Here is a 52,546-nt window from a genome sequence, read left to right as displayed (position 1 = left end):
CGCCTGTCTGCCAGCCGATGCCGTTGATCTCGGCGTTTCCGCGCGGGTCGCCCGCGTAGTTGATCATGTTCGTGCACCGCAAGGGCATCGCCGAACTCGATCCGGTCGTCGGTGCGGGGCACTCGCCTGTCTGCCAGCCGATGCCGTTGATCTCGGCGTTTCCGCGCGGGTCGCCCGCGTAGTTGATCATGTTCGTGCACCGTAGGGGCATCGCGTTGCTCGCGGGGCTGAAAAACAATAGAACCGCGCCAAACATGTTCGCGACCACCGACGCAACCGTTACGAGTCTCTTCGGCATGGGAGGAGCTTAGAACGTCAGCGGCCAGTGTGGCTGTGGATGATAAGAATGTCAGGGCGTGCGGCGGTACCAGATTGCCGCTCGAGACTTGCCTCGAATCGGACGGGCCATCCAGAGTCGCACCATCTGCCGATCAGGTTTTCGCAGGAATTTGTACCCCCATGTTCCGGAGTTGCCGCTACGGTCTGTCTCCAATAGACGACGACCAAGACGCGGTAGCTGGCTGGTTATTTATTGCAGGCAATGATCCGGGTGGGAGATGACATATGCACTTACACCGAATCGGGCTGGCGCTGGTGGCTGTTGGGGCGGCAGTGCCCGTTCTCACTGCGCCAGCTGCTGCAGCGGACCCAGTCTGTGCCAACGTCCCATCCTGCGTACCTAACCTCACCACCGACGCCCGTGAGGGGATGGCCTGCGCGCCTAAAGGTGGCCCCCAGCACTACGCATTTGGTGTAGACGGCACCCCCGCGCGAACTTTCATCTGCCTGAAGGACGGTCGTACCGGTGTTCAGACGTGGTCCAAAGCGCCGCCGCTCTACGGGGTTATGCGGGCTGGGGAGCCCTGTGTCAGCGGGTGGTCAGCGCAGAATGTCGACGGTCGCCCAATGCTGTGCGGCGATGACAGCAGGTGGATGATCTACACATCCAACGTCGCGTAGCACAGACCCGGGGCTCGCTCCGCTTCTAGTGACGCGGGCGGCGTCCACGTCGGGAACGGCACTGGCGGTAGTGGTGATGCTGGTGGCCTCGGCACGCGGACGGGTTATCCCGGCGCAGATGGAAAGTTAGCCCCCCGCGCTGCATTAGTCTGGTGACCTAAATTCCGTGCGAAGCGGTCGTTGTCGGCCCGCAGCTTGGCGGTGTGTTCGGCCTCGGTGGTGGCGGGCCAGTACCCCAAGCTCCTCGGCGAGCCTGCGGAACTCATCCATGGTCGACATTGCCGGGCGCCCAGGGGGCAAGCAGATGGGCGCATTCCAGGCCGAGCATGTAACAGGCTTCCAGTTGTCTGGCTCGGTAGCGCGAACTTCGTCGGGCGCGGCGCACTCGTTCTGCTCGCGGGCGGTCAGAACGCGACGCGTTCTCACCACTTCACGGTCACCGTGCTGTAGTCCCCTCGCTCCCGACGGCGACACTGTTCGGCCTCGACCCAGCGACGTGCGGCGGAGGCACGAGATTCGTGCCATTCCTTGACCGGCTGCGGCTCGCCGATCCAGCCGCGTTCAGCGCTCATCGTCGTCGGTTCCGGATTGGCCGGGTAGCGGCGCTGAATACCTGCGGCCGGATGCGTAGCGATCAGCTACCCGCAGTGGCGGGATGTGGCTGTAGTCGATGTTGCGCAGCTCGGCGTTGCGGGCTTCCTGCTCGGCCTGAGCGCGTTGTTGATAACGCTCCCAGGCCTCCGGCGGCTCGCCCCACGGCGGCGGATCCGCAGCGACCACCCGGGCACGGCACTCGGTGCGTTGCTCTGGCGTCGCCAGGCTGAATACGCTGCGCGCGCCGCCGATCCGGGACGCCGTCGGGACGGCGAGGATGTGCCAGCGCGGTTTCCAGTCGGCCCGACCGCCGAAGCCGTCCAACGCCGCCCGTAGTGCCTCCGGGTCGTGATTCCATAGCACCAGGTTCAGTCCATCGCCCTCGAGGTGCACCAGCCCGTCATCGTCCACCGACGCGGTGACCGGGATGACCGGGCCCGGGTTGCGCATCGAGACGTTGAACTGGACGTGGAAGATCTGGTGGCCTGACCCGTGAAAGGCGCACTGCGCGTCTGCACCCGGAAGTTCCCAGACATACCTGGACATGATGATCTCCAACTTGTGGAGCCCCCGCTCGGGAGGCGCTCTTGCCGACACCGGTTGGTGTTGGCCGCTTCGTCATCCGAGCCACCCACGAGCGTGGGGTTGGCGTGCCATCAAGTCGGAGCTTGGCGACGGCAACTCATGAAGCCCCTCCAGGGTACCGAGACGAGCCGACAAGGACCCGACGCGAGGAAAAGAAGTACCCCGGCCGATAAAACGGCCGTCCTCGACGCCCTGAGGCGCTACTGTGCCCTCCCGGCGGCTGGGTGATCCCCGCCAAGGCCGACTCCGCCAGGTACCACGGTTTTTTCGACTCCGGGCCCGGAGGAATCCGCGAAGCCTCCAGTCGACCGATCTCCCGGCGCAGGTCAGCGACCATCGGGCCTCGCACAACGTCGCCGGGCCATCCTCTAGTCGGCCCATAGTTGGGTGCCCGTAAGTAACACCCGGACGGCACAAAATTGTTGGTGCACTGAGTATTCGAGGCTCTGAGGTCGAACCCGCGCTAGCCGTTGGTCAGTCCGGCTAGCCACACTCGCGGGTCGTCAACCCACGCCGCCGGGATACGGACCTTACGGCGTCTCGGATCACCGGACACTGCTCGGTGCGCACCCATCGGCGGACGATGTTGACGTCCTCGCCCAGACGTCGGGCGGCCTCGCCGAATGTCAAGCCTCGTTCGCTGGTGGCCTCGCTTCCGGTCATAGTTACCAGCGTACCGATCTGCCCCCACATTTCCCCCACATTCTGGGTCTAGCAGCGTCTATCTGAGCCTATCTCAATACACCTTAAACAGCAGGTCAACGCGGTGCATAGGTCTGCTACCTGCATAATAATTAGGGTTCGAGTCCCTCCGCCCGCACAAAATCTCCAATCGATTTCGCCATGTCGCCAGCGCCTTGCCGGTGCGAGAATGGACGTCGTCATCCTCGCGGGATTGGTGCACCATCATGAACAGAAAAGCAGTCTTCGCCACCTTCAGCGCGGTACTGGCCGGTGTCATCGCAAACCCGCCGCCGACGGCATTCGCCGACGATCCCAGCGGTGAGGACCAGGTGTTCTTCGCAGAGCTGGAACACGAGGGACTTCACCCCGACTACGCCAAGCAGATCTGCGGCAGCGCCAAGTGCGAGTCGCTGGGTGATCTGCTGGTGCAAGAAGGCCATGCGGTCTGTTCGGCGTTGAGCGGCGCGCCGCGGCTGGTGCCGATCTCGGTGATCGCACACCTGCAGGTGACACCAGCAGAAGCACACGGCGTCATCACCGCGGCCCGGCACGCCTATTGCCCGCAATCGCCGGACCCGTACAACAAGACTGCGTGAGCCTCACGGCTCGCCGGCAACAACAACCCGCGCCTGCACCTCACCGAGGGCCCCGAAGTCGCGGGCTTTGCGGGCATTGACCACCACGCCCACCGCGGCCAGCCCCCAGATGACGTACTGCACGACCCAGGCCAGCCGGAAGGCCGAGAATGAGAAGCCGCCCGCCATCGCGATCACGATCCCCATCGCCTGCATGATCACCAGCGTGGCGATGAAGCCGCCGGTGTTGACCATGCCCTGCGCGGTGCCCAGCGCGGCCGGCGGATTGTAGGTGCGGGCAAAGTCGAATGCCAGGATCGAGACCGGCTGGCCGGCCGAGATCACCACGATCAGCAACGCCAGCAGCCAGTGCGGTGCGGGGGAGGGCAGTGCCAGCAGCACGGCCCAGGTGCAGGCGGTCAGCGCGATCATCGCCAGCACCAGACCCGTCCGGTGCTGGGGCCGACGCGCGGACAACGTGCCGACCAACAGTCCGACCACGACGAAGGTCGCCACCGACAGTGTCAGGAACGCACCGGCCAGCGCGCGTGAAAGCCCCTGTGCGGTAGTCAGGTAAGGCACGCCCCACATCAGCGCGAAGACGTTCGCCGAGAACGGCGTGCCGAGGTGGGTGAAGAAGCCCAGCTTGGTGCCGGGCCGGGACCAGACCGTCTTCACCTCACCGAACGCCGCCCGAAACGTTCGCGGCTGCATGGCGATCGGCGCCCCGGGCGGAGCGTCCCGGCACACCGCGAGGGTCAGCGCGACCGCCAGCACCCCCAGTGCCGCCGCCGACAGGTAAGCCGCAGTCCAGCCCTGGTGCAGCAGAATCGCCAGAAACGGTACCGCCGAGAGCAACTGGCCGAACTGGCCGCAGATCCCGGTGAGCTGGGTCAGCAGTGGGACGCGTTCCGGCGCAAACCAATTGGGCAGCAATCTGATGACCGAGATGAACACGAACGCGTCGCCCAACCCGACCACGCCGTACGCTCCGATCGCGATCGGCAGCGAATGGGTCAGTGACAGCGTCAATTGAGCCGCCGAGAGGACCGCGACGCCCGCGGCGATCATCGCCTTGGGGCCGAACCGGTCCAGCAGCACGCCGGCCGGAATCTGCATCGAGGCGTACACGATGAGTTGCAGGATCACGAACGACGACAGCGTGCTCGGGCCGGTGCTGAACCGGTCGGCGGCGTCCAGGCCCGACACCCCGAAGGTGGTGCGGTCCAGCACCGCGACCACATAGGACAGCAAGCCGGTGCCCCATACCGCCCAGGGACGCCATGAGCGATCCGTGATCCGCAGCTGTGTCACCCGGCCATCCTGCCCTGTGGTGGTGAGACGCCGGTGCTCGACGGGTGCTGCCGTATCGTTTGGTGCGTGTTGGTTTCGCGGCGCGACGTGCTCAAATTCGCTGCGACCGCCCCGGCCGTGATCGGTTTGGGCGCCGCGGCATCGGCAGTGTCGGCCACCACGGCACGGGCGGAGCCGTTGGGCATCCTGCTGGACTATTCGGCCGGCGTCCTGACCGCCGAAGAGATCCGAGCGGCCGGCGCCGTCGGCGCCATCCGCTACGTCTCGGACCGCCGGCCCGGTGCCGACTGGATGCTCGGGAAGCCGATCCAGCCGGCCGAGGCGCACGATCTGCACCAGAACGGCCTGGTGATCGTCTCCTGCTACCAGTACGGCAAACAGGCGACCGCCGACTGGCTGGGTGGTCAAGAGGCCGGCGTCGAGCATGCCCAACGCGGCTCGCACCTGCATGCCGCGGCGGGCGGCCCTGATGACGCCCCGATCTACGCCTCCATCGACGACGACCCGTCCTACGAGCAGTACCGGACGCAGGTGGCCCCCTACCTTCGCGGCTGGGAATCGGTGATCGGGCAGCACCGTACCGGTGTGTACGCCAACTCCACGACCATCGAGTGGGCCGTGCAAGAGGGCCTGGGTTCCTATTTCTGGCAGCACAACTGGGGGTCGCCGGGCGGTATTGCGCACCAGGCGGCCAACCTGCATCAGGTCGAGGTCGACAAACGTAAGGTCGGCAACGTCGGTGTCGACATCAATCAGATCCTGACGCCCCGGTTCGGTCAGTGGGCCTGACCCACGCCCGGGACGATGGGGCACGGGGCTGGGCGGCCGCTCGTCGGGTGGCGCGGATCACGGTGCCGGGTTGACACTGCGTCAGTGGCTGTCTACGACAGCCTGACCGGCCGGATTCGAACATAACGATTAGATAACAATGCAGCCTTGATCAGGGCTGTTGTGGCTACTCGACCGTAACCCCGCGCATGCAGGACGTTTGTTCCCCGACGATCGAAGCGTGGTCGGAGCGCGTGATATCCGCAGGTGGGTTACCCGAGCGTAGAACTCATGAGTAACCAATTAGCTGCCGAAACGGCACAGGTTCTTATGACACTCTTACTGCTGTAGCGCGGCCGCGACGACGCGAGAGCCCGCTGCCCGATCGGGGCCAAGCCGGTCATGCCGGCAGGCACAACAAAGACGCGATGTTCCAGAGCAGGGAGATATCTAACGTGACGATCCACGAACATGACCGGGTGTCCGCTGACGGGACCGGCCCGGGCCCGTTCGCCAACGCCTCGTCCGCCCTGGTGGATCGCCTCACTGCCGGTGAGCCGTACGCGGTGGCCTTCGGTGGTCAGGGCAGCGCCTGGCTGGAGTCCCTCGAGGAGTTGGTCTCCTCCGCCGGCATCGAGACCGAGTTGGCCACGCTGGCCGGCGAGGCGGAGCTGCTGCTGGAGCCGGTCGCCAAGGAACTCGTCGTGGTCCGGCCGATCGGCTTCGAGCCGCTGCAGTGGGTGCGTGCGCTGGCCGCCGAGGACCCGATCCCGTCGGCCAAGCAGCTGACCTCGGCCGCGGTATCGGTACCGGGCGTGTTGCTCACCCAGATCGCCGCGGTGCGGGCGCTGGAACGCCAGGGCCTGGACCTGGCGGCCGCCCCGCCGGTCGCCGCCGCCGGGCACTCGCAGGGCGTGCTTGCCGTCGAGTCGCTGAAGGCCGGCGGCACCGCCGACGTCCAGCTGCTCGCGATCGCCCAGCTGGTGGGGGCCGCCGGAACGCTGGTGGCCCGCCGTCGCGGCATCTCGATCCTCGGGGACCGCCCGCCCATGGTGTCGGTGAACAACGCCGACCCGGAACGGATCCAGGAACTGCTGGAAGAGTTCGCCACCGATGTGCGCACCGTGCTGCCGCCGGTGCTGTCCATCCGCAACGGCCGGCGTGCGGTCGTCATCACCGGCACCCCCGAACAGCTGTCACGGTTCGAGCTGTACTGCGAGCAGATCGCCGACAAGGAGGCCGCTGAGCGCAAGAACAAGCTGCGCGGCGGCGCGGTCTTCGCGCCGGTCTTCGAACCGGTGCAGGTCGAGGTCGGATTCCACTCGCCGCGGCTGTCCGACGGCATCGAGATCGTCGGTAAGTGGGCCGCCCAGATCGGTTTCGACGCCGACGGCGTCGCCCTGGCGCGCTCGATGGCCGAGTCGATCCTGGTGGACCAGGTCGACTGGGTGGACGAGATCACCGCGCTGCACGACGCGGGCGCCCGCTGGATCCTGGACCTGGGGCCCGGCGACATCTTGACCCGGTTGACCGCACCGGTGATCCGCGGCCTGGGCATCGGGATCGTGCCGGTGGCCACCCGCGGCGGGCAGCGCAACCTGTTCACCATCGGCGCCGTGCCGGAGGTGGCCCGGCCGTGGACGAGCTACGCCCCGTCGGTGGTACAGCTGCCCGACGGCCGGATCAAGCTCGACACCAAGTTCACCCGGCTGACCGGCCGGTCGCCGATCCTGCTGGCCGGCATGACGCCGACCACCGTCGACGCCAAGATCGTCGCCGCGGCCGCCAACGCCGGGCATTGGTCGGAGCTGGCCGGCGGTGGGCAGGTCACCGAGGAGATCTTCAACGACCGGGTCGCCGAGCTGACTACGCTGCTCGAGCCGGGCCGCACCGTCCAGTTCAACTCGTTGTTCCTCGACCCGTACCTGTGGAAGCTACAGGTCGGCGGAAAGCGGTTGGTGCAGAAGGCCCGTCAGTCGGGCGCCCCGTTCGACGGATTGGTGATCAGCGCCGGCATCCCGGACCTCGAGGAAGCCGTCGAGCTGATCGGCGAGCTCAACGAGGCGGGCATCAGCCACGTGGTGTTCAAGCCCGGCACCGTCGAGCAGATCCGGTCGGTGATCCGCATCGCCGCCGAGGTGCCCACCACCCCGGTGATCGCCCACGTCGAGGGCGGCCGCGCCGGTGGTCACCACTCCTGGGAGGACCTCGACGACCTGCTGCTGGCGACCTACTCCGAGCTGCGTTCGCAGCCCAACATCACGCTCTGCGTCGGCGGTGGAATCGGCACCCCCGAGCGTGCCGCCGACTACCTGTCCGGGCGCTGGTCGCAGGACCATGGCTTCCCGCTGATGCCCGTCGACGGCATCCTGGTGGGCACTGCGGCGATGGCCACCAAGGAGGCCACCACCTCGCCGGCGGTCAAGCAGATGCTCGTCGACACCACCGGCACCGACCATTGGATCGGCGCAGGAAAAGCCCAGGGCGGCATGGCCTCCTCGCGCAGCCAGCTCGGCGCGGACATCCACGAGATCGACAACACCGCCTCGCGGTGCGGCCGGCTGCTCGACGAGGTCGCCGGTGACGGTGACGCGGTCGCGGCCCGCCGTGACGAGATCATCGCCGCGCTGGCCAACACCGCCAAGCCCTACTTCGGCGACGTCACCGAGATGACGTACGCGCAGTGGCTGCGCCGGTACGTGGAGCTGGCGATCGGTGACGGCGACTCGACCGCTGACACCGCGTCACCGGACAGCCCCTGGCTGGCCGACACCTGGCGGGAACGGTTCGGCTCGATGCTGCAGCGCGCGGAAGCCCGGCTCAACGAGGTCGAATCCGGCCCGATCGAGACGCTGTTCACCGCCGGCGACGCCGCGATCCTGGAGCGTCCGGCTGACGCCATCGCCGCACTGGTGGCCCGTTACCCCGACGCCGAGACCGTCGTGTTGCACCCCGCTGATGCGCCGTTCTTCACCCAGCTGTGCAAGACGCCGGGCAAGCCGGTCAACTTCGTGCCGGTGATCGACAAGGATGTGCGTCGCTGGTGGCGCAGCGACTCGCTGTGGCAGGCGCACGACGCCCGCTACACCGCCGAGCAGGTCTGCATCATTCCCGGCATCACCGCCGTGGCCGGTATCACCCGGGTCGACGAGCCGGTCGGCGAACTGCTGGACCGCTTCGAGCAGGCGGCGATCGACCAGGTGCTGGCCGCCTCGACGAACGACGGGGTGCAGCCGCGACCGGTGACCGCGCGCCGCCAGGGCCGCCTCGACGTGACCGGCCCGCTGGCCGTACTGCTCGACGCGCCCGACGTGCTGTGGGCGGGCCGTACCACCACCAACCCGGTGCACCGGATCGGCGCCTCCGACGAATGGCAGGTGCAGGAGAACCGGGCGGCCACCCACCCGACGACCGGGGCGCGTCTCGAGGTCAGTTCGGCGGGGACCGCCGAAGACCATGTGGTGCTCAGCGTGCCGCTGTCGGGCATCTGGATCACCATTCGCTTCACCGTGCCGCCATCGGTCGCTGACGGCGCCATCCCGCTGGTCGCCACCGAGGACGCGGCCACCGCGATGCGCGCGGTGCTGGCCATCGCGGCCGGGGTCGACGGGCCGGACGCGCTGCCGCCGGTAGTCGACGGCACCGCCACCGTGACGGTGGAGTGGGACCCGGAGCAGGTCGCCGACCATACCGGGGTGACCGCCACCTTCGGCGCACCGCTGGCGCCGGGACTGTCCACCGTGCCCGACGCGCTGGTCGGCCGGTGCTGGCCCGCGGTGTTCGCCGCCATCGGCGCGGCGACCACCGACGCCGGCTTCCCCGTCGTCGAGGGTCTGCTGTCGCTGGTGCACCTGGACCACGCCGCACATCTGCTCGCCGCGCTGCCGGACGAGCCGGCCGAATTGAGCGTCACCGCAACGGCTTCGGCTGCCACCGACACCGAGGTCGGACGGGTCGTCCCGGTCTCGGTCACGGTCGCCGCGGCCGATGGCACGGTGCTGGCCACCCTCGAGGAGCGGTTCGCGATCCGCGGACGCACCGGCGCCGCGGAACTGACCGACCCGGTCCGGGCCGGCGGTGCGGTCTCCGACAACGCCACCGACACCCCGCGGCGGCGCCGTCGCGACGTCACTGTCACCGCCCCGGTGGACATGCGGCCCTTTGCGGTGGTCTCCGGAGACCACAACCCGATCCACACCGACCGGGCCGCCGCGCTGCTGGCCGGCCTCGAATCGCCCATCGTGCACGGCATGTGGCTCTCGGCCGCGGCCCAGCATGTGGTCACGGCCACCGACGGCCAGGCCCGTCCGCCGGCCCGGCTGGTCGGCTGGACCGCGCGTTTCCTGGGCATGGTCAAGCCCGGCGACGACGTCGACTTCCGGGTCGACCGGGTCGGAATCGACCTGGGCGCCGAGGTACTGGAGGTGTCGGCGCGGATCGGTTCGGACCTGGTGATGTCGGCGACCGCGCGGCTGACCGCGCCGAAGACCGTCTACGCGTTCCCGGGACAGGGCATCCAGCACAAGGGCATGGGCATGGAGGTCCGAGCCCGCTCCAAGGCCGCCCGCAAGGTCTGGGACTCCGCGGACAAATTCACCCGCGAGACCCTGGGCTTTTCGGTGCTGCACGTGGTGCGAGACAACCCGACCTCGCTGATCGCCTCCGGTGTGCACTACCAGCACCCCGAGGGCGTGCTGTACCTGACGCAATTCACCCAGGTGGCGATGGCCACCGTGGCCGCCGCCCAGGTTGCCGAGATGCGTGAGCAGGGTGCGTTCGTCGAAGGCGCGATCGCCTGCGGTCACTCCGTGGGTGAGTACACCGCGCTGGCGTGCGTCAGCGGTGTCTACGAGCTGGAGGCGTTGCTGGAGGTGGTGTTCCACCGCGGCTCGAAGATGCACGACATCGTGCCGCGTGACGCGTTGGGGCGCTCCAACTACCGCTTGGCCGCCATCCGACCGTCGCAGATCGACCTCGACGACGCCGACGTCACCGCGTTCGTCGCCGAGATCGCCGAGCGCACCGGGGAATTCCTGCAGATCGTGAACTTCAACCTGCGGGGTTCGCAGTACGCGATCGCCGGCACGGTGGCCGGCTTGGAAGCCCTTGAGGAAGAGGTGGAGCGGCGCCGCGAGATCTCCGGCGGCAAGCGCTCGTTCATCCTGGTGCCCGGGATCGACGTGCCGTTCCACTCCAGCGTGTTGCGCATCGGCGTGGACGACTTCCGGCGTTCGCTGGAGCGGGTGATGCCGCGGGACAAGGACCCTGAGCTGATCATCGGCCGCTACATCCCCAACCTGGTGCCCAAGCCGTTCAGCCTGGACCGCGAGTTCATTCAGGAGATCCGCGACCTGGTGCCGGCCGAGCCGCTGGACGAGGTGCTGGCCGACTACGACACCTGGCGCAACGAGAAGCCAGCCGAGCTGTGCCGCAAGATCGTCATCGAGCTGCTGGCCTGGCAGTTCGCCAGCCCGGTGCGCTGGATCGAGACCCAGGACCTGCTGTTCATCGAGGAGGCCGCCGGCGGCCTGGGCGTGGAGCGGTTCGTCGAGATCGGGGTGAAGTCGGCCCCGACCGTTGCCGGACTGGCCACCAACACCCTCAAGCTGCCCGAATACGCCCACAGCACAGTGGAAGTGCTCAACGCCGAACGCGACGCCGCGGTGCTGTTCGCCACCGACACCGACCCCGAGCCGGAAGATGAGCCGGTTGCCGAGGATTCCGACGCTGGCGCGTCGGACGGTGCGCCCGTGTCTGGTGTCGCCCCGGCCGTCGCCGCGGCTTCGCCAGCGGCTCCGCCCGGTGCTCCCCGTCCCGACGACATCGGCTTCGACGCCGCCGACGCCACGCTGGCGCTGATCGCGTTGAGCGCCAAGATGCGTATCGACCAGATCGAGGCGCTGGACTCCATCGAATCCATCACCGACGGCGCGTCGTCGCGACGCAACCAGCTGCTGGTGGACTTGGGTTCGGAGCTGAACCTGGGTGCCATCGACGGCGCCGCCGAGGCCGACCTGGCCGGACTGAAGTCCCAGGTGACCAAGCTGGCGCGCACCTACAAGCCGTACGGCCCGGTGCTGACCGACGCCATCAACGACCAGCTGCGCACTGTGCTGGGGCCGTCGGGCAAGCGCCCGGCCGCCATCGCCGAACGGGTCAAGAAGACCTGGGAGCTCGGTGACGGCTGGGCCAAGCACGTCACCGTCGAGGTGGCGCTGGGCACCCGCGAAGGCAGCAGCGTTCGGGGCGGTGCCCTGGGCGGCCTGCACGAGGGGGCGCTGGCCGATGCGGCCGCGGTCGACAAGGTTGTGGACAGTGCTGTCGCTGCCGTCGCCGCCCGCCGCGGTGTGGCCGTCAGTCTGCCGTCGGCCGGCGGTGGTGGCGGTGCGACGGTCGATGCCGCCGCGCTGGGTGAGTTCACCGAGCAGATCACCGGCCGGGACGGCGTGCTCGCCTCCGCGGCCCGGCTGGTGCTGGGTCAGCTCGGTTTCGACGACGCGGTGACCGTGGCTGAGGCCGCCACCGACGGCGAGCTGATCGACCTGGTCAGCGCCGAGCTGGGGTCGGACTGGCCGCGGCTGGTGGCGCCGGTGTTCGACGGGCGCAAGGCGGTGCTGTTCGACGACCGGTGGGCCAGTGCCCGCGAGGACCTGGTCAAGCTGTGGCTGACCGACGAGGGCGACATCGACGCCGACTGGCCGCGGCTCGCCGAGCGCTTCGAAGGCACCGGCCACGTCGTCGCCACCCAGGCAACCTGGTGGCAGGGCAAAGCGCTGGCGGCGGGACGGCAGATTCACGCCTCGCTGTTCGCCCGCATCGCCGCGGGCGCGGAGAACCCCGGCAAGGGCCGCTACGCCCACGAGGTCGCGGTGGTGACCGGTGCGTCGAAGGGCTCGATCGCCGCGTCGGTGGTCGGGCAACTGCTCGACGGCGGTGCGACCGTCATCGCCACCACCTCCAAGCTCGACGACGACCGGCTGGGCTTCTACCGCAACCTCTACCGCGACCACGCCCGGTTCGGGGCGGCGCTGTGGGTGGTGCCGGCCAACATGGCCTCCTACGCCGACATCGACGCCCTCGTCGAATGGGTGGGCACCGAGCAGTCCGAAAACCTTGGGCCGCAGTCGATTCACCTCAAGGACGCGCAGACCCCGACGCTGCTGTTCCCGTTTGCCGCGCCGCGCGTGGCCGGGGACCTCTCGGAGGCCGGTGCTCGTGCCGAGATGGAGATGAAGGTGCTGCTGTGGGCAGTGCAGCGGCTCATCGGCGGCCTGTCGAAGATCGGCGCCGAACGTGACATCGCCTCCCGGCTGCACGTGGTGCTGCCCGGCTCGCCCAACCGCGGCATGTTCGGCGGTGACGGCGCCTACGGCGAGGCCAAGGCCGCGCTGGATGCGGTGGTGGCGCGCTGGAAAGCCGAGTCGTCGTGGGCGTCTCGGGTCAGCCTGGCGCACGCGCTGATCGGCTGGACCCGCGGCACCGGGCTGATGGGCCACAACGACGTGATCGTCGACGCGGTCGAGGAAGCCGGCGTCACCACCTACTCGACCGAGCAGATGGCAGCCATGCTGCTGGGCCTGTGTGACGTCGAATCCAAGGTGGCCGCGGCCAATGCGCCGATCGAGGCAGACCTCACCGGCGGGCTGGCCGAGGCGAACCTGGACATGGCCGAGCTGGCCGCCAAGGCCCGCGAGGAGATGACGGCCGAAACCGCGGCCGAAGAGGCCCCAGAGTCCGCGAATACCATTGCGGCACTGCCGAGCCCGCCGCGCGGCTACACCCCGGCGCCGCCGCCGGCCTGGGATGATCTCGACGTCGACCTGGCCGACTTGGTGGTCATCGTCGGCGGCGCCGAGCTGGGCCCGCTGGGCTCGTCGCGCACCCGGTTCGAGATGGAGGTCTCCGGTGAGCTGTCGGCCGCCGGGGTGCTCGAACTGGCCTGGACCACCGGGCTGATCAAGTGGGAAGACGACCCGACCCCCGGCTGGTACGACACCGAAACCGGGGAGCTCGTCGACGAATCCGAGCTCGTCGAGCGCTACCACGACACCGTGGTGGAGCGAGTGGGCATTCGCGAATTCGTCGATGACGGTGCGATCGACCCCGATCACGCCTCGCCGCTGCTGGTCAGCGTGTTCCTGGACAAGGACTTCTCGTTCGTGGTCTCCAGCGAGGCCGACGCGCGGGCGTTCGTCGAGTTCGACCCGGAGCACACCGTGGTGCGTCCGGTGCCGGACTCGTCCGACTGGCAGGTCATCCGCAAGGCGGGCACCGAGATCCGAGTGCCCCGCAAGAGCAAGCTGTCGCGCACCGTGGGAGCGCAGATCCCGACCGGGTTCGACCCGACGGTGTGGGGGATCAGCCAGGACATGGCCACCTCCATCGACCGGGTGGCGCTGTGGAACATCGTCGCCACCGTGGACGCGTTCCTGTCGGCCGGCTTCACCCCGACCGAGCTGATGCGCTGGGTGCACCCGTCGCTGGTGGCCAGCACGCAGGGCACGGGCATGGGCGGCATGACCTCGATGCAGACCATGTATCACGGCAACCTGCTGGGACGGTCCAAGCCCAACGACATCCTGCAGGAGGTTTTGCCCAACGTCGTCGCCGCGCACGTGGTGCAGAGCTACGTCGGGTCCTACGGCGCGATGATCCACCCGGTGGCCGCCTGTGCCACCGCGGCGGTGTCGGTCGAGGAGGGCGTCGACAAGATCCGGTTGGGCAAGGCCGAGCTGGTGGTCACCGGCGGCTACGACGACCTGACTCTGGAAGCGATCATCGGCTTCGGTGACATGGCGGCCACCGCCGACACCGAGATGATGCGCGCCAAGGGCATCAGCGACTCGAAGTTCTCCCGAGCCAACGACCGCCGCCGGTTGGGCTTCGTCGAGGCGCAAGGTGGGGGCACCATCCTGCTGGCCCGCGGCGACCTGGCGGCCAAGATGGGCTTACCGGTGCAGGCGGTGGTGGCCTACGCGCAGAGCTTCGCCGACGGCGTGCACACCTCCATCCCGGCACCCGGCCTGGGGGCGCTCGGTGCCGGCCGCGGCGGCAAGGACTCGTTGCTTGCCCGCTCGCTGGCCAAGCTCGGTGTCGGGCCCGACGACGTCGCGGTGGTCTCCAAGCACGACACCTCGACGCTGGCCAACGACCCCAACGAGACCGAGCTGCACGAGCGGCTGGCCGACTCGATGGGGCGCGCGCAAGGGGCCCCGCTGTTCGTGATCAGCCAGAAGAGCCTGACCGGGCACGCCAAGGGCGGCGCGGCGGTCTTCCAGCTGATGGGCTTGTGCCAGGTGCTGCGCGACGGCGTCATCCCGCCCAACCGCAGCCTGGACTGCGTCGACGACGAGCTGGCCACCGCCGGGCACTTCGTGTGGGTGCGGGAGCCGCTGCACCTGGGGGAGAAGTTCCCGCTCAAGGCGGGACTGGTCACCAGCCTCGGGTTCGGCCACGTCTCCGGTCTGGTGGCGCTGGTGCACCCGGCGGCGTTCCTGGCCGCGCTGGACCCGGGCCAGCGGGAGGCGTACCTGGAGCAGGCTTCCAGCCGTGTGCTCGACGGCCAGCGTCGGCTCGCCTCGGCGATCGCCGGCGGCCGCCCGATGTATGAGCGGCCCGCGGACCGGCGGTTCGACCACGACACGTCGGAGAAGCGCCAGGAGTCGGCGATGCTGCTCAACCCGGCGGCACGGCTCGGCGACGGCGACGTCTACATCGGCTGACCGGCGAGCGTGCGCGTCCCCGGCCGACACGCCGTGGATGAGACCGTTTGTGCGCACCCTCGCGGGTCGGTAGAAGGGGGATAGTCACTGTCATGAGCATTGTGGGAGTGGGGATCGACCTCGTTTCGATCCCCGACTTCGCCGAGCAGGTCGACCAGCCGGGAACGGTTTTCGCCGAGACGTTCACTCCCGGCGAGCGTCGCGACGCTTCCGATAAGAGTTCGTCGGCGGCGCGGCATCTGGCGGCCCGGTGGGCGGCCAAGGAGGCGGTGATCAAGGCGTGGTCGGGGTCGCGGTTCGCCCAGAAACCGGTGCTGCCCGAGGCGATCCACCGTGACATCGAGGTGGTCACCGACAGGTGGGGGCGCCCGAAGGTGCGGCTCTCGGGCGAGATCGCCCGGCATTTGGCGGACGTGACGATCCACGTGTCGCTCACTCACGAGGCCGACACTGCCGCGGCCGTCGCAATCCTGGAGGTCAATTGACGCCGAGCAGACATGAAAGCCCCCAAAATCGTGCGTCGCAGGGGGCTTTCGCGTCTGCTCGCCCGGAAGAACTGGTCCAGCGGGTGCGCGACGTGCTGCCGTCGGTACGGGCCGACCTGGAGGACCTGGTGCGCATCGAATCGGTGTGGGCGGACCCGGCGCGGCGCCCCGAGGTGCATCGCAGTGCGCAGCTGACCGCGGACCTGCTGAGCCAGGCGGGTTTTCCGGAGGTGCGAATCGTCGCGGAGGGCGGCGCACCGGCCGTCATCGCCCGCTATCCGGCGCCCGAAGGCGCGCCGACGGTGTTGCTCTACGCCCACCACGACGTGCAGCCCGAGGGCGACGCCGGCCAGTGGGCGTCGCCGCCGTTCGAACCGACCGAACGCGACGGCCGACTCTACGGCCGTGGCAGCGCCGACGACAAGGCCGGCATCGCAACACATCTGGCGGCCTTCCGAGCGCACGACGGGCAACCGCCCGTCGGGGTGACGGTCTTCGTCGAGGGCGAGGAGGAGTCGGGCTCGCCGTCACTGGGCGCACTGCTCGCCGCGCACCGCGATGTGCTGCGCGCCGATGTGATCGTCATCGCCGACTCCGACAACTGGAGCACCGAGGTTCCGGCGCTGACGGTGTCACTGCGCGGGTTGGCCGACTGTGTGGTGGAGGTTGCCACCTTGGACCACGGCCTGCATTCGGGGTTGTGGGGCGGGGTGGTGCCCGATGCACTGAGCGTGCTGGTGCGGCTGCTGGCAAGTCTGCATGACGACGACGGCAACGTCGCGGTTGCGGGACTTCACGAAAGTAATGCTGCACCAGTCGATTACCCGGCGGAACGGGTACGGGCAGACACCGGGCTGCTCGACGGGGTTGCCGAGATCGGTTCGGGCTCGGTGCCGCAGCGGCTGTGGGCCAAACCGGCGATCACCGTCATCGGGATCGACACCACCAGCGTTGCGGCGTCGTCGAACACGCTGATTCCACGGGCGCGCGCCAAGATCAGCATGCGGGTAGCCCCCGGAGGCGACGCGGCGAAGCACCTGGATGCACTGAAATCGCATCTGGAACAACACATCCCATGGGGCGCGCAGCTGACCGTCACCCCCGGTGATGTCGGTCAGCCGTATGCCATCGACGCCACCGGCCCGGTGTATGAGGCCGCCCGGGCCGCGTTCCGGCAAGCATGGGGCGTCGAACCGGTCGGCATGGGTATGGGTGGTTCGATCCCGTTCATTGCGGAGTTCGCCGCCGCCTATCCGCAGGCCGCCATCCTGGTCACCGGGGTGGAAGATCCGGCAACGCAGGCGCACAGCGTCAATGAGAGCCTGCACCTGGGGGTGCTGGAACGGGCCGCCACCGCCGAGGCGCTGCTGCTGGCGAAGCTGGGTAGGTTGACCGGGTAGGCACACTCACGGCCCGGCGGCCGCTGCTTCCAGCCCGGCGATGTCGAGCTTGACCATCGCGTACATGGCCTGCTTCACCCGGGCCACCCGGTCACGATCCGGGTCGGTCATCAGCTCCGACAGCCGCTGCGGGATGACCTGCCAGGACAGGCCGTAGCGATCGGTGAGCCAGCCGCACTGAATTTCCTTGCCGCCGCGGCCCAGGCTGTCCCAGTAATAGTCGACCTCCGCCTGGTCGGCGCAGTAGACCTGGATCGAGATGGCCTCGTTGAACGTGAAATCCGGTCCGCCGTTGATCGCGGAGAACGCCCGGCCGTCCAGATCGAACAACACCTCCAGCGGGGTGCCGTCGCGCTCGGGATTCTCCGGGCCCCAGTACGAGATGTCGGTGACCGTCGAATCGGGAAAGATCGAGACGTAGTACGCGGCGGCCTCCAACGCCTGGGTGTCGAACCACAAACTGGTCCGCGTCACCGGCATGAGCTGCTCCTTACAAGTGGTGGCTACACCGACAGGTCCCGCCGCAGCTTGGCCACATGACCGGTGGCCCGCACGTTGTACTGCGCGACGGCGATCTTGCCCTGCTCGTCGACGACGAACGTCGAGCGGATGACGCCCTGCACGGTCTTGCCGTACATCTTCTTCTCCCCGAAAGCGCCCCAGGCCGCGAGCACGGTGCGGTCCGGGTCGGACAGCAGCGGAAACGTCAGCCCTTCGGCGTCGCGGAACTTGGCCAGCTTGGCGGGCTTGTCCGGGGAGATGCCGACGACGTCGAGACCGGCGTCGTTGAACTCACCCAGATTGTCCCGGAAGTCGCAGGCCTGCTTGGTGCAGCCGGGGGTGGAGGCCGCCGGGTAGAAGTAGACGACGACCCGCCGTCCCCGGTAGTCGGCCAGTGACACGGTGTTGCCGTCGGCGTCGGGGAGGCTGAATGCGGGCGCTTCGTCGCCGGGCGCCAGGCGTACGGAGTCGGTCGCTCGGTCCTCCACTGATAACCCCTTTCTGCTCGCCGGAGCGTGCGACCACGCCCGGCTGCTCTAGGGTAGTTCGGCAGGGCCAGCATCAGGCGGACAGGGAGGACGACAGTGGCGGAGCGCGATCCCGACACGATCAAGAAGGACATCGACGCCGCGCGTGAGCAGCTGGCGTCGACGGTCGACATTCTCGCCGACCGGGCCAACCCCCGCCACCTGGCCGAGCGCGCCAAGATCCGCGCGGTCGAGATCGTCACCAAACCCGCGGTGATGGCCTCGCTGGCCGGTGTCGGCGGCCTGCTCGTGGTACTGGCGATCCGCCGGATTCGCAACCGCTGACCCCAGCGACGCCAAAGCAAAACGGCCGGGAAGGACCAAGTCCCTCCCGGCCGTCGTGCACCGCAACTGTCAGGCGCCCCAGATGCTGCCGTCGAACAGGCTTGACAGGAAGTCCCCGCCAAACAGGTCGGCTCCGGCCTCCCCAGGGTCAGGAACATCCACGGCGTTGACCGGCAGGTGCGCGGTGCCCACCGTGATCGCCTCCGCCGCCCGTGCCGCCCACTCGTTCGTCAGCAGGTCGTAGATGCCACCTTCGGTGAGCAGACCTGTGAAGACATCGCCGGTCTCGGGCACGACGTACCCGTTGAGGTAGCTGTTCAACACGTCAGCGGGCAGGTTGAACAGTGCCTGCAGGTCGCCGCCGGATGCCGCGCCGATACTCTCAGTCAGCTGGTAGAGGGCGCCGATCGTCGGCGCCATCAGTGCGTCGCTGGCTTGCTTGATAAAGGCCCAACCTTCGAGGGGGCCGATGAACTCGTTCAGCAGACTCGACTGGTTCATCGCCTCCAGGGCGGGGATGGACAGCACCGGGCCCAGGGCTTTGCCGATGTCCTCAATGCCGTACAGCAGCCAGATGTTCACATGGTTGAAAGCCCCGAAGAAGTCCCCGTTCTGGAGTGACTCGGATACCTGATTCGACAACTCCTCCAACCCCGGGTACCGGAGGTGCTCTCCACCGACGATGGCCTCGCCGCCATCCCCGTTGATCATGAGGTTGATCGCATGGTTGATGCCGGCGAAGCCCGAGGTGACGAAGCGCGGGTCCAGACCCTCCCGGTGGTCCAGCGGGACGTTCTCCATGCCCATGATCAGCTGGCTGTAGTCGCTCTGGTTGCTGGCGTACTGGTCCAGCAGCGCGTTGACATTGGAGTTCTCCGTCAGCGCGGCGATACTCTCGCTGGTCCGCTCGAACAGCGACTCCCACCCCGTCAACTGCACGGCGTGGTGCCGGAAGTCCTGCAGCGCCGGCGCAATCGGGTTGACGGCGATCAGGCCCGCTCCCGCCAAGGCGATCCCGGCGGCCGCGATCCGGGTCGCCTGCCCGCTACTGCGCCTGGACCTATGAGGATGTAAGACGAACTCCACAGCTAGCTCCTTGTCGATTTCCTGTACTGGGCCCGAGAGTTAGGCCACAGAATCCTGCGAGCATGAGAATAGCTAATGGGTCGTAGGCAAACCTAACCTAACCCCGAAAATGCTGGGTGAACATTAGGTGGACCCGAGATCTTGCTTTGGCGTATGTCTAGCGTGTCGGCCCACTCCACGGGGGGAGCAAACCCAGATACCAGGCCGCCACGCCTCGGCGCCGAACCGCGTCGACCGCGCTAAAACCAAGGTACGCGGCAAGGTTCCGGACCGCGCATTCGCGGCACCCCGCACCGGAATCCGGCCGGAGCCAGCGAACACACTTACCGTTCAGGTTGTAGTACCAGGCCTGAGTCAAGTGTGAGGACAAACGCAGCGGCGGGCTACGAACGTGTTGGGCCGAATTGTTGCTCCCGCGCGGCCACTCGTCCGGAATCGTACACATCCCGCCATGCGAGAGGCCGTCTCGGGGTGGGGCCAGGGCGGGGCCAGGCTCCGGTGCCGCGTCGAGTTCGGTGGTCGTAGCGGACCGGCCGCCGCTGGCGTTGTGTCGTCGGTCATTCCTGCGGCGGTGGGACGGCTCCGCCGCAGCCGCCGGGCGGCGCCGGTGGCGGCACCGGCGAGCCATCGTCCACCACGCATTCGGCGCCGCTCGGCCCGCTTCCGGTGGTGCCGGCTAGGCCGTTCGGGTTTCCGTACAGCGGGACGCCCCACTGGCGGGTGTGCCACTTCGTGCCGTCGGGATAGGGTATGCCGTCGCAGTAGCCCATCCAGATGGGTGAGCCCATGGATCCGCCGGGGCAGTAGCCGGTGGAGGGGTTGGGGATGTGTGGGTCGGGTTCGGCGGTGGCTGGGGAGGCCAGCAGAAGTAGGGCTAGTGCGCTTGCAGCGCCTGCGCTGAGCTGTCGGTTCATTGCTGTTGGGGTTCCTATCGATTGCGTGTGCGGGGGTGTCGGTCCCGCGTTCACTGGCCGGAACGATAGTTCACTTTGTGGCGCGGAGTGGTTGCTTTTCGGGGAACGGGTCGATCACCGCCGGGTCGTGGCCGTGGCCGCCGGTACGGTCCCGCGCCTAGGGGTCCCGAAGTGAGGATCCGCGAGGTATTGGTCAGCCCGGCTTCTCGCTGCGCTCATCGCTGTCTTCGACCTGGAGTTCAGTGGTGACCCCGGTGACGGCGGATTGGATCCCGGCCACCGACCCCGGCTCACTCTCGTCCGGTGACTGATTCGTCTTAATACCCGGGAGGGCCATCCGCCGCGGCTGGCGCTGACCGCGACGTATCCGTGACGGCCCCCTGCTGACCCTCGCCCGCCTCTTCAAGCCGGGCCACCAGGAGCTCGACGGTCGACTGAGCGCCTTCCAGTCCGTGGATGGCGCCGAGGTAATCGCCCTGGTACACGGATTCATAGGAGTGCTGCAGCTCGCCGTCATGGCCGGAGTCATCCCCGTGAACCCCGCCCGCGATGTGAGCCCACTCAAGGGGGACCGGCCCAAGGGTGCGCCGCAACTGAGCGAGGACCAGGTGACCGGGCTTCTCGGCACGGTCGCGGCATCAGCCGAGTGTGAGGCCATAGACATGGGCGATCCGATCATCATGCTCATGGCCACCGGCCTGCGCCGCTCTGAGCTGCTGGCCCTGCGCCGGTCGGACTACAACCGGAAGGCCGGGGAGATCGCCATCACCGGCAAGGTCGTGCGCATCACAGGGAGGGGCTCAAGCGGTTCGACACGATCAGGTCCGCGGCCGGACGCAGGACGTTGCGGTTGCCGGCGTTCGCGGTGGACATGCTGAAACGCCGTCGGCGGAAGGACTTCGTGGGAGAGCAGGTGATGATCTTCCCGTCGGCGGCCGGCCCGTGGCGGGATCCGTCGAACTTCGGCCGGGATCTACGCAAGGTGCATGGTGCGCTCGGGTTGCCGATGTGACGTCGCACTCGTTCCGCAAGACGGTGGCCACGCTGATCGACGATGATGAATATCCGATGGATCGGGCCATGCTGGTGAGGCTGAAAACAGCCTCGGAGCTGTGCGCCGTCAGGGTTTCGAACCCCGGACCCGCTGATTAAGAGTCAGCTGCTCTACCAACTGAGCTAACGGCGCTGGGCGGTCACGACCGCGAGGAAGACAATAACAGGCGCCGCGCCGCGGAGAAAAATCACCTGGCAAGGGGCCAGGGTCGCACGCGGAGCGGCATGCCCGATTACCCACTAGACTGCGTGCGAGCAGTTTGAGCTGGGTCAGGTGGGAAAAGGCATGGGGCAGGTTCGTTCGACACAACGTTGCCGGGGGTATCGGTCCCGGCTGGCGGCGGTGCTGATGGTGCCGGTTGCGGTGTTGGGGCTGAGCGCCTGCGGCGGCAACGCCGACGCGGAGGCGACGAAGGTCATCGTCGACAAGGGCACCCCGTTCGCCGACCTGCTGGTGCCCAAGGTCACCGCGTCGGTCACCGACAAGGCGGTCGGCGTGGCGGTGGACACACCTGTGACGGTGACCGCCGAAGACGGCGTGCTCGATTCGGTCACCATGGTCAGCGAATACGGTGCGGTGGTCGACGGCAAGCTCAGCCCCGACGGGTTGACCTGGTCGACGACCGAGCCGCTCGGCTACAACAAGCGCTACACGATGAACGCCAAATCCCTGGGGCTGGGCGGGGTGACCAGCCGGCAGATGACGTTCCAGACCCATTCGCCGCAGAACCTGACCATGCCGTATGTCATGCCGCGCGACGGTGAGGTGGTCGGCGTCGGTCAGCCGGTGGCGATCCGGTTCGACGAGAACATCGCTGACCGGGTGGCGGCCGAAAAGGCGATCGAGATCACCACCGATCCGCCGGTGGCGGGCGCGTTCTACTGGCTCAACAATCGCGAAGTACGGTGGCGGCCACAGTCTTTCTGGAGGCCCGGGACCAGGATCGATGTGGCGGTCAACACCTACGGCGTGGATCTGGGCAACGGCGTGTTCGGCCAGGACGACGCCTCGAGTCACTTCGTCATCGGCGACGAGGTCATCGCGACCATCGATGACAACACCAAGTCGATGGTGGTGCGGGTCAACGGTGAGATCGTCAAGACCATGCCGGTGTCGATGGGCAAGGACAGCACGCCGACGAACAACGGCACCTACATCGTCGGCGAACGTTTCCCGCACATCGTGATGGATTCCTCGACCTACGGGGTGCCGGTCAACTCACCCAACGGCTACCGCACCGATGTGGACTGGGCCACGCAGATCTCCTACAGCGGGATCTTCGTGCACTCGGCACCGTGGTCGGTAGGCGCCCAGGGTTACTCCAACGCCAGCCACGGCTGCATCAACGTCAGTCCCAGCAACGCATTGTGGTTCTACGACCACGTCAAGCGTGGCGACGTGGTGCAGATCAGCAATACGAGCGGGCCGCTGCTGCCTGGCACCGAGGGCCTCGGCGACTGGAATGTGCCCTGGTCGCAATGGGAAGCCGGCAACGCGCAGGATCCGGTTCGCTGACGTCCTAGCGGGTGTCAGACAGCGGCCGGTTCGCCTTCTTCGCGCAGGTACTCCTCGCTGCCGTTGGGGTATCCGCCGCCGAACGTGGTGATGTGCACGTGGTCGTAGTGGCCGTTGCCTCGGCCGCTGGGCCCGGCCGGCGTGTAGTAGGTGCCGCGCCAGATCGCGTCCTGTAGCGCGAACCGGCCGGCGTTGCGCAGCGCGTAGGCCACGATCTCATCGCCGAGGGCGATACCCTCCGGGCTGCCCGGGTTGGGGATCATGATGTCGATCGCCAGCCCCGACGGGTGCCAGCGCTGCCCGTCCGGCCGGACGCCGACCATATTGTGCACCTGCGGGAACGCCTCGCTGATGCTGCGTGAGAGGAGGATCGTCTTGACCTGCATGCCGCGCTCATTGGCGATGCCGGGCGGCAGCGCGTGCGGCGCCGGCATGCCCCAATTGGCTCCCACTGGAAAGACCTCGGGCGGTGGCGCGTCTTCGGGCGGCGGCAGGTGCTCGGGTGGGGGCGGCGGCCCGTCTTCCGGGGGCGGCGGTGGCGCGTCCTCAGGGTGCGGCGCTTCGGCGATGGCCGCGGGTTCGTCGTTGTTTCCCGGGTCGGCGCCGGCGTTGCCGGCCATAAAAACGGCGGCCGGCAACACCGCCGTCGCCGCCAGAACCGAGGATTTCATGCGCAGATCAAGCAGTCCTTGCGTGAGCACGCAGGGCACCGTAACCAAAACGTGACATTCGCGCCAAACCGACGCGCCCTGATTACGTTACAAAAATCTGCTGCGGTGACACTTTTTGGCGACTGGACTCGCCGCGCTTCAGCCGGTGTCAACGGCAGTTAAAACTCATGTGACCTGCGCAATTACGCTATTCGGCGGCTGCAGCCCGGCTGCGCCGCCGGGTCTGCGCTCAGGCGGATGTGGAGTGTGGCGCAGATCTCGTTGGCGGGCGGGGTTCGACGGTAGGTAATCAGGGACGACGAGCCATGTCATCACCGCTGTGTCAACGAGTCCGGTCGGGACCCAGCCAAAGAAAAAGGTCGAAGGGCCAAAGCCCTCCGACCTATCGGGGTGGCTGACGGGACTCGAACCCGCGACACCCAGGATCACAACCTGGTGCTCTACCAACTGAACTACAGCCACCATCGCTGCCAGCCGAGCAGGCAGCGTCGTCGATACTAGCCGCTCGGACGCTCAGCGACCGAATCGATCACCTCGTGCGCGTCCGAAGGCGGTCCCAGCTCTGCGGCTACCGCAGCGATGTCGCTGGTAGGCGGTCCGGGAGGGGCGACGAACGCGGTACGGCGGTAGAACTTCAGCTCACGGATGGATTCATGGATGTCGGCGAGCGCCCGGTGCGCCAAGCCCTTTTCGGGCTGGCCGAAGTAAATCCGCGGGTACCAGCGCCGGCACAACTCCTTGATCGAGCTGACGTCGATCATCCGATAGTGCAGGTAGTCGTCGAGCGCGGGCATGTCACGGGCCAGGAAACCCCGGTCGGTGCCGATCGAGTTGCCCGCCAGCGGAGCCGTCTTGGCCTGCTTGACGTGGGTTCGGACGTAGTCGAGCACCATCTTCTCGGCGGTCGCCAGGTCGACGGTCGAAGCCCTGACCTCGTCGATCAGCCCGGACCGGGTGTGCATGTCCGTCACGACGTCGCTCATCGCGTCGAGGTCGGCGTCGTCGGCGTGGATCACCACGTCGATACCGTCGCCGAGGATGTTCAGCTCACCGTCGGTGACCAACGCGGCGATCTCGATCAGCTTGTCCGAGCCCAGATCCAGGCCGGTCATCTCGCAGTCGATCCAGACCAGTTCGTCTCGCGCAACGCTCACAAGTAGCCCAGGTTAGCCGTTCGCCGCCGTCGTGGCCGCATACCGGTGCCCTCCGGCCAAGTAATGTCGTGGCCTGTGAGTCCCGATTCGGCGGCGAACGCCGCACAGCAGATCGCCGCCGGCTACACCGCCGAGGGCCAGGCCCTGGAATTGGGCACGGTCGTCATCGACGGCACCGCCGACCCCACCGCGCAGGTCCGCATCCCACTGGCCACCTTGAACCGCCACGGGCTGGTGGCCGGCGCGACCGGCACTGGCAAGACCAAGACGCTGCAGGTGATCGCCGAGCAGCTGTCGGCGGCCGGCGTTCCGGTGGTGATGGCCGACGTCAAAGGCGACCTGTCCGGGCTGTCGCGGCCCGGTGAGTCCGGGAACAAGATCACCGAACGCGCCACCGATACCGGTGACGAGTGGACTCCGACCGAGTTCCCGACGGAGTTCCTGTCACTGGGCACCGACGGCATCGGTGTGCCGGTGCGGGCCACCATCTCCAGCTTCGGTCCGATCCTGTTGTCGAAAGTGCTGGGACTCAACGCCACCCAGGAATCGACACTGGGGCTGATCTTCCACTGGGCCGACCAGAACGGCTACCTGCTGCTGGACTTGAAGGATTTGCGTTCGGTGATCACGTTTTTGACCAGTGATGCCGGCAAGCCTCAACTGAAGAACCTCGGCGGGGTATCGGCTCAGACCGCGGGGGTGATCTTGCGTGCCCTGGTCAACCTGGAGGCCGAAGGCGGCGACACCTTCTTCGGCGAACCGGAGCTCAAGCCGGAAGACTTGCTGCGCACCGACGGTCAGGGCCGCGGCATCATCTCGCTGCTGGAACTCGGCGATCAAGCTGCCCGCCCGGTGTTGTTCTCCACCTTCTTGATGTGGGTGCTCGCCGACCTGTTCACGCTGCTTCCCGAGGTCGGCGATATCGACAAGCCGAAGCTGGTGTTCTTCTTCGACGAGGCGCACCTGCTGTTCACCGACGCCTCCAAGGCGTTCCTGCAGCAGGTCGAACAGACCGTGAAGCTGATCCGCTCCAAGGGCGTCGGGGTGTTCTTCTGCACCCAACTGCCCACCGATGTGCCCACCAACGTGCTGTCCCAGCTGGGCGCCCGGATCCAGCATGCGCTGCGTGCGTTCACCCCAGATGACCAGAAGGCGCTGAGCAAGACGGTGCGCACCTACCCCAAAACCACGGTGTATGACCTGGAGTCGGCGCTGACGTCACTGGGAATCGGCGAGGCGATCGTCACCGTCCTGTCGGAGAGGGGCGCCCCGACCCCGGTCGCTTGGACGCGGCTGCGGGCACCGCGATCGCTGATGGCGTCCGTCGGCGACGCGGCGATCACCGCGGCGGCCACGGCGAGTCCGCTGCACGCCGTCTACAGCGAGACGGTGGATCGCGAGTCGGCCTATGAGATCTTGTCCCGCAAGCTCGCATCGGGGCAGGGCAGTGCGCCGCCATCCGACGCCCAGGGGTATGACGAGCTGCCGCCGCCGCCGAAAGTGCACTGGTGGACGCGGTTCGGTCGCTGGCTCGCCCGCTTCCTCTCAACCCGGGAGGGCAAGCAGGTGACACGTGCCGTCACTACCGTGGTGGTCGGTCAGATCACGCGCGGCGCGATGGGCACCGGCCGTCGCAGAAGGTGATTTTGCGGCGACCCGCTTCGATCGCCGCTGACCTGGAGGGCGCTAGCTAACCCCCGCCGAGCTTCTTGTAGACCGCGCCGACGATCGGCGTGACGATGGCACGCGGAGCGTACCCGCTGGCCACCGACATGGCCTTCGATGTGATCCCGGGCACGACGCGCATCTTGTTGCGCTCCAACGCATCCAGCGAGAGCTTGGCGGTGTGCTGGGTGGAGATCCACAAGAAATCCGGTATCAGCTTGTCGACCAGTGACGCTTCGGCGGCATCGGGCGCCTCGGCGCGCACCGGCCCCGGCGCCAACAGCGTCACGTGCACCCCGGACTTGAGCAGCTCGCCGCGCAGCGACTCGCTGAAGGTGTTGGCGAAGGCCTTGGTCGCGGCGTAGGTGGCGTTGTTGGGTATCGGCGAGTTGCCGGCAGCCGAACCCGAGATCAGGATGCCGCCGGCGCGGCGCGCCAGCATGCCCGGCAGCACCGCCAGCACCAGGTCGTGCACCGCAACCGCGTTCAGTTGCACTTGGGCCTTCTCGGTTGCCGGATCGAGATTGGCGATCGGCCCGAACGTCGCGGTGCCGGCGTTGGCGCACAACACCGAGACCTCCCGCCCGGCCAGTTCGCTACAGAATTCATCGCGGGCCGGCGGATCGGCCAGGTCGACCGCCCGGACCTCCACGGTGACCCGGTATTTGTCGCGCAGCCGGGCCGCCACCTCGTCGAGCACGTCTTCTCGGCGCGCGGTGATGATCAGCGAGTGGCCCCGGGCGGCCAGCTCGGTGGCCAGCGCTTCGCCGATGCCCTGGGACGCTCCGGTGACGACGGCGCGGGCATCCGGGCTGGGAGCAGGCACTGGCATGGGCCAATCGTAGAGTGCCAGGCATGAATGCCACGGGAGTGGTCAGATCCGGTCGATCGCGGATCGTGGCATGGGCGTTGTGGGATACCGGTTCCGCGGCCGTCAGCGCGATCGCGGTGACGTTCGTGTTCTCGGTTTATCTGACCAGCAGCGTCGGCCGGGAACTGCCCGGTTCGGTGTCGCCGGCCAGCTGGCTGGGCCGCACTCTGGCCCTCTCCGGTTTGACGGTGGCCGTCGTGGCGCCGGTGGTCGGGGTGTGGGTCGCCGCACCGCACCGTCGCCGGGTGACGCTGACGGTCCTGACCGGCACCGCGGTGGTGCTGATCGCATCGATGAGCATGATTCGCGACTCACCGGCCTACCTGGCTCCGGGGCTGCTGCTGCTGGCGCTGACCGCGGCCTGCGGTGACCTGGCCAGCGTCCCCTACAACGCCATGCTGCGGCAGCTGTCGACGCCGCAGAACTCCGGGCGCATCTCCGGATTCGGTTGGGCGGCAGGCTATGCCGGCAGCGTGGTGCTGTTGCTGGTGGTCTACGTGGGCTTCATCTCCGGCAGTGGCCCCACCCGTGGGCTGCTGGGCCTGCCGGTGGCGGACGGGCAGAACGTGCGGGCGGCGATGTGGCTCACCGCAGCATGGCTGGCGTTGTTCGCGTTGCCACTGCTGCTCACCGCGCACCGGTTCGCCGGTGCCGACGGTCCACCGCCGCCCCGGCTGGGCCTGTTCGGCGGCTATCGTCAGCTGTGGCGCGACATCAGCGGCGAGTGGCGCCGCGACCGCAACCTGGTCTTCTACCTGGTTGCCAGCGCGATCTTCCGTGACGGACTGGCCGGGGTGTTCGCGTTCGGTGCGGTTCTCGGCGTCAACGTCTACGGGATTTCAGCCGGTGATGTGCTGATCTTCGGGGTCGCCGCCAGCGTGGTGGCCGCGGTCGGCGCGGTCGCCGGCGGCCTGCTCGACGACCGGATCGGCTCCAAGACGGTGATCGTCGGGTCGCTGGCGGCCATGGTCGCCGCCGGGACCACGCTGATGGCACTGACGGGTCCGGGGGCGTTCTGGGCCTGCGGTCTGCTGCTCTGCCTGTTCATCGGGCCCACCCAGTCCTCGGCGCGCACGCTGTTGCTGCGGATGGCGCAGCAAGGCCGGGAGGGGTTCGAAGGGGTTGCGTTCGGGCTCTACACCATGACCGGTCGCGCCGTGTCGTTCCTGGCGCCGTGGCTGTTCTCGGTGTTCGTCGATGTCTTCCGCAGCGACCGGGCCGGCATGGGCGGGCTGTGCACCGTGCTGGTGCTCGGATTGCTGGCGATGCTGGGAGTGCGCGCGCCGCGGTGAGCGGCCTAACGGCTCAACCGGCCGCTGCGCACACCGTGAGGATCGAACCGGTGCGCTGGCGCACCTGGGTGCCGTCCACCGACACCGAGCAGGTGATCTGCTCGCCGAAGTTGACCACCGTGACCGCCGCCGCGGTCGTCGCCGGCGGCGTCAGGGTGACCTGCTTGCGCCACGGCAGCATCACGTTGAACTCGGTCTGCAGCATTCCACCGGTGTCGATGTAGGCGATGCTGAGCGCCCGGCCGGTCCCGGTGACGCTGTAGACGATCGTCTCGGGAACCCCTGCGGTCGTCGACGTGGTCGGTGGCGGCGTGCTCGGCGTGGTGCTGGGCGTCGAGGACCGCGGTGGCGGCGTGGTGGTCGGGGTGCGCTTGGGAATCGGTGTGCTCGGCGCCGTCCGCAACGGCGAAACCGGTGTGACCGTAGCCGAATTGCGCCCCGAGCCGTTGGCGATCACCAGGGCGATCACCATGCCGACCACCAACAGCACCGCGCCACCGGCCACCAGCCACAGCCAGTTCGGGAACCGCGGCGGTTCCGGCGGGCCGCCCTCGCCACGCGGCGGGGCGCCGCCGCCCGGACCGCCGCCCGCGCCGCCCGAATGCGCCGGTTCCCAGTGCTGCCGCGGCAGTTGAGCGGTTGGGTCGGCGGCCTGCGGCGGATAGCCGGCCGGGTATGACGGAAGCTGGCCCGCGTAGGCCGGATCGACGTGCGGCGGAAAGCCGAAGGTCGACGGCTCGGTGGCCCCGCTGCGCTGCCAGGGTCGATCGGAATCCTCCGGTCGATAAGGATCGGTCATACCCACCTCATGGATTGCAGGGTACCTGCGCAGCGCCGCCCACGACCGTGTCGTCGGTCAGCCCGTTGAAAACCCGGCGGCACCCAGCGCGCTGATCGTCATCGCCCGCAACACCGCTCGGGAGCGCTCCGGCGCGGCCGACTTGGCACCGGCCGGCTTGACGCTGTAGGGGGTCGAGTTCAACAGCCCGAACACCGCGTGGGCCATCAACCGGGCGTCGGGTTCGGCCAGTCCGGCGTACCGGGCGCACAGCACACCTACCCAGACCTCGACGTACTGCCGCTGGGCGCTACGTACCTGACGCTGCGCGCCGGCCGGCAGCTGAGCCAGGTCGCGGTCCTGGATCCGGATCAGATCCGGCTCTCCGAGCGCGAAGTCGAGATGGAACTCGATCAGGCCGTCCAGCACCTCGTCCGGGTTCCGCCCGCCGGATTCGACGGCGCGCGCTCCGGCGAGCAACCGGGTGCTGATGCCGACCAGCAGTTCGACCAACAGGGCTTCCTTGTTGGGGAAGTGCCGATAGATCGCCGGACCGCTGACGCCGGCGGCCGCGCCGATGTCCTCCAGGCGCACCGCCAGGAAGCCGCGTTGTGCAAACAGCCGTTCGGCGGCGGCAAGCAATTGGCTGCGCCGGTCGGATTTCAGCCTGCTTCGTCGGCTGGCCGGCTCGTCGTCGGCGGGAACGGATGCTGCCATCGCGCCTCCGCTCAATCGTGGACAGCTGAGTTAATGGTCACTAACGTAGCACCCATCCCTGGGGCCGAACCGGCTCCGGGCGACTCCGGTGGAGGACTGATGGCAACGGCGGGACGGCCCGCAGCTCGCGGCGATGTGTCCTACGCTCGCGGCGAGACCCGACCGGCCTTGCTGCAGATGACCATCGGAGCCTGTCTCGCCGCAACCGCGAGCGCGCACCCGGATCACGATGCGCTGGTTGACTTTCCGGCCCGACGGCGATGGAACTATGCGCAGCTGTGGCGCGATGTGCGCCGGCTGGCGACCGGTCTGCTGCAGCTGGGGATCACCGCGGGGGACCGGGTCGGCGTCTGGGCGCCCAACTGCGCCGAATGGGTGCTGACCCAGTACGCCACCGCTGAGATCGGCGCGATACTGGTCACCCTCAACCCCGCCTACCGCTCCCACGAGCTGGCCTACGCGCTCAAGCAGTCCGGGGTTGCAATGGTCATCGCTGCCCCGCGGTTCAAGACCTCCGACTACGTCGCGCTGCTGGGTGAGGTGGTGCCGGCGTGTCCGGACCTGCGTGAAGCGGTGTTCATCGGCAGCGCGCGTTGGCGTGAGCTGGCCGGCACACCCGCCGACACGGTGGCACTGGCGCACGCCTCCGGATCGCTGCGGGCCACCGATCCGATCAATATCCAATACACCTCGGGCACAACCGGTTACCCGAAGGGGGCGACGCTCAGTCATCACAACATCCTCAACAACGGCTACCTGGTCGGCGAGTTGCTGGGTTACACGCAGCTGGACCGGATCTGCCTGCCCGTCCCGTTTTATCACTGCTTCGGGATGGTGATGGGCAACCTGGCGGCCGCCAGCCATGGTGCGGCCATCGTCATCCCGGCGCCCGGCTTCGATCCGGCGGCCACGCTGCGCGCCGTGCAGGACGAGGCCTGCACCAGCCTCTACGGGGTGCCCACCATGTTCATCGCCGAACTCGAATTGCCCGGCTTCGCCGACTACGACCTCACCAGCCTGCGCACCGGGATCATGGCGGGCTCACCGTGCCCGGCGAAGGTGATGCGGCGGGTGATCGACGACATGCACATGACCGAGGTCGCCATCTGCTACGGCATGACCGAGACGTCGCCGGTGTCGACCCAAACCCGCAGCGGGGACTCGCTGATCCAGCGGGTGGAGACCGTCGGACGGGTGGGGCCGCACCTGGAGATCAAGCTGATCGACCCCGCCACCGGCCACCCGGTGCCGCGGGGACAGGTCGGCGAACTGTGCACCCGCGGCTATTCGGTGATGACCGGCTACTGGAACGACCCGGCCAAGACCGAAGCGGCCATCGACGCCGAAGGCTGGATGCACAGCGGCGATCTGGCCGTCATGGACGACGACGGATACGTGCGGATCACCGGGCGGATCAAAGACATGGTGATTCGCGGCGGGGAGAACATCTACCCGCGTGAGATCGAGGAGTTTCTGCACAGCCACCCTGACATCCTCGACGCTCAGGTCATCGGTGTGCCCGACGAAATCTACGGTGAGGAACTGATGGCGGTGGTCATGCTGCGCGACGGGGCGGGGCCGCTGACCATTGACCGACTGCGCGAGTTCTGCACCGGCCGACTGGCGCACTTCAAGGTGCCGCGGTACCTGCGCGTGGTAACGGAGTTCCCGATGACGGTCACCGGCAAGGTCCGTAAGGACGAGGTGCGTCGACAGGTGATCGAGCAGCTGGGTGACGGCTGACAGGACAGCGCGAGAATGGTATTCTCTGCTGTCAGTTAATCAACATTAACTGAAAACGAGGAGGCGCGGGTGGCGATAGACAAGGTCGTGGCGACGGCGGCAGCAGCCGTGGCCGACGTGACCGACGGCGCGTCACTGGCGGTGGGCGGGTTCGGACTCTGCGGCATACCGGAGGCGCTGATCAACGCCGTCCTGCAACTCGGTGTCACCGATCTGGAAACCGTCTCGAACAACTGCGGCGTCGACGGCATCGGGCTGGGAGTGCTCTTGGAACACAAGCGGATCCGACGCACCGTGAGCTCCTACGTCGGCGAGAACAAGGAATTCGCCCGGCAGTTCCTGTCCGGAGAGCTCGAGGTGGAGCTGACCCCGCAGGGCACGCTGGCCGAGCGGCTGCGGGCCGGGGGTGCCGGGATCCCGGCGTTCTACACACCGACCGGGGTGGGCACCCAGGTCGCCGACGGCGGCTTGCCGTGGCGCTACGACGGTGCCGGCGGGGTGGCGGTGGCCTCACCGCGCAAGGAGACCCGGGACTTCGACGGGCGCACCTACGTGCTGGAGCGGGCGATCCGCACCGATTTCGCGTTGGTGCACGCCTGGAAGGGCGATCGGCACGGAAACCTCGTCTACCGGGAGGCCGCGGCCAACTTCAACCCGGACTGCGCCGCAGCGGGCCGGATCACCATCGCTCAAGTCGAGCACCTGGTCGAGCCCGGCGAGATCTGTCCCGCCGAGGTGCACACCCCGGGTATTCACGTGCACCGGGTGGTGCACGTACCGAATCCGGAGAAACGAATCGAACGGGAGACGGTGCGCTGATGACACGCACACGTGACGAACTGGCCGCACGGGTCGCCGCGGAGTTGGAAGACGGGCAATACGTCAACCTGGGCATCGGGTTGCCGACCTTGATTCCCAACCACATCCCCGACGGTGTCAGCGTGGTGCTGCATTCGGAGAACGGGATCCTCGGTGTGGGGCCGTACCCGCGCCGCGAGGACCTCGACGCCGACTTGATCAACGCCGGCAAAGAAACAGTGACCGTCCTCCCGGGCGCGTCGTTCTTCTCATCGTCCGCGTCCTTCGGGGTGATCCGCGGCGGCCACCTCGACGTAGCGGTGCTCGGCGCCATGCAGGTGTCAGCGGTCGGCGACCTGGCCAACTGGATGATCCCCGGCAAGATGATCAAGGGCATGGGCGGGGCGATGGACCTGGTGCACGGGGCGCGCCGGGTCATCGTGATGATGGAACATGCCGCCAAGGACGGCAGCGCCAAGATCGTCGAACAGTGCACGTTGCCGCTCACCGGCGCCCGCTGCGTCGACCGCATCATCACCGACTTGGCCGTCATCGACGTCACCGAAGCGGGCCTGGAGTTGGTGGAGACCGCGCCCGGCGTCTCCGTCGATGAGGTGGTCGCGAAAACCGGTGCCCCGTTGAATCTTTCGAAGGTGTCATGACGGCCCCAGCATTCGCCGACGAGCACCGGCGGCTGGTCACCGAGCTCAACACCAAGCTGGCGACCGCGGCGCTCGGCGGTAGCGAGCAGTCCCGGCAGCGGCACGTGTCGCGGGGCAAGCTATTGCCGCGCGACCGGGTCGACCGGTTGCTGGATCCGGGCAGCCCGTTTCTGGAGCTGGCGCCGCTGGCCGCCGACGGCATGTACGACGACGAGTGCCCCGGTGCCGGGATCATCACCGGGATCGGGCGGGTGTCCGGGCGGGAATGCGTGATCGTCGCCAACGACGCCACCGTCAAGGGCGGCACCTACTATCCGGTCACGGTCAAGAAGCACCTGCGCGCCCAGGAAGTCGCGCTGGGCAACCGGCTGCCCTGCATTTACCTGGTGGACTCCGGCGGCGCGTTTCTGCCCCGTCAGGACGAGGTGTTCCCCGATCGCGAGCACTTCGGCCGGATCTTCTACAACCAGGCGACCATGAGCGCGGCGGGCATCCCGCAGATCGCCGCGGTGCTCGGCTCCTGCACCGCCGGCGGCGCCTACGTTCCCGCGATGAGCGACGAGGCCGTCATCGTCCGCGAACAGGGCACCATCTTCCTGGGCGGCCCGCCGCTGGTGAAGGCCGCCACCGGAGAGGTGGTGACCGCCGAAGAACTGGGCGGGGGAGACCTGCACTCCAAGGTCTCCGGGGTCACCGACTATCTGGCCGATGACGATGAACATGCGCTGCGCATCGTCCGCCAGATCGCGCAGACCTTCGGGCCGAGATCCGAAAGCCCCTGGGAAATCAAGCGTTCCGTGGACCCGAACCATGACCCCGCGGAGCTCTACGACGTGGTCCCCCCGGACCCGCGGGTGCCCTATGACGTGCGGCAGGTCATCACCCGCATTGTCGACGGCAGCGAGTTCAGCGAGTTCAAGGCCGAATACGGCAAGACCCTGGTGACCGCGTTCGCCCGCATCCACGGCCACCCGGTGGGCATCATCGCCAACAACGGAGTGCTGTTCGGTGAGTCGGCGCTCAAGGGCGCGCATTTCATCGAACTGTGCGACAAGCGCGCCATCCCATTGGTGTTCTTGCAGAACATCGCCGGTTTCATGGTCGGCCGCGACTACGAGGCCGGCGGCATCGCCAAACACGGCGCCAAAATGGTCACCGCGGTGGCCTGCGCGCGGGTGCCCAAGCTGACGGTGGTGATCGGCGGGTCCTACGGGGCGGGCAACTACTCCATGTGCGGCCGGGCGTATTCGCCGCGGTTTCTGTGGATGTGGCCCAACGCCCGGATCTCGGTGATGGGTGGCGAGCAGGCTGCGTCGGTGCTGGCCACGGTGCGCGGTGACCAGCTCGACGCGGCCGGCAAGCCCTGGTCGCCCGAGGACGAGGAGGCGTTCAAGGCCCCGATCCGGGACCAATACGAGGCGCAGGGCAACCCTTACTACTCGACCGCACGGCTGTGGGACGATGGCATCATCGACCCGGCCGACACCAGAACAGTGCTGGGGCTGGCGCTTTCGGTCTGCGCTAACGCGCCGCTGGACCCGGTCTCCTACGGCGTCTTCCGGATGTGACCCAGATGAATACAGCCATGTTCGATACGGTCCTGGTAGCCAATCGCGGTGAGATCGCAGTCCGGGTGATCCGCACCCTGCGCCGGATGGGGATCCGGTCGGTGGCGGTCTACAGCGACGCCGACGCCGGAGCGCGGCATGTGCGCGAAGCCGACACCGCGGTGCGGCTCGGCCCCGCGCCGGTGCTGGAGAGCTACCTGTCGATCCCCGCGGTGCTCGAAGCCGCCGCGGCCACCGGCGCACAGGCGATTCACCCCGGCTACGGGTTCCTTTCCGAGAACGCCGGATTCGCCGCCGCCTGCGAGGCGGCCGGGGTGGTGTTCATCGGGCCGCCGGCGCGCGCCATCGAGGTGATGGGCGACAAGATCTCCGCGAAGAACACCGTCACCGCCTTCGATGTACCGGTGGTTCCCGGCATCGCCCAGCCGGGCCTGACCGACGACGAGCTGACCGGTGCGGCAGCCGAGATCGGCTACCCGGTGTTGATCAAGCCGTCGGCGGGCGGCGGCGGCAAAGGCATGCACCTGGTCGACGACCCCGCGCAGCTGCGGGCTTCGCTGGCCACCGCGCGACGTGAGGCGGCGTCCGCGTTCGGCGACGACACGCTGTTCCTGGAGCGATTCGTGTTGCGGCCCCGCCACATCGAGGTCCAGGTGCTCGCCGATACCCAGGGCAACGTGGTGCACCTCGGCGAACGGGAATGCAGTCTGCAGCGACGCCATCAGAAGGTGATCGAGGAGGCGCCGTCACCGCTGCTGGATGCTGCGACCCGGGACCGGATCGGGACCGCGGCGTGCAACACCGCCCGCAGCGTCGACTACGTCGGCGCCGGCACGGTGGAGTTCATCGTCTCCGCGGATCGCCCGGACGAGTTCTTCTTCATGGAGATGAACACCCGGCTGCAGGTCGAGCACCCGGTTACCGAAGCGGTCACCGGCCTCGACCTCGTCGAGTGGCAGCTGCGGGTTGCCGCCGGCGAGAAGCTGCCGTTCGCCCAGGACGAGATCACGTTGAGCGGACACGCGATCGAGGCCCGGGTGTACGCCGAAGACCCCGCGCGCGGCTTCCTGCCCACCGGCGGGCGGGTGCTGGCGGTGCACGAACCCACCGGCCCCGGTATTCGGGTGGACTCGTCGTTGCAGGACGGCACCGTGGTCGGCAGCGACTACGACCCGATGCTGTCCAAGGTGATCGCGCACGGCGCCGACCGGACGCAAGCGCTGGCGCGGCTCGATGCGGCGCTGGCCTGCACCGCCGTGTTCGGCGTGCAGACCAACGTCGAGTTTCTGCGGTTCCTGCTCGCCGACGAGCGGGTGGTCGCCGGGGATCTCGACACCGAACTGCTCGACACCAGGTCGGCCGACTTCGCGCCGGCACCCGCCCCTGACGACGTGCTGGCCGCCGGCGGCCTCTACCGCCAATGGGCGCTGTCCGGCCGTAAATCACTGTGGGCCAACCCCAGCGGATGGCGGATCGGCGCGTCGGCACCGGTACGCACCGAGATGCGCACGCCGCTTCGGTCGGAGACGGTGTCGGTGTGGGGGCTTCCGGCGGCCGCGCGGGTGCAGGTCGGCGGCGGCGAGATCCACAGCGGCAGCGCCGAAGTGGAGGGCGACCGGCTGACGGTGACACTGGCGGGCCGACGACGCCGTTACAGGTTCGCCGAGCACGACGGGCAGCTGTGGATCTCCGATGAGCGCGGCACCTGGCAGCTGCGTGAAGCCCAGGAAAGCACCGTGGTGCGGTCCGCCGTCGGTCCGCGCAGCGCCGAGATAGTCAGCCCGATGCCCGGCAGCGTGATCGCGGTGAATGTCGCGTCCGAAACGCCGGTCGACGAGGGCGATCCGGTCGTGGTGGTCGAGGCGATGAAGATGGAGCACACCTTGACCGCGCCGATCAGTGGCCGGGTGCAGGTATTGGTATCGGTGGGCGATCAGGTGACGGTGGACCAGGTATTGGCCCGACTGATTCCCGAATCAAGTGAGGACGAGCAGCAATGACGACGATCACGGCAGGCGAGCTGCCCAAGGAGTACCAGGATCTGCAGCACACGGTCGCCGAGTTCGCCCGCACCGTTGTCGCGCCGGTGTCGGCCAAACACGACGAAGAGCACAGCTTCCCCTACGAGGTGGTCGCCAAGATGGCGGACATGGGGCTGTTCGGCCTGCCGTTCCCCGAGGAGTACGGCGGGATGGGCGGCGACTACTTTGCGCTGGCGCTCGCCCTGGAGGAGCTCGGCAAGGTCGACCAGTCCGTTGCGATGACGCTCGAGGCGGGGGTGGGCCTCGGGGCGATGCCGATCTACCGATTCGGCACCGAGGAACAGCGGCAGACCTGGCTGCCCGACCTGGTCGCCGGCCGTGCGCTTGCCGGATTCGGCCTCACCGAGCCCGGTGCCGGTTCGGATGCCGGCGGCACCCGCACCACCGCGCGGCTGGACGGCGACGAGTGGGTCATCAACGGCACCAAACAGTTCATCACCAACTCCGGCACCGACATCACCTCGCTGGTGACCGTCACCGCCGTCACCGGGACCGCGCCCGACGGCCGCAAGGAGATCTCCACGATCATCGTCCCTTCCGGCACACCGGGTTTCACCGTCGAACCGGCCTACAACAAGGTGGGTTGGAACGCCTCGGACACCCATCCGCTCACCTTCGTCGACGCCCGTGTCCCGCAAGCCAATCTGCTCGGCGAAGAGGGCCGGGGGTACGCGAACTTCCTGTCGATCCTCGATGAGGGCCGCATCGCGATCGCCGCGGTGGCCACCGGGGTCGCACAGGGTTGCGTCGACGAGAGCGTCAAGTACGCCGGTGAGCGCGAGGCATTCGGCCAGCCGATCGGCTCCTACCAGGCGATCAGCTTCAAGATCGCGCGGATGGAGGCGCGCGCTCACGTGGCACGCACCGCCTACTACGACGCCGCGGCGAAGATGATGGCGGGCAAGCCGTTCAAGAAGGAGGCGGCGATCGCCAAGATGATCTCCTCGGAGGCGGCGATGGACAACGCCCGCGACGCCACCCAGATTCACGGCGGGTACGGCTTCATCAACGAATATCCGGTGGCCCGCCATTACCGGGACAGCAAGATCCTGGAGATCGGCGAGGGCACCACCGAGGTGCAGTTGATGCTGATCGCACGGTCGCTGGGACTGTGATGAGCCGCGAGCGGGAATCTCGCGACACAGCAGCGGCGTGTCGCGTCGCAGAATTGCGAGTCGACGAACGAGAGGGGACAGGGCGTGGGTAAAACCGTCGAGCAGCGCGGACTGTGGTTCGAGGAGTACGAGATCGGCACCACGTATGCCCACCGCCCCGGGCGCACCGTCACCGAGGCCGACAACGTGCTGTTCACCACGCTGACCATGAACACCCAGTCGCTGCACCTGGATGCGGCCTGGGCCGCCGAGCAGCCCGGCTTCCGTGGTGAGCGGCTGGTGAACTCCATGTTCACCCTGTCCACGCTCGTCGGGCTGTCGGTCGCTCAGTTGACGCTGGGCACCATCGTGGCCAACCTCGGATTCTCGGAGGTGTCGTTTCCCAAGCCGGTGTTTCACGGCGACACCCTCTACGCCGAGACGGTCTGCACCGACAAGCGCGAGTCCAAGAGCCGTCCCGGGGAGGGCATCGTGACGCTCGAGCATGTCGGGCGCAACCAGCACGGCGACGTGGTGGCCCGCGCGGTGCGGACCACGTTGGTGCGCAAGCGGCCGGCAGGAGAGTCGGCATGAACCTGCTCTCCACCGGACCGGCCTGGCTGTTCTGCCCGGCCGATCGCCCGGAGCGCTACGCAAAGGCCGCCGCGGCAGCCGACGTGGTCATCCTCGACCTGGAGGACGGGGTGGCCGCCGCCGACCGGCCCGCTGCCCGGGAAGCGTTGCGGGACAACCAGCTCGACCCGGAGCGGACCGTGGTGCGGATCAACCCTTCCGGTACCGAGGATCAGTCGCGCGATCTGGCGGCGCTGGCCGACACCGCCTACACGACGGTGATGCTGGCCAAGACCGAGTCGGCCGCCCAGGTCGATGCGCTGGCGCCGCGGCAGGTCGTCGCGCTGGCCGAAACCCCGCGCGGCGTCGTGTTCGCGACCGAGATCGCCGCCGCGCAGGCCTGTGCGGCGATGATGTGGGGTGCCGAGGACCTGGTCGCCGCCATGGGCGGGGGCTCCAGCCGTCACGTGGACGGCAGCTATCGGGACTTCGCCCGGCACGCGCGTTCGACGGTGCTGCTGGCGGCGTCGGCGTTCGGGCGTGCCGCGCTCGACGCCGTCTACCTCAATATCGGTGATCTCGACGGGTTGCGGGCCGAGGCGCTCGACGGCGCCGCAGTCGGGTTCGCCGCCACGGTGTGCATCCATCCCACCCAGGTTGCGGTGGTGCGCGACGCCTACCGACCGGCCGAGGACAAGATCGACTGGGCGCGAAGGGTACTCGCCGCGGCACAGCACGAGCGGGGCGTGTTCGCCTTCGAGGGACAAATGGTGGACTCGCCGGTGCTGCGGCACGCTGAGGCTATCCTGCGGCGAGCGGAGTAACGCCTACCGACAGGAGCGACGGCGCGTGCGCATCACCCGGATCGTCGAAAGATCGGTGCCGTTGAGCGGCGAGATCGCCAACGCACTGGTGGATTTCTCCCGGCACACCGTGTCACTGGTCGCCATCGTCACCGACCGGATACGGAACGGAAAACCGGTGATCGGCATCGCGTTCAACTCGATCGGCCGGTTCGCTCAGGGCGGCATCCTGGCCGATCGGATGATCCCGCGGGTGCTGCGCGCCGACCCGGAGTCGCTACTCGACGATGACGGCCACATCGACCCCGCCCGGGTGCTGTACCAGGCGCTCGTCGACGAGAAGCCCGGCGGCCACGGTGACCGCGCCGGCGCGGCGGCGGCCTTGGAACTGGCGTGCTGGGATCTCAAAGCGAAACTCGCCGACGAGCCCGCCTACCGCACCATCGCGCGACACTTCGGCCGCAACTTGGGCTGGGATGGGGCCGTGCCAGCGGTTCCGGTGTACGCCGCAGGCGGGTACTACTATCCGGCAGACGGCGTGGACCGGCTCCGGACCGAGATGCGTGGCTATCTCGATCTGGGCTATGACGCGGTCAAGATAAAGATCGGCGGCGCGCCGATGCGCGAGGACCTGGACCGTATCGAGGCGGCCATCGACGTGCTGGGCAGCGGCGCACGGGTGGCCGTCGACGCCAACGGTCGATTCGACGCCACAGCCGCTGGGCAGTGGGCGCAGACGCTGAGCCCCTACGGCCTGCGCTGGTACGAGGAGCCCGGCGACCCGCTGGACTTCGTGTTGAATGCCCAGCTGACCACCGGTTACCCGGGAGCGATCGCCACCGGCGAGAACCTGTTCTCCGCGCGTGACGTGACCAACCTGGTGCGCTACGGCGGCATGCGCCCGGGCCGCGACATCTTCCAGATGGACGCGGGACTCAGCTACGGGCTGACCGAATACGCCCGCATGATCGAGGTGCTCGAGTCACACGGCTTCGACCGCGGTTGCGCCTTCCCGCACGGCGGCCACCTGATCAACCTGCACATCGCGGTGGGACTGGGCTTGGGAGGCTGCGAGTCCTATCCGGGGGTGTTCGCACCCTTCGGCGGCTACTCGCCCGGATGCCGGCTGGCCGGTGGCACCATCGCGCCCACCGACGCCCCGGGATTCGGGCTCGAGGAAAAGCCCGACCTGCTCGCCGCGATCGCCCTCATGGAGGCATGAGCAGGTGAAGGTCGCGGTCATCGGATGCGGCGCCATGGGATCGATCTACGCCGGGCGACTGGCTGCCGCCGGCAACGACGTCCTGGCCCTGGACCGCTCACCCGCCCACGTCGAAGCGATCAACCGGGACGGCTTGCGCATCAGCGGGCCGCAATCCGATCAGGTGGTGGCGATGCGGGCGGTCACCGTGGCGCCGGCAGAGCCGATGGACCTGGTGGTGCTCGCGGTCAAAGCCGCCGACGTCGCCGCCGGGGCTGCCCAGGCACTGCCGTTGCTCGGCGAGGACACACCGGTGCTGACCATCCAGAACGGACTGGGATCGGCCGACACCGTCGCCGACATCGTGGGAGCCGAGCGGGTGGCGGTGGGCATCGCCAGTGGTTTCGGCGCGTCACGTCCCGCGCCCGGACACGTGCATCACAACGCCATGCGGGCAGTCCGGTTCGGAGCCTTTGCGGCGCTGCCGTTTGCGGCGGTCGAGGAGACCGCGCGAGTGTGGACCGACGCCGGATTCGACGCGGCCGCAGTCGCCGACATCGCCGCGATGCAGTGGGAGAAGTTGATCTGCAATGTCGCCTACAGCGCGCCCTGCGCACTGACCGGCATGACGGTGGGGCAGGTCATGGACGACGCAGATATGGGACCGGTCAGCCGCGCCGCCGCCACCGAGGCCTGGGCGGTGGCCCGCGCCGCCGGGATCGACATCGCCGTGGCGGACCCGGTTGCGCACGTCCGGGACTTCGGGGCGCAGCTGCCCGACGCCAAGCCGTCGGCACTGCTGGACCACCTGGCCCGCCGGGTCAGCGAGATCGACGTGATCAACGGCGCGGTAGTGCGCCGGGCGGCACCGGCCGGCCAGCAGGCCCCCGTCAACGCGACACTGACCGCGCTGGTGAAAGCCGTTGAACGGCAGTGGATGACGCCCGACGGCTGAACACCTCGCCGGGAGGCGTTCAGTTCGGGACGCGGTGCCGGTGGCGGGGTTAGCCTCAGACCCGTGACCGATGACAAGGCGCGGGTGGACCTGCACGGCGCCCCGCAGACCATGCTCGCGACGCTGTACGCCAAGGCGCTGGACGCGGACCTGCCCCACCCGATCCTGGGTGATCACTACGCCAAGGCCGTGGTCGAACGCATCGACTACGACTGGAGCGCGACCACGATCACCGCCGCCCGGTCACCGTCGGTGACCACCCGCTCGGCGCACTTCGACGCCTGGGCCGGCCAATTCCTGGCGGTCAACCCCGACGCGGTGGTGCTGCATGTGGGGTGTGGGCTCGACGCCCGCTATCTCCGGCTGCAGCCCGGCGAGGGCGTCGACTGGTATGACATCGACTATAGGTGCGTCGCCGACCTGCGGCGGCGGCTACTTCCTGCGCGCGAACACAACCACGTGGTGGCGGCATCGGTCACCGACCCGGCGTGGTTGGCCGAAATCCCCACGGGTCGACCGACATTGATGGTCGGCGAAGGGCTGACCATGTACCTCACCGAGCGCGACGGCCTCGCCTTGCTGCGTCGCGTGGTCGAGCACTGCGTGCGCGGGGAGTTGCAGTTCGACGCGTTCAGTTCGCTGGCCATCAAAACACAATGGTCCAACGCGGTGGTGCGGCGTTCCGGCGCGAAACTGCACTGGGCGATCAACGGCCCCGACGACATCCTGGCGGCGGTGCCGGGCACCCGGCTGCTGCAATGGGTCCGCTGGTTCGAGTCGGACACCTACGGGCGGCTTCCCCGCCGCTACCGGGCGCTGAGCAAAGTGGTGTCGCGGGTTCCGGCGGTGGCCAACATGTCGCAGTATCACCGCTACGCCTTCTGACGGGCACACCATTGACGAATTACGTTACGTAATGTAAATATTTGGTTCGTGGGCAGGGACAGTCGGGCGACGGCTCCGCAATCCGCCCCCGCCGCCCGCGGACGGCCGCGCAATCCGCGCACCGAGCGGGCGATCGCCGAGGCCGCCCGCCGGCTGCTCGCCCGGGATGGCTACGACCAGGTGTCCATCGAGGCGATCGCCCGTGAGGCGGACGTCAGCCGTCCCACGGTCTACCGGCGCTGGCCGTCGAAGACTCACCTGGTCTTCGACGCGGTCTTCGGCTCGAGCGTCGGGGACCTGCTGACCAGTTCGGGCGACTTCGAGGCGGACCTGCGCCGGTTCGTGGCCGGGGTCTTCGCGTTCTGGCGCTCGCCGGAGGTGGCCGCCGCGGCGCTGGGCATCTTGGCCGACCGCCACCGCGACCCGGAGCTGTTCATCCGCACCCAGCAGCTGCTCGACGAGCAGACCCGCACCGCGTTCGGGGAACTGATCAGCACCGGCATCGACCAAGGCGTGCTCGACGCCGACGTCGACGTCGAGATCGCCTACGACCTGCTGGTGGGCACCAGTTTCTATATCGCTCAGGTGCTGGCCGCCGATGCCGTCGACTCCGCCGCCGACCGACTCTGCTCCCTGGTGCTGCAAGGAATGCGAAAGAAGGAGAACCGTGATGGGTGACGAGTCGTCGGAGCTGTCTCAGGCATTCGGGGACCTGCTCGAAGAGGTTCGCGCCGTTGAGCAGCGGCTGTTGGGCGCCGATCCGCCGCTGCCGGAGGCCGACATCCTCGACGGCTACCGCTGGGCGTTGAGCCTGCTGCGGGTGGCCGCCGACGCCTACATCTGGGGGGACGCTGACAAGCCGATCCTGGTCGACGTGATCGGCCCGTACCTGAAGTGGGGCGGTGACAACTCCGACGCCTTCTACCAGCTGGCGCCGATCGACCCCGGCCGCAGCTACCGGGTCACCGGTAACCGCGGCGAGGCGGTCTATCTGTCGATGACGGTCTACGGCGGCCCCGACGACGGCCGCTACAGCGACCGCATCATCGACACCATCAACGACCGTGACCTGGGATGCGACACCGACGGTGCCTTCGAGTTCGTCATCAGCGCCACTGAGCAACAGGGCAATTGGCTCAAGCTCGAACCCGACGCGGTCTTCATCCTGACGCGCGACTACTGCACCGAGCCGGGCACGGACCGGCGAGCCCAATGGAAGATCGAGGCGCTCGACGACACGCCGCGTCGCCCCGATGGCCGCGCCGACCTGAGCCGGCGGATGCGCGCGGCGCGGACCTGGATCCGCGAGCAGGCCGCCATGGCACCGGTACGACTACCGGCCAACGAGCTGCAGGACCCCTACCCGGTCCCGAGCCGCACTGTCGGCTGGGCCGCCGGTGACGCCGCGTACGCCATGGGGGCCTACCAGCTGCAACCCGGCCAGGCCCTCGTCGTCGACGGAACCTCACCGGAGTGTGTGTTCTGGAACATGTGCCTGTGGAATCCGTTCCTGCACACCTACGACTACACCCGTGAGCGGGTCACGATCAACGGTGCCCAGGTCGGCTACGCGCCGGACGGCTCGTGGCAGATCGTGATCAGCGACACCGACCCCGGGCATCCGAACTGGGTGTCGACCGGGGGCCGATCGAGCGGCCTGATCTGGTTCCGCTGGTTCCTGCCGGAGACAACCCCGGACCCGCTGAGCTGCCGGGTCGTCGACATCGCTGAGCTGAGCTCATGAACAGCCCGCGCCCGGCGCCGATCCGCCTCGATGACCTCGCCAGGCCGGTGTTCCCGGAGGCCGCCGCGCCGATGCGCGACGGGCTGGCCGGCTACGGCGCCGCGCTGCAGCTGACACCCGAGGCGCTGCTGCAGACCGCGACCGAGCGAACGGGACTGGACAACTGGGGCGACAACGCATTCCGGGAACGTCTCGACGTCCTGTGCGGATCGCTGGTGGACGAGGCCGAGCTGTCCGGCGTGGGGCGAGCGATGGCGTTCGAGCAACTGGCCGGTCACCTGGTCAACCGGCTACGACTCGAAGACCTGATCGCGACGAACCCCGAGATCGAAGACGTCGCGATCGAACGCCCGATCATCATCTGCGGGCTGCCCCGCACCGGGACCACCCATCTGCACAACCTGATCGCCGCCGACCCCGCGCTGCGGTATTTGCCCTACTGGGAAAGTCTGGAGCCGATAGCCACCCCCGGCGAGCCCGATCCGCAGGCCCGGCGTGACCGCTGCGCGGTCGGGCTCGACCTGATCAACACCTCGATGCCCGAGTTCAAGCGCATGCACGATATGACCGTCGACCACGCCCACGAGGAGATCCAACTGCTGGGCAACGACATCTCCGGAATGCTCTTCGAGTGCAGCTATTTTCTGCCGACCTTCGCGCAGCACTACAAGGCCCACGACCAGACCGCGTCATACGCCTACCTGAAACGCAGCCTGCAGGCGCTGCAATGGCTGCGCGGCGGCTCCCGCTGGGTGCTCAAATCGCCGCAGCATCTGGAACAGTTCCCGGCGCTGTACGCGACCTTCCCCGACGCCACCTTCGTTGTCACCCACCGGGACCCGGTGGAGGTGACGCAGTCGATGACAACGATGATCAGCTATGCGGCGCGAATGGGATGCGACCGTCCGGACCCGGTCAAGATCTCGGCGTACTGGTTCGACCGTGCCGACGACCTACTCAGCGGGTGTCTGGCCGATCGCGACGTGCTGCCGGCGGCGCAGTCCATCGATGTCCGCTTCGATGACTTCATGGCCGACGAGGACGGCACCGTCGCCGCCATCTACCAACTGGCCGATCAACCGCTCGATGACCGGGCGCGGCAAGCGATGACTCAGTTCTGCGCCGACCACCCCCGCGGCCGCTTCGGCACGGTGGACTACCAGCGGGCCGACTTGGGGCTGAACGCCGACGAGATCGCCGAACGGCTGCGTGACTACCGGAACCGGTTCGTCGCCGACTGATCGGAGGCCAATCCGGGCCATTGATGGCCATCGGTGTCTAAGGGCACTTTCTCCTGGTAGCGCCATCACCGTAGCCTGGCGATCATGATTCAGTTGGGGTCACCGCCGTCCGCGGCGCCACCGGTAAAGCGCCGCCGCGGCGGGCCGCGCGGGCCGGTGTTCCTGGGCGCCAACATCGTGGTGCTGGTCTGGCTGGCCGTCGCGGTGGCGTTGCTGATCGGCCACAACGCCATCGCGCACCCGATCTGGCTGCCGGTGCATGCGCTGCTGCTCGGCGCGGCCACCAACGCGATCGTGATCTGGTCGGGACACTTCACCACGACGCTGTGCCGGGTCCCCGATCCGCCGCACTGGCACCTGGTGGCCAAACTCGCCGTGCTCAATACGGGCGTGATCGCCGCCCTGGCGGGTGTCGCCTGGAACGCCGGGGCGCTGACCGGCGTCGGCGGCGCCGTCGTGGCCGTCGTCGGCGTCGCTCACGGCGCGGAGTTGATCGCGATGAAGAAGTCGGCGCTCTCGGCGCGCTTCGACTATCTCGTCGGCTTCTATCTGGCAGCCATCGTCGCCCTGTTGATCGGATCGGCGGCCGGCGCCACCATGGCCTTTGGCGTTGCCCGGTGGTATGCGCGGTTGTGGACGACCCACGTGCACGTGATGCTCTACGGCTGGATCGGACTGACCGTGGTGGGCACGTTGTTCACGCTGTGGCCCACCACGATCCGCGAGAAGATCACCCCGCGTAGCTTCGCGATGGCCCGTCGCGCGCTGCCGACCCTGACGGCTGGTTTGGCGATCGCCACCGCGGGCCTGCTCGCCGACAGCTGGTGGCTGGCGGCGGCAGGTCTGGCGGGTTACGCGATCGGCGCCGGTCTGGCGATCGTCGGCCTGTGGCCGGGACGAAGCTTCACCGGCCCGGCGGCCTGGATGCTGGTCGGTGCGACCGGCTGGCTCGGGGCGGCCGTCGTGACGGAGGTGGTCGCGCTGATCGCGGGCCGCTCCGTCGATGTGCTGCCCGCATTCGTCGAGCACACCCTGCTGCCGCTGCTGGCGGTGGGTTTCGTCGCTCAGATCCTGCTCGGTGCGCTCAGTCAGCTGCTGCCGATCCTGGTGGCCCACGGCCCGCCGATTCGTAAGGCCGTCATCGCCTACCTGGATCAGGGCTGGCAGGTGCGGGTGGTCGCGATCAACGTCGCCGTGCCGCTGGTGGCCGGGCCGTGGCGCGGGCCGTTGCCCATCGTCGGCTGGGTGTTGGCCGCCGTCGCGGTGGCCAGTTTCGTGCTGCTGGCGCTGCGGCTGGCGCTGCCGGTGGCGCTGCGCGGACCGATCGACGTCGAGGCGATCAAGCCGCACTCCGCTGCGGTGACCGGGGCGGTCGCGGTGGCCGCGGTGGCCGCGGTCGCATCGGCGCTGACACTGGGGGCGCCGGCCGTCTCGGAAGTGGCTGACGTCGCCGGTGAGGCACATACGGTCGAGGTGACGCTGAACAACATGCGGTTCTCCCCGGATGTGCTCGAGGTGGCGGCCGGAACCCGGCTGGTGCTGCGGGTCACCAACATCGACGGGCTGCCGCATGACCTGCACGTCGACACCGGCGAGCACACGCCGCGGCTGAGCCGCGGCCAGACCGCGGTGCTCGACCTCGGGGTGATCCGCCAAGACCATGACGTCTGGTGCGACGTGCCCGGCCACCGGGCCGCCGGGATGACGATGACAATCCGCGCCGTCGGCGGCGTGCCACGCCACCAGCACACCGTCGGTGACCACGGTGGGGGAGTTCCCGCGCCGGAAACGCTGGACCTGGCCGCCGACCCGTCGCCGGGATGGCGCCCGTACGACGCGGTGCTGGCGCCGGCAACACCCGGCGTGCACCGGGTGGAGCTGCGCGCCGTGGACCGTGAACTCGAAGTCGCGCCCGGCCGCCGCGAGATCCGCTGGACCTTCGGCGGTAGCGAGCCGGCCCCCACATTGCACGGCCGGGTGGGGGACACCTTCGAGATCACCTTGATCAACGACTCCAGCATGGGCCACGGGATCGACTTTCACGCCGGGGCGCTCGCACCCGACCAGCCGATGCGCACGCTGGAGCCGGGGGAGCGGCTGGTCTACCGGTTCACCGCGCGACGGGCCGGCGCCTGGCTGTATCACTGCAGCACCCCGCCGATGACGCTGCACATCGCCAACGGCATGTATGGCGCGGTGATCATCGACCCGCCCGGGCTGCCGGCCGTGGACCGGGAATACGCCCTGGTCGGCGCGCAGCTCTATGCCGGAGCGCCCGATGCCGACGCCAAGACGACCGCGATCAGGGCCGGACAGCCCGACGGTTGGATGTTCAACGGCACCGCGGCCCAGTACATGCACGCCCCGCTGCCGGCGCGCGCCGGTGAACGGGTGCGGGTCTGGGTGGTCAACGCCGGGCCCGGCGACACGATCGCCTTCCACATCGTCGGCACCCAGTTCGACACCGTCTACAAAGAGGGTGCCTGGCTGCTGCGGCCCGGCGACCCCTCGGCCCCGGCCGGCGGCTCCCAGGTGCTGGACCTGGCGACCGCCCAGGGCGGTTTCGTCGAGCTGACCTTCCCTGAAGCGGGGCATTACCCGTTCATGGACCACGACATGCGGCACGCCGAGAACGGCGCCCACGGCATCTTCGAGGTCACGGATTAGTCGGAACGCGTCATTTACGGTGTGGCAGTTCTGATTCCGGCTAGCAGCAGTTCCAGGGCTCCGGCGAAGTCGTCGGCCGGCGTCGAGCGTTGACTGACTTTGCTGAGCGCAGCAATGCGGCGGTGTTCGTCGCCGGCCAACGCACCGATGTAGCCGGCGGCCTCGCGCTGTTGCTGGTCGCGATCCCCACCGGCCGACCTCGCGGGCAATTCGACCTGCGCACTGCCCATCACCAGGCTCAACACCGCCCGAAAAGCCGTGAGGAGGGGTCCATCGGCCAGCTTGCCGCGGCTCAGCGCTTCGATGAGGCTTTCGGCGACAACGTAGCTCGACGACGACATGGTCCGGCGGGTGAGCACCAAGGGGATTGCGTTGGGGTGATTGTGGACCGCCTGCCACATGGCCGTCGCGATCGACCGGACGTCATCGACCCAGTCGTCGCTCGCCGGCGGGACTTCGACGTCGGCAATCACTGCCTCGGCAACGAGGGCTTCGAGTTCATCGCGGTTTTGCACATAGTTGTAGAGCGTCATCGGTCCGGTCTTCAGGGCGGCCGCAAGCGATCGCATGCTCAAGCCGGATAGACCCTCGACGTCGACGATTCGCAGGGCGGCCGCCTGAATCTCGGCCACGGTGAATCGCGCTCGCATGACCACCTCCACTTGACACGTACAACGTACGTAATATACAACACGTACAACGTACGTATAGGAGAATCGCATGCCGTTAGCCACAACCAGGACCGAATTCGACTCGCATGGCACCCGCTGTGCCGCATGGTTGACGTTGCCCCGCGCGCCCGGCCCGCATCCGGTGATCGTTCTGGCGCACGGGTTCGGGGCCAATCACACGATGTCGATGGCCCAATACGAGCAGCACTTTGCCCGGGCGGACATCGCCACTCTGGCGTTCGACTATCGCCACACGGGGGAATCCGGCGGTCTGCCACGGCAACGCCTCAGCCTGCGTCGGCACCGGGAGGACATCTCGGCGGCACTGGACTTCGCGCGCAACGTTCCAGAACTCGACCACACTCGAATGGCTCTGTGGGGCACCAGTCTCGGCGCGATGCACGTCCTGAAGGTCGCCGCGGTTCGCGATGATCTGGCCGCCGTGGTAGTGCAGTGCCCCATCGTCGATGGCTTCGCGACGGTTCGCCGGTTCGGGTTCGGCGCAGCTCTGCGGCTCGGGCCTGCCATCCTCGCGGACGCCGTCCGACGGCTACTCAATGCCACACCGCACTATGTGCCGATTGTCGGCCCGCCGGGCAGCTCAGCGGCGGTGACCGTGGCAGGTGCACAGGACGGTTGGAACGGGGTGGTCTCGCCGGGCGGGTCGTTCGACAACCGGGTCGGGGCGTCCGACGTGCTCGGGATCGCAGTCACCAGCGCACTACGGTCTGCCGGCGGCATCGCGGCGCCCTTGCTGGTGTGCGTGTCCCAGCGTGAGACGTTGATGGACCCGCGGCATGCGGTCGCCGTGGCGCGGCGAGCTCCACTTGGTGCGGCCCGTCACTACGACGGTGACCATTTCGACGTGTACCACCAACCGCTACTCGACACCGTGCTCGCTGACCAGACCGACTTTCTGCGGAGGAACCTCGATGTATCCAACGCGTGAGTTGCTCTTCGACCACGACATTCGGTTCTTGGCGGCGGTTCGGGAGTTGTCGGCGACGGATTGGGCGCAACCGAGCCTGTGCTCGCAGTGGACCAACCACGATGTGCTGGCGCACCTGGCTATGGGCTACCGGGCCTCCACCGTGCGGATGGCCGTCGAAATGGGACGACACGGCGGGTCGTTCGACCGTGCTAACGCGGCGCTGGCGCAACGGCTCGCTCGGCGGCGGTCCCCAGCGGAGTTGATCCAGGACTTTGCCGCCGGGATGGCGGCGCCACGTGGCCTCGGCCGAGTCTTCCCGCGGCGTCTTCTCCTGGGGGATCACGTGATTCACGAGCTGGATATCCGCTTCGGGCTCGGGCTGAAGTCAACGGCCGGATTGCCCCAGCTGGCGGCGGTGCTCCACACACAGGTGCAGATACCGAACCCGTTCATTCCTTCGCGTTCCTGGACCCGCGGCTTGTCGTTGCACGCTGTCGACCTCGACTGGCATAACGGCGACGGGCCCCCGGTCACCGGTACAGCAGCGCACCTGGCCTCGGTACTCGCGGGTCGGCCCTGGGCGCTGAGGCACCTCAGCGGCGACGGAGTCGACGTGTTACGGCGTCGCTTGGGTGCCCCGGCTGCTCCAAACAGCTGAACCCCTACCTGGTGACGCGGTTTGGAACGGCGATCAACCGGTAGCTAGCTGGCCATTACGGTCTGCGGTAGCGCGTCAAGTAGGAAGGCAGTGAGATCCCCGGGTCGAGGTCGTCGGCCGGTTCGGGCGATCCGGCGGCCATGGCCAACGGGACGACCCCGGCCCAGTACGGCAGTGTGAGGTCTTCGGGATCGTCGACCGGACCGCCGGTGCGCACCTTCGCGGAGACTTCGACCATGTCGAGCGCCAGCACGGCGGTCATGGCCAGCTCACGTTCGTTCGGGGGTCGGCTGTCGGCGGCGCGGCCAGACGCGGCATGGTCGACGAGGGCGGCCAGCGCTTCGCGCTTCTCGCCGCTATCAGCGACCAGCCGCGCCGCGCCCCGGACGATCACGGAGCGATAGGCCAGCGAGTGGTGCAATGCCGAGCGGGCCAGCACCAAGCCGTCGATCAGCGTGACGGTGACGCAGACCGGCAAGCCGGCCGGCGCTTTCGCGGCTGCCAGCATCGGGCCGCTTCCGGTGGAGCCGTGCAGATAGAGGACCTCGCCGTGCCGAGCGTGGGTAGTGGGCAGCACCACCGGGGAACCCTCGCTGAGGTAGCCGAGGTGACAGATCAGCGCCTCATCGAGGATGCGGTGGACGGTTTCGCTGTCATAGCGCGCCCGTTCCCGGTATCTGGTGGGCGTGGTGCGAGCCGTGGGTGCATAAGACCGAGCCATCACGGTTGCCTTTCAATAATGTAATAGTACATACTGAAATATGTGACGGTACAATATTCTATTGCCGGGGTGGGTGCCGAGTCGATAGCCGCCAGCATCGAAGCGGGCATCTCCGACGGCCTGCTGGCACCGGGATCTGCGTTACCGTCGATCCGCGACCTGGCCGTTCAGCTCGCCGTGAACCCCAACACCGTCGCCGCCGCCTACCGGTTACTGCGCGACCGCGGGGCCGTCGAAACCGCCGGGCGGCGGGGAACGCGGGTACGGGCTCGGCCGGCGACGACACCACGGTCGCTGCGCGGGCTCACGGTCCCCGCCGGCGTCCGCGACCTCTCAACCGGCAACCCGAACCCGGCGCTGCTCCCGATCGCCACCGCCAGGCTGTCGCCGCCCGCGACGCCGGTGCTCTACGGGCAGCCATCCGTCTCACCGGAGTTGGCCGACTACGCTCGGGCCACCCTGGCCGCCGACGGGGTGGCGGCCGAGCATCTCGCGGTGACATCAGGTGCCCTCGATGCGATCGAGCGGGTACTGGCGGCTCACCTGCGTCCCGGAGACCGGGTGGCCGTCGAGGACCCCGGGTGGGCTAACCTGCTGGACCTGCTCGGGGCGCTGGGGCTGGTTGTGGAGCCGGTCGGCGTCGACGGCGACGGACCACTGGTAGCCGACCTGGCGCGGGCGTTGCGCCGCCGAGTACGGGCGGTGGTGGTGACCAGCCGCGCCCAAAACCCCACCGGCGGCGCGATCTCGGCGGTGCGTGCCGATGCGTTACGCACCGTGCTGGCTGAAGCCGGCAACGAGGTGCTGCTGATCGAAGACGACCACTGCGCCGGCGTGGCGGGGGTGGGACTGCACCCGCTCGCCGGGGCCGTGCGGGACTGGGCGTTCGTGCGGTCCGCGGCCAAGGCCTACGGCCCGGACCTGCGGCTGGCACTTTTGGCGGGGGACCGTCGCACGATCGAGCGGGTGCACGGCAGGCAGCGGCTCGGACCGGGCTGGGTCAGCCATCTGCTGCAGGACGCCGCTGTCGGCATGTGGCGCCACAAGGCAGCCACGCGGCTGGTGGCCGACGCCGAAGCCGTCTACACCGACCGGCGCACCCGGCTGTGCGCGGCGCTGGCGGATCGCGGCCTGGCGTCCCACGGCCGCTCGGGGCTCAACGTGTGGATCCCGGTACCCGACGAGTCGGCGGCGATCACGCGGTTGTTCGCCGCGGGCTGGGCCGCGGCCCCGGGCAGCCGGTTCCGAATCGGCAGCTCGCCGGGAATTCGCATCACCATCGCCGATCTCGCCGCCGCCGAGATCGAACCGCTCGCCGATGCCCTAGCCGATTCGGTGGGTGGCGCCGGATACGCCAGCGTCTGACGAGCCGACACGTCAACGCCGGGGCGTGCGATGAACCAGGGCGGCCGATCTTCGCTGGCATAATGAGAGCAGCGTCACAAGGAGGCTCGCATGGGCCAGCTGCCAGG

Annotated in this window: 41 protein-coding genes, 2 tRNA genes, 2 pseudogenes and 1 riboswitch (1 of these 46 running past the window's edge); of the genes and pseudogenes, 29 read left to right on the top strand and 16 right to left on the bottom strand. The window is 68.3% G+C overall.

The annotated features are described in order from the left end of the window. Both ACAG20_RS02490 and ACAG20_RS02485 read right to left on the bottom strand, forming a co-directional pair. A pseudogene (locus ACAG20_RS02490) lies at positions 1-298 on the bottom strand (hypothetical protein); the annotation flags it as partial. A gap of 1,223 nt (positions 299-1,521) precedes the next feature. Then, complete coding sequence (locus ACAG20_RS02485) at positions 1,522-2,100, bottom strand: hypothetical protein (protein ID WP_370491394.1); 579 nt, start codon at positions 2,098-2,100, stop codon at positions 1,522-1,524. Between the two features lie 32 nt (positions 2,101-2,132). Then, positions 2,133-2,244, bottom strand: a riboswitch (SAM riboswitch). Between the two features lie 803 nt (positions 2,245-3,047). Between ACAG20_RS02485 and ACAG20_RS02480 the strand changes: the two genes are divergently transcribed. Next, positions 3,048-3,419, top strand: coding sequence for a DUF732 domain-containing protein (locus tag ACAG20_RS02480; RefSeq protein ID WP_370491393.1), 372 nt, complete (start codon positions 3,048-3,050; stop codon positions 3,417-3,419). 3 nt (positions 3,420-3,422) lie between these two features. Here the strand turns inward: ACAG20_RS02480 and ACAG20_RS02475 are convergent, their stop codons facing one another. Next, a complete protein-coding gene (locus ACAG20_RS02475; protein ID WP_370491392.1) occupies positions 3,423-4,712 on the bottom strand; it encodes a nitrate/nitrite transporter in 1,290 nt (429 codons plus the stop codon). Positions 4,713-4,778: 66 nt separating this feature from the next. Here ACAG20_RS02475 and ACAG20_RS02470 point away from each other — a divergent pair, with 66 nt between their 5' ends. From ACAG20_RS02470 to ACAG20_RS02455, 4 genes are all read left to right on the top strand, one after another. Continuing rightward, positions 4,779-5,501 (top strand): DUF1906 domain-containing protein, encoded by a 723-nt coding sequence (locus ACAG20_RS02470; RefSeq protein ID WP_370491391.1) that lies wholly within the window; start codon positions 4,779-4,781, stop codon positions 5,499-5,501. Positions 5,502-5,935: 434 nt separating this feature from the next. After that, entirely contained in the window at positions 5,936-15,202 is a 9,267-nt protein-coding gene (locus ACAG20_RS02465; protein WP_370491390.1) for a fatty acid synthase subunit beta domain-containing protein, read from the top strand. Between the two features lie 92 nt (positions 15,203-15,294). Continuing rightward, positions 15,295-15,687 (top strand): holo-ACP synthase, encoded by a 393-nt coding sequence (locus ACAG20_RS02460; RefSeq protein WP_370491389.1) that lies wholly within the window; start codon positions 15,295-15,297, stop codon positions 15,685-15,687. Then, positions 15,684-17,087: a dipeptidase gene (locus ACAG20_RS02455; protein ID WP_370491388.1), complete on the top strand. Its 1,404-nt coding sequence runs from the start codon at positions 15,684-15,686 to the stop codon at positions 17,085-17,087. The genes ACAG20_RS02460 and ACAG20_RS02455 overlap by 4 nt, the downstream gene beginning before the upstream one ends. 6 nt (positions 17,088-17,093) lie before the next feature. On the opposite strand, the gene ACAG20_RS02450 is transcribed toward ACAG20_RS02455, so the two are convergent. Both ACAG20_RS02450 and bcp read right to left on the bottom strand, forming a co-directional pair. Beyond that, positions 17,094-17,567 (bottom strand): VOC family protein, encoded by a 474-nt coding sequence (locus ACAG20_RS02450; RefSeq protein WP_370491387.1) that lies wholly within the window; start codon positions 17,565-17,567, stop codon positions 17,094-17,096. A 23-nt stretch (positions 17,568-17,590) separates the two neighbouring features. Further along, on the bottom strand, positions 17,591-18,076 hold the full coding sequence (bcp, locus tag ACAG20_RS02445; RefSeq protein ID WP_370491386.1) for a thioredoxin-dependent thiol peroxidase: 486 nt from the start codon (positions 18,074-18,076) through the stop codon (positions 17,591-17,593). A gap of 96 nt (positions 18,077-18,172) precedes the next feature. On the opposite strand from bcp, the gene ACAG20_RS02440 reads away from it, so the two are divergent. Continuing rightward, on the top strand, positions 18,173-18,400 hold the full coding sequence (locus ACAG20_RS02440) for a DUF3618 domain-containing protein (RefSeq protein ID WP_112686985.1): 228 nt from the start codon (positions 18,173-18,175) through the stop codon (positions 18,398-18,400). Positions 18,401-18,469: 69 nt separating this feature from the next. On the opposite strand, the gene ACAG20_RS02435 is transcribed toward ACAG20_RS02440, so the two are convergent. Next, positions 18,470-19,408, bottom strand: coding sequence for a hypothetical protein (locus ACAG20_RS02435; RefSeq protein WP_370491385.1), 939 nt, complete (start codon positions 19,406-19,408; stop codon positions 18,470-18,472). Between the two features lie 635 nt (positions 19,409-20,043). Continuing rightward, positions 20,044-20,400, bottom strand: coding sequence for a hypothetical protein (locus tag ACAG20_RS02430; RefSeq protein WP_370491384.1), 357 nt, complete (start codon positions 20,398-20,400; stop codon positions 20,044-20,046). A gap of 497 nt (positions 20,401-20,897) precedes the next feature. Here ACAG20_RS02430 and ACAG20_RS02425 point away from each other — a divergent pair, with 497 nt between their 5' ends. Next, a complete protein-coding gene (locus ACAG20_RS02425) occupies positions 20,898-21,278 on the top strand; it encodes an integrase (RefSeq protein ID WP_370491383.1) in 381 nt (126 codons plus the stop codon). Positions 21,279-21,513: 235 nt separating this feature from the next. On the opposite strand, the gene ACAG20_RS02420 is transcribed toward ACAG20_RS02425, so the two are convergent. Next, positions 21,514-21,586: transfer RNA gene (locus tag ACAG20_RS02420), tRNA-Lys, on the bottom strand. Positions 21,587-21,739: 153 nt separating this feature from the next. Here ACAG20_RS02420 and ACAG20_RS02415 point away from each other — a divergent pair. Then, positions 21,740-22,969, top strand: coding sequence for an Ig-like domain-containing protein (locus ACAG20_RS02415; RefSeq protein WP_370491382.1), 1,230 nt, complete (start codon positions 21,740-21,742; stop codon positions 22,967-22,969). A gap of 14 nt (positions 22,970-22,983) precedes the next feature. On the opposite strand, the gene ACAG20_RS02410 is transcribed toward ACAG20_RS02415, so the two are convergent. From ACAG20_RS02410 to orn, 3 genes are all read right to left on the bottom strand, one after another. After that, complete coding sequence (locus ACAG20_RS02410) at positions 22,984-23,670, bottom strand: hypothetical protein (RefSeq protein WP_370491381.1); 687 nt, start codon at positions 23,668-23,670, stop codon at positions 22,984-22,986. 359 nt (positions 23,671-24,029) lie between these two features. Beyond that, positions 24,030-24,102 (bottom strand) — tRNA-His (locus ACAG20_RS02405). A 35-nt stretch (positions 24,103-24,137) separates the two neighbouring features. Next, positions 24,138-24,794, bottom strand: a complete 657-nt coding sequence (orn, locus tag ACAG20_RS02400; protein ID WP_370491380.1) for an oligoribonuclease — start codon at positions 24,792-24,794, stop codon at positions 24,138-24,140. A 75-nt stretch (positions 24,795-24,869) separates the two neighbouring features. Between orn and ACAG20_RS02395 the strand changes: the two genes are divergently transcribed. Beyond that, positions 24,870-26,438: a helicase HerA-like domain-containing protein gene (locus ACAG20_RS02395; protein ID WP_370491379.1), complete on the top strand. Its 1,569-nt coding sequence runs from the start codon at positions 24,870-24,872 to the stop codon at positions 26,436-26,438. Between the two features lie 46 nt (positions 26,439-26,484). Here ACAG20_RS02395 and cmrA read toward each other — a convergent pair whose 3' ends face one another. Further along, the gene (gene cmrA / locus ACAG20_RS02390; RefSeq protein ID WP_370491378.1) at positions 26,485-27,291 is read right to left on the bottom strand and encodes a mycolate reductase; all 807 of its coding nucleotides are present in this window, start codon (positions 27,289-27,291) and stop codon (positions 26,485-26,487) included. Between the two features lie 23 nt (positions 27,292-27,314). Between cmrA and ACAG20_RS02385 the strand changes: the two genes are divergently transcribed. Next, complete coding sequence (locus tag ACAG20_RS02385) at positions 27,315-28,622, top strand: MFS transporter (RefSeq protein ID WP_370491377.1); 1,308 nt, start codon at positions 27,315-27,317, stop codon at positions 28,620-28,622. A 13-nt stretch (positions 28,623-28,635) separates the two neighbouring features. On the opposite strand, the gene ACAG20_RS02380 is transcribed toward ACAG20_RS02385, so the two are convergent. Both ACAG20_RS02380 and ACAG20_RS02375 read right to left on the bottom strand, forming a co-directional pair. After that, complete coding sequence (locus tag ACAG20_RS02380; RefSeq protein ID WP_370491376.1) at positions 28,636-29,421, bottom strand: MmpS family transport accessory protein; 786 nt, start codon at positions 29,419-29,421, stop codon at positions 28,636-28,638. Between the two features lie 57 nt (positions 29,422-29,478). Continuing rightward, positions 29,479-30,117 (bottom strand): TetR/AcrR family transcriptional regulator, encoded by a 639-nt coding sequence (locus tag ACAG20_RS02375; protein ID WP_112683819.1) that lies wholly within the window; start codon positions 30,115-30,117, stop codon positions 29,479-29,481. Positions 30,118-30,216: 99 nt separating this feature from the next. Between ACAG20_RS02375 and ACAG20_RS02370 the strand changes: the two genes are divergently transcribed. The 15 genes and pseudogenes from ACAG20_RS02370 to ACAG20_RS02300 all read left to right on the top strand — a co-directional run bounded on the left by ACAG20_RS02370 (position 30,217) and on the right by ACAG20_RS02300 (position 48,093). After that, a complete protein-coding gene (locus ACAG20_RS02370) occupies positions 30,217-31,860 on the top strand; it encodes an AMP-binding protein (RefSeq protein WP_370491375.1) in 1,644 nt (547 codons plus the stop codon). A 75-nt stretch (positions 31,861-31,935) separates the two neighbouring features. Next, the gene (locus tag ACAG20_RS02365) at positions 31,936-32,679 is read left to right on the top strand and encodes a CoA transferase subunit A (RefSeq protein WP_041317559.1); all 744 of its coding nucleotides are present in this window, start codon (positions 31,936-31,938) and stop codon (positions 32,677-32,679) included. Continuing rightward, a complete protein-coding gene (locus tag ACAG20_RS02360) occupies positions 32,679-33,320 on the top strand; it encodes a 3-oxoacid CoA-transferase subunit B (RefSeq protein WP_112683821.1) in 642 nt (213 codons plus the stop codon). Before ACAG20_RS02365 ends, ACAG20_RS02360 begins: the two co-directional genes overlap by 1 nt. Then, positions 33,317-34,888: a carboxyl transferase domain-containing protein gene (locus ACAG20_RS02355; RefSeq protein WP_112683822.1), complete on the top strand. Its 1,572-nt coding sequence runs from the start codon at positions 33,317-33,319 to the stop codon at positions 34,886-34,888. Before ACAG20_RS02360 ends, ACAG20_RS02355 begins: the two co-directional genes overlap by 4 nt. 17 nt (positions 34,889-34,905) lie before the next feature. Then, positions 34,906-36,888, top strand: coding sequence for an acetyl-CoA carboxylase biotin carboxylase subunit (locus ACAG20_RS02350; protein WP_370491374.1), 1,983 nt, complete (start codon positions 34,906-34,908; stop codon positions 36,886-36,888). Continuing rightward, on the top strand, positions 36,885-38,045 hold the full coding sequence (locus tag ACAG20_RS02345) for an acyl-CoA dehydrogenase family protein (protein ID WP_112683824.1): 1,161 nt from the start codon (positions 36,885-36,887) through the stop codon (positions 38,043-38,045). Before ACAG20_RS02350 ends, ACAG20_RS02345 begins: the two co-directional genes overlap by 4 nt. Then, positions 38,045-38,618, top strand: a pseudogene (locus ACAG20_RS02340) (MaoC family dehydratase). The gene ACAG20_RS02345 and the pseudogene ACAG20_RS02340 overlap by 1 nt, the downstream one beginning before the upstream one ends. Next, the gene (locus tag ACAG20_RS02335; protein ID WP_370491373.1) at positions 38,615-39,421 is read left to right on the top strand and encodes a CoA ester lyase; all 807 of its coding nucleotides are present in this window, start codon (positions 38,615-38,617) and stop codon (positions 39,419-39,421) included. The pseudogene ACAG20_RS02340 and the gene ACAG20_RS02335 overlap by 4 nt, the downstream one beginning before the upstream one ends. A 25-nt stretch (positions 39,422-39,446) precedes the next feature. Next, a complete protein-coding gene (locus tag ACAG20_RS02330) occupies positions 39,447-40,622 on the top strand; it encodes an enolase C-terminal domain-like protein (RefSeq protein WP_112683826.1) in 1,176 nt (391 codons plus the stop codon). A 4-nt stretch (positions 40,623-40,626) separates the two neighbouring features. Next, positions 40,627-41,556, top strand: a complete 930-nt coding sequence (locus tag ACAG20_RS02325) for a ketopantoate reductase family protein (RefSeq protein ID WP_112683827.1) — start codon at positions 40,627-40,629, stop codon at positions 41,554-41,556. Positions 41,557-41,667: 111 nt separating this feature from the next. Beyond that, positions 41,668-42,441 carry a class I SAM-dependent methyltransferase gene (locus ACAG20_RS02320; protein WP_112683874.1) on the top strand — a complete coding sequence of 258 codons (774 nt, stop codon included), beginning with the start codon at positions 41,668-41,670 and terminating at the stop codon, positions 42,439-42,441. 48 nt (positions 42,442-42,489) lie between these two features. Continuing rightward, positions 42,490-43,119: a TetR/AcrR family transcriptional regulator gene (locus tag ACAG20_RS02315; protein ID WP_112683828.1), complete on the top strand. Its 630-nt coding sequence runs from the start codon at positions 42,490-42,492 to the stop codon at positions 43,117-43,119. Beyond that, positions 43,112-44,185 (top strand): DUF1214 domain-containing protein, encoded by a 1,074-nt coding sequence (locus tag ACAG20_RS02310; protein WP_112683829.1) that lies wholly within the window; start codon positions 43,112-43,114, stop codon positions 44,183-44,185. Before ACAG20_RS02315 ends, ACAG20_RS02310 begins: the two co-directional genes overlap by 8 nt. Beyond that, complete coding sequence (locus ACAG20_RS02305; protein ID WP_370491372.1) at positions 44,182-45,426, top strand: sulfotransferase; 1,245 nt, start codon at positions 44,182-44,184, stop codon at positions 45,424-45,426. The genes ACAG20_RS02310 and ACAG20_RS02305 overlap by 4 nt, the downstream gene beginning before the upstream one ends. An 84-nt stretch (positions 45,427-45,510) precedes the next feature. Then, on the top strand, positions 45,511-48,093 hold the full coding sequence (locus ACAG20_RS02300) for a multicopper oxidase domain-containing protein (RefSeq protein WP_370491371.1): 2,583 nt from the start codon (positions 45,511-45,513) through the stop codon (positions 48,091-48,093). 14 nt (positions 48,094-48,107) lie between these two features. On the opposite strand, the gene ACAG20_RS02295 is transcribed toward ACAG20_RS02300, so the two are convergent. Then, positions 48,108-48,743 (bottom strand): TetR/AcrR family transcriptional regulator, encoded by a 636-nt coding sequence (locus ACAG20_RS02295; protein ID WP_370491421.1) that lies wholly within the window; start codon positions 48,741-48,743, stop codon positions 48,108-48,110. A 70-nt stretch (positions 48,744-48,813) separates the two neighbouring features. On the opposite strand from ACAG20_RS02295, the gene ACAG20_RS02290 reads away from it, so the two are divergent. After that, on the top strand, positions 48,814-49,713 hold the full coding sequence (locus ACAG20_RS02290; protein ID WP_370491370.1) for an alpha/beta hydrolase: 900 nt from the start codon (positions 48,814-48,816) through the stop codon (positions 49,711-49,713). Continuing rightward, on the top strand, positions 49,697-50,353 hold the full coding sequence (locus ACAG20_RS02285) for a maleylpyruvate isomerase family mycothiol-dependent enzyme (RefSeq protein ID WP_112683833.1): 657 nt from the start codon (positions 49,697-49,699) through the stop codon (positions 50,351-50,353). The genes ACAG20_RS02290 and ACAG20_RS02285 overlap by 17 nt, the downstream gene beginning before the upstream one ends. Positions 50,354-50,408: 55 nt before the next feature. Here the strand turns inward: ACAG20_RS02285 and ACAG20_RS02280 are convergent, their stop codons facing one another. Further along, a complete protein-coding gene (locus tag ACAG20_RS02280; RefSeq protein WP_112683834.1) occupies positions 50,409-51,074 on the bottom strand; it encodes a pyridoxamine 5'-phosphate oxidase family protein in 666 nt (221 codons plus the stop codon). 42 nt (positions 51,075-51,116) lie between these two features. Between ACAG20_RS02280 and ACAG20_RS02275 the strand changes: the two genes are divergently transcribed. Then, the gene (locus ACAG20_RS02275) at positions 51,117-52,439 is read left to right on the top strand and encodes an aminotransferase class I/II-fold pyridoxal phosphate-dependent enzyme (protein WP_370491369.1); all 1,323 of its coding nucleotides are present in this window, start codon (positions 51,117-51,119) and stop codon (positions 52,437-52,439) included. Between the two features lie 90 nt (positions 52,440-52,529). Then, positions 52,530-52,546, top strand: the 5' portion of a protein-coding gene (gene pdhA / locus ACAG20_RS02270) for a pyruvate dehydrogenase (acetyl-transferring) E1 component subunit alpha (protein ID WP_370491368.1). 1,078 nt of this gene lie beyond the right edge of the window; 17 of the gene's 1,095 nt are visible here — the first part of the coding sequence; its start codon is at positions 52,530-52,532; its stop codon lies off the right edge, out of view.

The sequence above is a fragment of the Mycobacterium sp. pW045 genome (assembly GCF_041287085.1).
In the GTDB taxonomy this organism is placed as follows: domain Bacteria; phylum Actinomycetota; class Actinomycetes; order Mycobacteriales; family Mycobacteriaceae; genus Mycobacterium; species Mycobacterium algericum_A.
This window is presented reverse-complemented; position numbering and strand designations above follow the sequence as displayed.

Excerpts from the sequence above, each read along its gene's own strand:
- ACAG20_RS02485 (WP_370491394.1), bottom strand. The coding sequence starts at position 2,100 with ATGTCCAGGTATGTCTGGGAACTTCCGGGTGCAGACGCGCAGTGCGCC.
- ACAG20_RS02480 (WP_370491393.1), top strand. The coding sequence starts at position 3,048 with ATGAACAGAAAAGCAGTCTTCGCCACCTTCAGCGCGGTACTGGCCGGT.
- ACAG20_RS02460 (WP_370491389.1), top strand. The coding sequence starts at position 15,295 with ATGAGCATTGTGGGAGTGGGGATCGACCTCGTTTCGATCCCCGACTTC.
- ACAG20_RS02450 (WP_370491387.1), bottom strand. The coding sequence starts at position 17,567 with ATGCCGGTGACGCGGACCAGTTTGTGGTTCGACACCCAGGCGTTGGAG.
- ACAG20_RS02430 (WP_370491384.1), bottom strand. The coding sequence starts at position 20,400 with ATGAACCGACAGCTCAGCGCAGGCGCTGCAAGCGCACTAGCCCTACTT.
- ACAG20_RS02415 (WP_370491382.1), top strand. The coding sequence starts at position 21,740 with ATGGGGCAGGTTCGTTCGACACAACGTTGCCGGGGGTATCGGTCCCGG.
- cmrA (WP_370491378.1), bottom strand. The coding sequence starts at position 27,291 with ATGCCAGTGCCTGCTCCCAGCCCGGATGCCCGCGCCGTCGTCACCGGA.
- ACAG20_RS02385 (WP_370491377.1), top strand. The coding sequence starts at position 27,315 with ATGAATGCCACGGGAGTGGTCAGATCCGGTCGATCGCGGATCGTGGCA.
- ACAG20_RS02380 (WP_370491376.1), bottom strand. The coding sequence starts at position 29,421 with ATGACCGATCCTTATCGACCGGAGGATTCCGATCGACCCTGGCAGCGC.
- ACAG20_RS02375 (WP_112683819.1), bottom strand. The coding sequence starts at position 30,117 with ATGGCAGCATCCGTTCCCGCCGACGACGAGCCGGCCAGCCGACGAAGC.
- ACAG20_RS02370 (WP_370491375.1), top strand. The coding sequence starts at position 30,217 with ATGGCAACGGCGGGACGGCCCGCAGCTCGCGGCGATGTGTCCTACGCT.
- ACAG20_RS02360 (WP_112683821.1), top strand. The coding sequence starts at position 32,679 with ATGACACGCACACGTGACGAACTGGCCGCACGGGTCGCCGCGGAGTTG.
- ACAG20_RS02355 (WP_112683822.1), top strand. The coding sequence starts at position 33,317 with ATGACGGCCCCAGCATTCGCCGACGAGCACCGGCGGCTGGTCACCGAG.
- ACAG20_RS02350 (WP_370491374.1), top strand. The coding sequence starts at position 34,906 with ATGTTCGATACGGTCCTGGTAGCCAATCGCGGTGAGATCGCAGTCCGG.
- ACAG20_RS02345 (WP_112683824.1), top strand. The coding sequence starts at position 36,885 with ATGACGACGATCACGGCAGGCGAGCTGCCCAAGGAGTACCAGGATCTG.
- ACAG20_RS02335 (WP_370491373.1), top strand. The coding sequence starts at position 38,615 with ATGAACCTGCTCTCCACCGGACCGGCCTGGCTGTTCTGCCCGGCCGAT.
- ACAG20_RS02320 (WP_112683874.1), top strand. The coding sequence starts at position 41,668 with ATGCTCGCGACGCTGTACGCCAAGGCGCTGGACGCGGACCTGCCCCAC.
- ACAG20_RS02310 (WP_112683829.1), top strand. The coding sequence starts at position 43,112 with ATGGGTGACGAGTCGTCGGAGCTGTCTCAGGCATTCGGGGACCTGCTC.
- ACAG20_RS02305 (WP_370491372.1), top strand. The coding sequence starts at position 44,182 with ATGAACAGCCCGCGCCCGGCGCCGATCCGCCTCGATGACCTCGCCAGG.
- ACAG20_RS02300 (WP_370491371.1), top strand. The coding sequence starts at position 45,511 with ATGATTCAGTTGGGGTCACCGCCGTCCGCGGCGCCACCGGTAAAGCGC.
- ACAG20_RS02295 (WP_370491421.1), bottom strand. The coding sequence starts at position 48,743 with ATGCGAGCGCGATTCACCGTGGCCGAGATTCAGGCGGCCGCCCTGCGA.
- ACAG20_RS02290 (WP_370491370.1), top strand. The coding sequence starts at position 48,814 with ATGCCGTTAGCCACAACCAGGACCGAATTCGACTCGCATGGCACCCGC.
- ACAG20_RS02285 (WP_112683833.1), top strand. The coding sequence starts at position 49,697 with ATGTATCCAACGCGTGAGTTGCTCTTCGACCACGACATTCGGTTCTTG.
- ACAG20_RS02280 (WP_112683834.1), bottom strand. The coding sequence starts at position 51,074 with ATGGCTCGGTCTTATGCACCCACGGCTCGCACCACGCCCACCAGATAC.